48 protein-coding genes and 4 tRNA genes (2 of these 52 only partly in view) are annotated in these 57,671 nt (G+C 61.5%); 18 read left to right on the top strand and 34 right to left on the bottom strand.

Annotation, left to right across the window (positions count from 1 at the left end; translation table 11 throughout):
* Nucleotides 1-1,663: the 5' portion of a carbamoyl-phosphate synthase large subunit gene (gene carB / locus WM40_RS08235; protein WP_046152625.1), read on the bottom strand. 1,592 nt of this gene lie to the left of the window's left edge; 1,663 of the gene's 3,255 nt are visible here — the first part of the coding sequence; the start codon lies at nt 1,661-1,663; its stop codon lies beyond the left edge, outside the window.
* Nucleotides 1,664-1,812: 149 nt separating this feature from the next.
* Nucleotides 1,813-2,967: a glutamine-hydrolyzing carbamoyl-phosphate synthase small subunit gene (carA, locus tag WM40_RS08240; RefSeq protein ID WP_046152626.1), complete on the bottom strand. Its 1,155-nt coding sequence runs from the start codon at nt 2,965-2,967 to the stop codon at nt 1,813-1,815.
* 689 nt (nt 2,968-3,656) lie between these two features.
* Here carA and WM40_RS08250 point away from each other — a divergent pair.
* Nucleotides 3,657-4,301: a hypothetical protein gene (locus tag WM40_RS08250; RefSeq protein ID WP_157685752.1), complete on the top strand. Its 645-nt coding sequence runs from the start codon at nt 3,657-3,659 to the stop codon at nt 4,299-4,301.
* Nucleotides 4,302-4,827: 526 nt separating this feature from the next.
* The gene (locus WM40_RS08255) at nt 4,828-5,793 is read left to right on the top strand and encodes a hypothetical protein (protein ID WP_157685753.1); all 966 of its coding nucleotides are present in this window, start codon (nt 4,828-4,830) and stop codon (nt 5,791-5,793) included.
* A gap of 102 nt (nt 5,794-5,895) precedes the next feature.
* Here WM40_RS08255 and WM40_RS08260 read toward each other — a convergent pair whose 3' ends face one another.
* Both WM40_RS08260 and WM40_RS08265 read right to left on the bottom strand, forming a co-directional pair.
* Nucleotides 5,896-7,674, bottom strand: a complete 1,779-nt coding sequence (locus WM40_RS08260; RefSeq protein ID WP_046152629.1) for a transglycosylase SLT domain-containing protein — start codon at nt 7,672-7,674, stop codon at nt 5,896-5,898.
* A 162-nt stretch (nt 7,675-7,836) separates the two neighbouring features.
* On the bottom strand, nt 7,837-8,868 hold the full coding sequence (locus WM40_RS08265; protein WP_413783801.1) for a hydroxyacylglutathione hydrolase: 1,032 nt from the start codon (nt 8,866-8,868) through the stop codon (nt 7,837-7,839).
* Nucleotides 8,869-8,922: 54 nt separating this feature from the next.
* Between WM40_RS08265 and WM40_RS08270 the strand changes: the two genes are divergently transcribed.
* Nucleotides 8,923-9,858, top strand: a complete 936-nt coding sequence (locus WM40_RS08270) for a class I SAM-dependent methyltransferase (RefSeq protein WP_046152630.1) — start codon at nt 8,923-8,925, stop codon at nt 9,856-9,858.
* 150 nt (nt 9,859-10,008) lie between these two features.
* Here WM40_RS08270 and WM40_RS08275 read toward each other — a convergent pair whose 3' ends face one another.
* On the bottom strand, nt 10,009-10,656 hold the full coding sequence (locus WM40_RS08275) for a ribonuclease HI (protein WP_024901457.1): 648 nt from the start codon (nt 10,654-10,656) through the stop codon (nt 10,009-10,011).
* A 32-nt stretch (nt 10,657-10,688) separates the two neighbouring features.
* Here WM40_RS08275 and WM40_RS30030 point away from each other — a divergent pair, with 32 nt between their 5' ends.
* The 5 genes from WM40_RS30030 (at nt 10,689) to WM40_RS08300 (ending at nt 14,057) form a co-directional block, all read left to right on the top strand.
* Entirely contained in the window at nt 10,689-10,871 is a 183-nt protein-coding gene (locus tag WM40_RS30030; RefSeq protein ID WP_046152631.1) for a hypothetical protein, read from the top strand.
* Nucleotides 10,872-11,000: 129 nt separating this feature from the next.
* Nucleotides 11,001-11,759, top strand: coding sequence for a DNA polymerase III subunit epsilon (gene dnaQ / locus WM40_RS08285; RefSeq protein WP_024901459.1), 759 nt, complete (start codon nt 11,001-11,003; stop codon nt 11,757-11,759).
* 145 nt (nt 11,760-11,904) lie between these two features.
* Nucleotides 11,905-11,979: transfer RNA gene (locus WM40_RS08290), tRNA-Val, on the top strand.
* Nucleotides 11,980-12,207: 228 nt separating this feature from the next.
* Nucleotides 12,208-12,579, top strand: a complete 372-nt coding sequence (locus WM40_RS27775) for a DUF4089 domain-containing protein (RefSeq protein WP_052738232.1) — start codon at nt 12,208-12,210, stop codon at nt 12,577-12,579.
* A complete protein-coding gene (locus WM40_RS08300; RefSeq protein WP_024901461.1) occupies nt 12,576-14,057 on the top strand; it encodes an AtzE family amidohydrolase in 1,482 nt (493 codons plus the stop codon). The genes WM40_RS27775 and WM40_RS08300 overlap by 4 nt, the downstream gene beginning before the upstream one ends.
* 88 nt (nt 14,058-14,145) lie before the next feature.
* Here the strand turns inward: WM40_RS08300 and WM40_RS08305 are convergent, their stop codons facing one another.
* From WM40_RS08305 to WM40_RS08325, 5 genes are all read right to left on the bottom strand, one after another.
* The gene (locus WM40_RS08305) at nt 14,146-16,839 is read right to left on the bottom strand and encodes a sensor domain-containing protein (protein ID WP_052738233.1); all 2,694 of its coding nucleotides are present in this window, start codon (nt 16,837-16,839) and stop codon (nt 14,146-14,148) included.
* 243 nt (nt 16,840-17,082) lie between these two features.
* Nucleotides 17,083-17,553, bottom strand: a complete 471-nt coding sequence (locus tag WM40_RS08310) for a hypothetical protein (protein WP_176025977.1) — start codon at nt 17,551-17,553, stop codon at nt 17,083-17,085.
* A 129-nt stretch (nt 17,554-17,682) separates the two neighbouring features.
* A complete protein-coding gene (gene thrH / locus WM40_RS08315) occupies nt 17,683-18,360 on the bottom strand; it encodes a bifunctional phosphoserine phosphatase/homoserine phosphotransferase ThrH (protein WP_024901464.1) in 678 nt (225 codons plus the stop codon).
* A 12-nt stretch (nt 18,361-18,372) separates the two neighbouring features.
* Nucleotides 18,373-18,990, bottom strand: a complete 618-nt coding sequence (locus WM40_RS08320; RefSeq protein ID WP_024901465.1) for a LysE family translocator — start codon at nt 18,988-18,990, stop codon at nt 18,373-18,375.
* A gap of 125 nt (nt 18,991-19,115) precedes the next feature.
* Entirely contained in the window at nt 19,116-19,901 is a 786-nt protein-coding gene (locus tag WM40_RS08325) for a 2OG-Fe dioxygenase family protein (RefSeq protein ID WP_201779128.1), read from the bottom strand.
* 171 nt (nt 19,902-20,072) lie between these two features.
* Here WM40_RS08325 and WM40_RS08330 point away from each other — a divergent pair, with 171 nt between their 5' ends.
* The 4 genes from WM40_RS08330 to WM40_RS08345 all read left to right on the top strand — a co-directional run bounded on the left by WM40_RS08330 (nt 20,073) and on the right by WM40_RS08345 (nt 25,620).
* Complete coding sequence (locus tag WM40_RS08330) at nt 20,073-20,951, top strand: LysR substrate-binding domain-containing protein (RefSeq protein WP_024901467.1); 879 nt, start codon at nt 20,073-20,075, stop codon at nt 20,949-20,951.
* Between the two features lie 194 nt (nt 20,952-21,145).
* Complete coding sequence (locus WM40_RS08335) at nt 21,146-22,657, top strand: MFS transporter (protein ID WP_046152632.1); 1,512 nt, start codon at nt 21,146-21,148, stop codon at nt 22,655-22,657.
* Between the two features lie 106 nt (nt 22,658-22,763).
* Nucleotides 22,764-23,426: a DNA oxidative demethylase AlkB gene (gene alkB, locus WM40_RS08340; protein ID WP_036006771.1), complete on the top strand. Its 663-nt coding sequence runs from the start codon at nt 22,764-22,766 to the stop codon at nt 23,424-23,426.
* A 175-nt stretch (nt 23,427-23,601) separates the two neighbouring features.
* Complete coding sequence (locus WM40_RS08345; RefSeq protein WP_052738236.1) at nt 23,602-25,620, top strand: ArnT family glycosyltransferase; 2,019 nt, start codon at nt 23,602-23,604, stop codon at nt 25,618-25,620.
* Here the strand turns inward: WM40_RS08345 and WM40_RS08350 are convergent.
* Entirely contained in the window at nt 25,617-26,348 is a 732-nt protein-coding gene (locus tag WM40_RS08350; RefSeq protein WP_024901471.1) for a hypothetical protein, read from the bottom strand. The genes WM40_RS08345 and WM40_RS08350 overlap by 4 nt on opposite strands.
* 243 nt (nt 26,349-26,591) lie before the next feature.
* Nucleotides 26,592-27,665, bottom strand: coding sequence for a glycosyltransferase family 4 protein (locus tag WM40_RS08355; RefSeq protein ID WP_024901472.1), 1,074 nt, complete (start codon nt 27,663-27,665; stop codon nt 26,592-26,594).
* 539 nt (nt 27,666-28,204) lie between these two features.
* Between WM40_RS08355 and WM40_RS08360 the strand changes: the two genes are divergently transcribed.
* Nucleotides 28,205-30,076, top strand: coding sequence for an ABC transporter ATP-binding protein (locus WM40_RS08360; protein ID WP_046152633.1), 1,872 nt, complete (start codon nt 28,205-28,207; stop codon nt 30,074-30,076).
* Nucleotides 30,077-30,163: 87 nt separating this feature from the next.
* Here WM40_RS08360 and otsA read toward each other — a convergent pair whose 3' ends face one another.
* Both otsA and otsB read right to left on the bottom strand, forming a co-directional pair.
* Nucleotides 30,164-31,543, bottom strand: coding sequence for an alpha,alpha-trehalose-phosphate synthase (UDP-forming) (gene otsA / locus WM40_RS08365; protein ID WP_024901489.1), 1,380 nt, complete (start codon nt 31,541-31,543; stop codon nt 30,164-30,166).
* Nucleotides 31,544-31,606: 63 nt separating this feature from the next.
* The gene (otsB, locus tag WM40_RS08370; protein ID WP_036006774.1) at nt 31,607-32,362 is read right to left on the bottom strand and encodes a trehalose-phosphatase; all 756 of its coding nucleotides are present in this window, start codon (nt 32,360-32,362) and stop codon (nt 31,607-31,609) included.
* 447 nt (nt 32,363-32,809) lie between these two features.
* On the opposite strand from otsB, the gene WM40_RS08375 reads away from it, so the two are divergent.
* Nucleotides 32,810-33,364 carry a copper chaperone PCu(A)C gene (locus tag WM40_RS08375; RefSeq protein WP_052738237.1) on the top strand — a complete coding sequence of 185 codons (555 nt, stop codon included), beginning with the start codon at nt 32,810-32,812 and terminating at the stop codon, nt 33,362-33,364.
* Nucleotides 33,365-33,496: 132 nt separating this feature from the next.
* On the opposite strand, the gene WM40_RS08380 is transcribed toward WM40_RS08375, so the two are convergent.
* From WM40_RS08380 to uvrC, 6 genes are all read right to left on the bottom strand, one after another.
* The gene (locus WM40_RS08380) at nt 33,497-33,952 is read right to left on the bottom strand and encodes a GNAT family N-acetyltransferase (RefSeq protein WP_024901475.1); all 456 of its coding nucleotides are present in this window, start codon (nt 33,950-33,952) and stop codon (nt 33,497-33,499) included.
* A 161-nt stretch (nt 33,953-34,113) separates the two neighbouring features.
* A tRNA-Cys gene (locus WM40_RS08385) sits at nt 34,114-34,187 on the bottom strand.
* A gap of 124 nt (nt 34,188-34,311) precedes the next feature.
* A tRNA-Gly gene (locus WM40_RS08390) sits at nt 34,312-34,387 on the bottom strand.
* Nucleotides 34,388-34,481: 94 nt separating this feature from the next.
* Nucleotides 34,482-34,557, bottom strand: a tRNA-Gly gene (locus WM40_RS08395).
* Between the two features lie 175 nt (nt 34,558-34,732).
* Nucleotides 34,733-35,341 carry a CDP-diacylglycerol--glycerol-3-phosphate 3-phosphatidyltransferase gene (gene pgsA / locus WM40_RS08400; protein WP_024901476.1) on the bottom strand — a complete coding sequence of 203 codons (609 nt, stop codon included), beginning with the start codon at nt 35,339-35,341 and terminating at the stop codon, nt 34,733-34,735.
* 172 nt (nt 35,342-35,513) lie between these two features.
* Nucleotides 35,514-37,664: an excinuclease ABC subunit UvrC gene (uvrC, locus tag WM40_RS08405; RefSeq protein WP_024901477.1), complete on the bottom strand. Its 2,151-nt coding sequence runs from the start codon at nt 37,662-37,664 to the stop codon at nt 35,514-35,516.
* Between the two features lie 157 nt (nt 37,665-37,821).
* On the opposite strand from uvrC, the gene WM40_RS08410 reads away from it, so the two are divergent.
* The 4 genes from WM40_RS08410 (at nt 37,822) to WM40_RS08425 (ending at nt 42,452) form a co-directional block, all read left to right on the top strand.
* Nucleotides 37,822-39,261: an elongation factor P maturation arginine rhamnosyltransferase EarP gene (locus WM40_RS08410; RefSeq protein WP_046152634.1), complete on the top strand. Its 1,440-nt coding sequence runs from the start codon at nt 37,822-37,824 to the stop codon at nt 39,259-39,261.
* Between the two features lie 347 nt (nt 39,262-39,608).
* Nucleotides 39,609-40,163, top strand: coding sequence for an elongation factor P (gene efp, locus WM40_RS08415; RefSeq protein ID WP_024901479.1), 555 nt, complete (start codon nt 39,609-39,611; stop codon nt 40,161-40,163).
* 446 nt (nt 40,164-40,609) lie between these two features.
* Nucleotides 40,610-41,032 carry a BON domain-containing protein gene (locus tag WM40_RS08420; RefSeq protein WP_046152635.1) on the top strand — a complete coding sequence of 141 codons (423 nt, stop codon included), beginning with the start codon at nt 40,610-40,612 and terminating at the stop codon, nt 41,030-41,032.
* 4 nt (nt 41,033-41,036) lie between these two features.
* Complete coding sequence (locus WM40_RS08425; protein ID WP_024901481.1) at nt 41,037-42,452, top strand: sigma-54-dependent transcriptional regulator; 1,416 nt, start codon at nt 41,037-41,039, stop codon at nt 42,450-42,452.
* A gap of 151 nt (nt 42,453-42,603) precedes the next feature.
* On the opposite strand, the gene nagZ is transcribed toward WM40_RS08425, so the two are convergent.
* The 14 genes from nagZ to fabF all read right to left on the bottom strand — a co-directional run.
* Nucleotides 42,604-43,626: a beta-N-acetylhexosaminidase gene (nagZ, locus tag WM40_RS08430; protein WP_036006808.1), complete on the bottom strand. Its 1,023-nt coding sequence runs from the start codon at nt 43,624-43,626 to the stop codon at nt 42,604-42,606.
* A gap of 71 nt (nt 43,627-43,697) precedes the next feature.
* Nucleotides 43,698-44,114, bottom strand: coding sequence for a holo-ACP synthase (gene acpS, locus WM40_RS08435; RefSeq protein WP_024901483.1), 417 nt, complete (start codon nt 44,112-44,114; stop codon nt 43,698-43,700).
* Nucleotides 44,115-44,238: 124 nt separating this feature from the next.
* Nucleotides 44,239-45,018, bottom strand: coding sequence for a pyridoxine 5'-phosphate synthase (gene pdxJ / locus WM40_RS08440; RefSeq protein ID WP_024901484.1), 780 nt, complete (start codon nt 45,016-45,018; stop codon nt 44,239-44,241).
* Nucleotides 45,019-45,037: 19 nt separating this feature from the next.
* Entirely contained in the window at nt 45,038-45,784 is a 747-nt protein-coding gene (gene recO, locus WM40_RS08445) for a DNA repair protein RecO (protein WP_024901485.1), read from the bottom strand.
* Nucleotides 45,784-46,944 (bottom strand): GTPase Era, encoded by a 1,161-nt coding sequence (gene era, locus WM40_RS08450; protein ID WP_082102516.1) that lies wholly within the window; start codon nt 46,942-46,944, stop codon nt 45,784-45,786. Before era ends, recO begins: the two co-directional genes overlap by 1 nt.
* A gap of 61 nt (nt 46,945-47,005) precedes the next feature.
* The gene (rnc, locus tag WM40_RS08455; protein ID WP_024901487.1) at nt 47,006-47,995 is read right to left on the bottom strand and encodes a ribonuclease III; all 990 of its coding nucleotides are present in this window, start codon (nt 47,993-47,995) and stop codon (nt 47,006-47,008) included.
* Nucleotides 47,996-48,050: 55 nt separating this feature from the next.
* On the bottom strand, nt 48,051-48,950 hold the full coding sequence (lepB, locus tag WM40_RS08460; RefSeq protein WP_046152636.1) for a signal peptidase I: 900 nt from the start codon (nt 48,948-48,950) through the stop codon (nt 48,051-48,053).
* A gap of 12 nt (nt 48,951-48,962) precedes the next feature.
* Nucleotides 48,963-50,756, bottom strand: coding sequence for a translation elongation factor 4 (gene lepA / locus WM40_RS08465; RefSeq protein WP_024901490.1), 1,794 nt, complete (start codon nt 50,754-50,756; stop codon nt 48,963-48,965).
* A 349-nt stretch (nt 50,757-51,105) separates the two neighbouring features.
* On the bottom strand, nt 51,106-52,635 hold the full coding sequence (locus WM40_RS08475; RefSeq protein WP_051504108.1) for a Do family serine endopeptidase: 1,530 nt from the start codon (nt 52,633-52,635) through the stop codon (nt 51,106-51,108).
* A 652-nt stretch (nt 52,636-53,287) separates the two neighbouring features.
* Nucleotides 53,288-54,493 carry a MucB/RseB C-terminal domain-containing protein gene (locus WM40_RS08480; RefSeq protein ID WP_096349161.1) on the bottom strand — a complete coding sequence of 402 codons (1,206 nt, stop codon included), beginning with the start codon at nt 54,491-54,493 and terminating at the stop codon, nt 53,288-53,290.
* Nucleotides 54,465-55,250, bottom strand: coding sequence for an RseA family anti-sigma factor (locus tag WM40_RS27780; RefSeq protein ID WP_024901494.1), 786 nt, complete (start codon nt 55,248-55,250; stop codon nt 54,465-54,467). The genes WM40_RS08480 and WM40_RS27780 overlap by 29 nt, the downstream gene beginning before the upstream one ends.
* 179 nt (nt 55,251-55,429) lie before the next feature.
* Nucleotides 55,430-56,029 (bottom strand): RNA polymerase sigma factor RpoE, encoded by a 600-nt coding sequence (rpoE, locus tag WM40_RS08490; RefSeq protein ID WP_024901495.1) that lies wholly within the window; start codon nt 56,027-56,029, stop codon nt 55,430-55,432.
* Between the two features lie 93 nt (nt 56,030-56,122).
* Nucleotides 56,123-56,752: a hypothetical protein gene (locus WM40_RS08495; protein WP_046152637.1), complete on the bottom strand. Its 630-nt coding sequence runs from the start codon at nt 56,750-56,752 to the stop codon at nt 56,123-56,125.
* 119 nt (nt 56,753-56,871) lie between these two features.
* Nucleotides 56,872-57,671 carry the 3' portion of a beta-ketoacyl-ACP synthase II gene (gene fabF / locus WM40_RS08500; protein ID WP_024901497.1) on the bottom strand. 466 nt of this gene lie beyond the right edge of the window, so 800 of the gene's 1,266 nt are visible here — the last part of the coding sequence; its start codon lies off the right edge, out of view; the stop codon is at nt 56,872-56,874.

Here is a 57,671-nt window from a genome sequence, read left to right on the forward strand (position 1 = left end):
CCTCGCACTCTTCCTCGTAGGTCGAATACAGGTAGGCGGTGTCGGTTGCGAACTCCGCCGCGCAGGTGTCGACGCGCTTGTACACCGGACGCACGTTCAAAGCGATCCGGCGTGCCCTGACGTCCGTTTGCGTGGTCCCGAGCAGCTTCGCCAAGCGACGATCCGAAAAACCGGCGCGCTTCAGGAAACGCAGCTCGTCCACGCTCAACCCGGACAACGCACGTCCAGCCAGGCCCTTTTCCAACTGCACGATGTTTTCGATCTGCGCGAGGAACCAGGGGTCCACCGCCGTTTCCTCGTACACTTCCTGCACGCTCAGGCCAATCCGGAAAGCATCGGCCAGATACCAGATCCGATCCGGACCGGTGTCACTGATTTCCTGGATGATTTCGTCGCGATCCGTCGACTTTTCATCGAGACCGTCCACGCCCACTTCCAACCCGCGCAGGGCCTTTTGGAACGACTCCTGAAAGGTGCGGCCGATCGCCATCACTTCGCCCACCGACTTCATCTGCGTGGTCAAGCGCGAATCTGCTTCGCGGAACTTCTCGAAGGCAAAGCGCGGCACCTTGACAACCACATAGTCGATCGACGGTTCGAACGAAGCCGGCGTTTGACCACCGGTGATTTCGTTGCGCAACTCATCCAGCGTATAGCCCACGGCCAGCTTCGCGGCGATCTTGGCGATCGGAAAACCGGTGGCCTTCGACGCCAGCGCCGATGAACGCGACACGCGCGGGTTCATTTCGATGACGATCATCCGACCATCTTTCGGATTGATCGAGAACTGGACATTCGAACCGCCGGTATCCACGCCAATTTCGCGCAGCACCGCCAGCGACGCATTACGCAGCAACTGGTATTCCTTGTCCGTCAGTGTCTGCGCCGGGGCAACGGTGATCGAATCGCCGGTGTGGATACCCATTGGATCGAGGTTTTCGATCGAGCAGACAATGATGCAGTTGTCGGCCGTGTCACGCACGACCTCCATCTCGTATTCCTTCCAGCCGAGCAGCGATTCTTCGATCAACAACTCGTGCGTGGGCGACAGGTCGAGGCCACGCTTGCAGATTTCCTCGAATTCCTCGCGGTTGTAGGCGATACCACCACCGGAGCCACCCAGCGTGAATGACGGACGGATCACCGTGGGATAACCGCTACCGCCGGTCAACACCGCGATCTCGGCCTGTACCTTCAACGCTTCTTCCATCGAATGGGCAATGCCGGATTTCGCCGAGCCCAGGCCGATGCGGGTCATTGCTTCCTTGAACTTCAGGCGATCCTCCGCCATGTCGATGGCCTTCGGCTTCGCCCCGATCAATTCGACGTTGTATTTGTCGAGTACGCCCTGGCGATGCAGCTCCAGCGCGCAGTTCAGCGCCGTCTGGCCACCCATCGTCGGCAGAATCGCATCGGGCTTTTCCTTCGCGATGATGCGTTCGACGACTTCCCACGTAATCGGCTCGATATAGGTCACGTCAGCCGTGTCCGGGTCCGTCATGATCGTGGCCGGATTGCTGTTGACCAGGATCACGCGATAGCCTTCCTCGCGTAGCGCCTTGCACGCTTGCGCGCCCGAATAGTCGAACTCGCAGGCCTGGCCGATGACGATCGGACCGGCGCCAATGATGAGGATGCTCTTTATGTCTGTGCGCTTTGGCATGTCTGGCGATATTTTTTTACTGAATAAGGTGCGGAACGCGTGCATCGAATCGATGCAACAAGCGACGCTGCATCCCGGTTGAAGCAGGCCGGGCGATGGTGCGGGTTTCCCCACGCGACCCGTCCCGCGTCGACGGTGCCACGTCGAGCTTAGCGCGCGTGCTGCGCTGACTGCCCCTTCGAGGCCATCGAATCGATGAAGCGATCGAACAAGTACGCAAGGTCCGACGGGCCCGGCGACGCTTCCGGGTGTCCCTGGAAGCAGAATGCCGGCTTGTCCGTCAGTGCGAACCCCTGCAGCGTGCCGTCGAACAGCGAGACGTGCGTGACCCGGGCGTTGGCCGGCAGTGAATCCGTATCGACCGCGAAACCATGGTTCTGCGACGTGATGACCACGCGGCCGTCGTCGAGATCCTTCACCGGGTGGTTTGCGCCATGATGGCCAGTCTTCATCTTGACCGTCTTCGCGCCAACCGCCAAGGCCATGATCTGGTGCCCCAGGCAGATACCAAACGTCGGAATGCCGCGGGCGATCGCCTCGCGCGTCGCCCGGATCGCGTAGTCGCATGGCTCCGGATCTCCCGGGCCATTGGACAGAAAGAGGCCATCCGGGTTCAATGCCATCGCATCGTCGATCGTGCTTTGCGCCGGCAGGACGGTGACCTTGCAGCCCCGCTCCGCCAGCATTCGCAGGATGTTGTACTTGACACCATAGTCGAAGGCGACCACATGGAAACGCGGTGCCGCCTGCTCGGGCTGCCCGACGCCGAGTCGCCATTCCCGCTGCGTCCACACATACGACTGCTTGGTCGACACTTCCTTTGCCAGGTCCATGCCGCTTAATCCCGGAAAGGAGCGCGCGAGCTCGATTGCTCGGGCGGTATTGTCCTCCCCGGCCAGGATCGCGCCGTTTTGCGCACCCTTGTCCCGTAGCAGCCGGGTCAGACGGCGCGTGTCGATGCCCGCGATACCGAGGACATTGCCGCCGCGCAGGTAGTCGCTCAACGTCTGCTGCGAACGAAAATTCGACGCCACCAATGGCAGGTCACGGATTACGAGGCCGGCAGTCGCGATGGAAGCGGATTCGACATCCTCGTCGTTGGTGCCGACATTGCCGATATGCGGATAGGTCAGTGTGACAATCTGACGCGCGTAGCTAGGATCGGTCAGAATTTCCTGATAACCGGTCAAGGCGGTGTTGAACACCACTTCACCGATCGTATGGCCCTCGGCCCCGATCGACCAGCCACGGAAAATCGTGCCGTCGGCAAGCGCGAGCAAAGCAGGAGGAAAAGACGGCAGCACAGGGAGCTCCTGGTGGATTGCCCTGGCCGACCTGCCGTCTCCCGCATTTGCACCATCGCGCGCTCGGGTCGTGGCCAATTTTTGAACACAACGGCGCTGCGGCGGCACACGTATTGCCGGACCACTTGGAAGCTGAGTCGGCAACGACGGGGGGTGGCGATAGAGGGAGGAGGTAGGCGCTAGGGCTAGGTGTTGATTGGGCTAAACCTGCAAATTATAGCCTAAGACGCCTGCTCATGACACCCCAGCGACACCCCGATGGCTTTGGCACGACAGTCGCACGACGCATGAGACGCTACGAATCGCCCGCCGCGGGAACGACGAGCGCTTGCCGACGGCATTTTCCGGATGGAACCGTCATACCCGGACGTCACCAAACAGATGGCTTCGCGCGCAGCGGGCATAGCCTGGCCGGACAGGGCGCAACGCAACCCCGGAAAGACCGCGGAGATCCTCGTACCCGAAGACAGCCGTCGCGATCGAGACGCCGAAGCACCCTCTACTCCTCACAGGAACCTGTCCATGGATACGCGTATCTGCGATCTCTCGTATTGCCCTTCATCAACGTCGACGCAGGCTGCTGAAACCAATGCCTCCCGCGGCGTCGCTGCCACGTGCGCTGATGTAAAGCGACCGGAGCGCGACGCCCTCATCCTCTTCGCGACGTCGGAACAAAAGTCATCGACGCATTGACCCGCCTGCCGACCGACACCGCTCACCTGACCTTGCTACGCTGTGCGATGGACCGATCGTTAGTCAGCGCTCTGCATGGACTGACCGACCTTATTGCGCTCCATCTTGTGGATACGCCCGCATCCGGGCGGCATTATGTCGGATTCAATCGCAGCCTATCAGCCATCCGGGTGCGCGAGTTGACATTGGTCGGCGGCGACTTTACGCACTATACGGCGCTCGCACTTGCGGCGAACTGCTTTTTGCAGGACGTCACACTGGTCGATCTTGAATTGACGAGAGAGTGGACGCTCACGATCCTGAAATCGTATTCAATCCGTTCGTTGACCCTTGTCCGCCCTCGCGCCGCCTTGCATTCAAGATACCCGGAGTCGATGCGCGCGCCGCTCGTCGACAAGTCCTGGCTGGACTTCGTAAGTCGTGGAACCTGGATCGACATCCGCTACGAAGAGACCGACGAGCAGGCGACGCGGGAAAACCATGCAGGGCCGTCGTTCGCACAACAGACCAATGCCAAAACTCCCACGGCACCTAGTCCAGCACACCCGCCAACATCAACCGCGTCCACGGCGCACGAAAAAGACGTGATGGATAAGGCCACGAAACGGATCGACCTTGGGTGGACCATGGCACGCCTTTAGACTCCAGCGTCCACGCGCGATACGTAAGGCAATGCAAACGGCGCGCGGTTCGCCCGTGCAGCGCGACACGGCTACGGTGACAGGGCCGTCACCGCACCGTACGGTGAGATCAGCGCGAAGCGGACCCGACGTGCAGGCGCCGCCTTGGCTACCGACTTGTTTGGCTTTGTAACGCGCTTGGCGACCAGCGTCGGTGCGGTGCAGTCGGACTCAGCGGCGGGCTTGGCAACCTTCTTCGACTTTCGAAACGTATATATATTGCAATGGCATATTTAGTATTCGCAATAAAATAGACTAAGTCGTATTTCCCGCTGAATTTCTCCCGCCGCCGACTGATACCGGAGTCAAGGCACAGACGGCATGGACCCCATGCACGGCCTGTGACCAAAGTACAGACATCCATCCGAATCCCCCGTCGCCGCGACGATGATGGATGCCGTTCCACGCGCACCATGCGGAACGGTCACGCATGTGCGTCACCAAGAAAGACCCGCTGCGATATCGGCAGCGCTCTTGGAGACGCCTCATGCTTTCCCCGGTCGCCCCCGATTCGAGTAACCCATGCGCGTTGCTCCGACTCAGTCGCATTAACGCGGAGCCAGCTTTCGATCAACTGAACGGTCCGCCGGCATTCAACTACGCTGGCGATACGACACGGTGGCAGGGGCAACCTAATTGGAGCCCGGACGCTTTGTCGCGGCTTGATACACATACCTGTCACGTGACGCTGCAAGGAGGAGAACTCGACGATTCAGCGATTCACAATTTGATGCGCTTTCCCAATCTGGCGTCGCTCGAATTGGTTCACGTGGACATTCCGCCGCGCGTGAATTTCGCATTCGTGCGCGCCTTGATGCTGCTGCCCGTCAAGCGGATCTATTACACCAACATGATCCTGCCTGATGCCATGGCCCTGGATGCGCAAAAGATCAAGACGATGATTTACGCAAAGGCGGGGTTGATGTCCGGGGCGATATCGATGCTCATGGGCTCGCCGCACTTGCAGCGGCTCGACGTGCGGGGTGCCCTGCTCCCCTCGCACCTCAATACGCTACCGTTGATGCAGCGCGAACAACCGCTCGATACCTTTCTTTGTCAATGTGACGTCGATGCGCCCCATAGTGACCGCCACAATGCCGCCGATGCGTTGTTGCACCTGCCCGTACGCAACCTTACGCTGGACGGAGGTGCGTTCGACGAAACGGCGGCAGTGGCGCTGGGACAGAACCCGCATCTTGAATCACTGACACTTCAGCATCTGCCACTGACACGAGCGTGGATCGAACAGATCATTACGCCGTCGGTCATACCACCCCAACGGCTCCCCACGCTACGCTTGCTGACAATCGTGGCCCCGAGGGAGGTGCGGGCATCGGGTCGCGCGAATCCCGATCTCGTATCAAGGGTTGACCGCACCTGGCTCAATACGATGCATTACCGTCACGGCCTGACTATCGAATTCCGGGAAGCAAGTACAGCGTCATTGAATTAACGCGCTGCTCGCGGGCGGCAGTCGCGATGCATGATCCCAGAACGCGGGACACCGACACGCTTCACCGGCAAACCCGTCAAGCATGCCGCGACGTTTGCACGATCAGCGCGACGCGACGCGATGGGCCGAGGACGATTTGCCCGAAGTCTTGGCAGGCTTCGCAACCGCCTTGGACGCCACTTTCGGCGTCGCTTTTTCGGCCTTGGCTTGCCTTTCGGGCACGGCGCGGCGACTGGAAGCCACCGCATTCTTCGCGGGCTTGCTCTCACGCACCACTTCGCGCTTGCCTGCAGCCGGGCGCACCTTGCCCTGAGCGCGCGTGGTTACGATCTTGCGCGACGACTTCGGTTCCGGTTCCGATGCTTGCTCGACCTTGTCAGAGGCGCGGATCACGCGGCCCCGTGACGCGTCGTCGTCCCGCAGCGATACGGTCTGCAATTGCATCGGACGGGCACCGCCATCGACATCTTCACGAACATACACGACCAGCTGCGTGCCGGCACGGAACGACGTGGCGCGCGTGCGATTCCAGCGACGCAGTTCCGCTACCGACACGCCCAGGCGCGACGCCAATGCCGTGGCTGTTTCACGCTGCGGCACCCGCACTGACACGCGACGGTAGATCGGTTTGTCCGGTTCGATCGCCAGCACCGCATTCTCCGCGACAGTCGCGCTGATATCGCCCACCGCAGGGCCATCATCGGATTTCGGCACCAGGATCGTCGAGCCCGGCTTCAGGCGCATTCCGGACGGAATTTTATTGACTGCCATCAGCGTCTTCGGATCAACGCCGATTTTCTCGGCAAGGTCCTTCGGACGTTCGCGTGCGGTGACCTGATACGTGGTCCAGCTAGACAGCGGCAACGTATAGTGTTTCAGATTACGCGCGAAGACTTCGGCACTGTCGAATGGCAACAGAATCTGTGGTTGCGTCGAACCCAGGATGACCGGCTTCGTGAACGACGGGTTCAACGCCTTGAAGTCATCGAGTTTCATGTCGGCCAATTGCGCCGCCACCTTGACGTCGATATCCCGCGACGTGGTCACTGTCACGAAATAAGGGTGATTCGGAATTTCTGGCAGCGTCAGACCATACTTCGCCGGGTCATCAATCAAGTTCTTGACCGCCTGCAGTTTCGGGACGTAGTTACGCGTCTCGTTCGGCATGTTCAAGCTGGCGTAATCGGTCGGCAAACCCTTGGCGGCATTGCGAGCGATGGCCTTCTGTACATTGCCCTCCCCCCAGTTATACGCGGCCAGTGCCAATTGCCAGTCGCCGAACATATCGTGCAGCCGGGACAGGTAATCGAGCGCGGCATCGGTCGACGCCAGCACATCGCGGCGCTGGTCCTGGAACATGTTCTGCGCCAGATTGTAGTCTCGGCCCGTACCAGGAATGAATTGCCACATACCGGCCGCCTTGGCAACCGACAACGCCTGAGGGTTGTAGGCACTTTCGATAAACGGCAGCAATGCCAGCTCGGTGGGCATATGACGCGCTTCGAGCTGTTCGACGATGTGATAGAGATAGAGCCGCGAACGATCGGTCATACGCTGAACATAGTCCGGACGCGTCACGTACCAGTTCGTTTGGGCGTCGACCAGATCGCCAGTCAGGTCGGGCATTTGGAAGCCGCGGCGAATACGGGCCCAAAGATCCGTATCCTGCGTCGCCAGTGCATCGACCGACCCATGGTCCACATCAATCGTCTTGCCCGCCGTCGAACGACGCAGCGCCTTGCTTTGCGCCGTTTCCTTGTTTTGGTCCTGATTGGTGGCGTAGGCGTTGGTATAGCCATCGGAGCCATTCGCCATATTGCTCGCCGTGCCGGCACAAGCGGAAAGCATCAGCGCCAGCAGCGCACAAAGGATCAATCGCATGAAGGAGGCGTCTCGATAGCCAGTAACCAAGGCGGAAGTAGTGTCAGGATGGTAAGGAAACCCGTCCCTCCCGTCAACCTCCGTTACAAAAAAATCTCAATGAAATCGAGGGGCTGCAAGGTTTTTTTAAAGTAACAGCATGGATACCCCTTGTAACGGGTGTTAGAAACGGTCCTTCCACGCGCGTAATTGGGTGAAAGCGGCGAGCCGTGTCAGAGGCACTTCCGCTGCCTGTTCACCCTGCCGTGCCGCCATCACGGCCCGCAGTTGCGGTGCGATGGCCGGCGCATCGGCACGCAGAAACGGGTTGACGCGGCGCTCATGCGCCAAGGTTGTAGGGACGGTCGGCGTACCCGCCGCGCGCAGCGCGTCGGCCTGCACCGACCAGGCTTGCAGATCCGCATTTTCCGGATCGGCCGCCAATGCAAAGCGGATATTCGATAGCGTGTACTCATGTGCGCAATGCACCAAGGTCGCCGCCGGCAATGCCGTCAACCGGTCCAGCGACGCCAACATCTGCGCTGGCGTGCCCTCGAACAAACGGCCACATCCGGTGGCGAAGAGCGTATCACCACAAAAAACCCTCGGCGGCCGATTCCGATCGATAGTGGCAACCGCAGTCGCTGGGGCGGCAGTGGGTTCGCTCCCCCCTGTTCCCGATGCACGACCTTCACGGGACGACGTGCTATCCGACGCGCGCGACGGGGTGCCCTCCTCATCGCCTGCCCCCGCCTCGAAGTACGCGATATGCGCACGTGTATGGCCGGGGACGTCGATTACCGTAAAATGCGCTCGCGGCGAGGCGGTCGCCACGATATCGCCGCCTCGAATAGGCTGCGTGACCGTCGCGATGTCCTCGCCAGCGGGCCCGTAGACGGGCGGCAAGGCGGATGCCCTGCCTGTGGCGATCTGCCGTTCGGTGTAAGCAAGCAACTCGGCCACACCGCCGACGTGGTCCGCATGGTGATGCGTGAGTAGAATAGCGCTCAGATAACGGTTGCCGGCCTCGAGATAAGCGATGACTGGCGCCGCCTGCCCCGGATCAACGACCGTCACGCCGATCGCGTCCGGGAGGGCGGCTTCGCATTGCGGCACCAGCATCCAAATATAGTTGTCATTGAATGCAGGTAATGGGAAAACGTCGTATGTCTCGCTGGGAGCGGACGCGACGGAAGACGAGGCTGGCGGCATCATGGGCATGAATTGGGGGCAGCGCGACAGGCTGCCGATGTATTTGATTGGGGGCGCATGGCTGAGCGACCGATTATAGACTGGTCCGACTGGACGCAATCCCCGCCGGGGCAATACGTCCTGGCGTGGGAGCAAGCCCAGGCGGATCGTGTCGTCAGTGACATGTTCGGCTATCGCGCCGTGCAACTGGGACTGCCGCAACTTGATGCGTTGCGGGAGAACCGGATGCCTAGCCGCGTGTTGACACTCGACCCGCAAAGCCCGTTCAGCTCGCCTTACCTGCTCCCGCCTACCCGTCCCGGCGCCGATCGCTTGATGCACGCCGGCCAGCCACCTCTGCATGGCCAGCACGGACATCACGTAGGTGGCCGCGAACCGCGTCGACGTTCCGGAAATGCGATATTGGATGCGCAGACGGACGTGCCGCTGCTGCATGCGCCGCCTAACCGGACAACGGTCTGGGCCGACTTCGGCGAATTGCCGTACGAGAGTCAAAGTCTGGATTTGCTGGTGATGCCGCATACCCTGGAATTCACGGTGGAACCGCATGCGCTGCTGCGCGAAGCGGAACGCGTGCTGGTGCCGGAAGGCAAGCTGGTCATTACCGCGTTCAATTCCTTGAGTTTGTGGGGGGTCCGGCAATCGGTCGGCCGCCGGACGCAGCGGCCGTTCGTGCCGGCGGATACCGACCTGATCGCCTTTACGCGGCTGAAGGACTGGATCAAGCTGCTCGGATTCGAATTGAGCCGAGGAAGGTTTGGCTGCTACCGCCCGCCGTTGACAAACGCGAAGTGGCTCGAACGCTGCCGCTTCATGGAGGCGGCGGGCGACCGCTGGTGGCCGATTTTCGGCGCGGTGTACTTGATCACCGCGGTCAAGCGCGAACGACGCATGCGACTGGTGGGTCCGAGTTGGAAGAAGAAAACAGCGGCGGTGCCCTCGGCACTGACACCTGCGGCGGCGCCGACACCCACCTCGGCATCGCGATTGTAGGAACGGCCCGATGCAAGGTCGCCGACAACAGGGAGGGTGGTCACGCAGCCCTTTCGCCCGATTGGCGTACCCTCAAAAAATCGCACGCTCCTGAGACAGCGTCGAGGACCGATCCTTGGCACCGGCGGCCCGGCTTTGTGCATTCGTGCTTCAGGATCCGGCCGCCAGGCGCTTCCGCGACAATTCCGAGCCCTTGTTCGCCAACACGTCGGCGCGTTCGTTCATGTCATGTCCGGCATGTCCCTTGACATGATGAAATCGCACGGATGCATGGCGGCGAACGGCTTCATCGAGAAACACCCAATGCTCGATGTTTGCTTTCTTCTTGAAGGCGCCTTTCATGGTTTGCACCACGTACAGCGAATCGGTGTGAACGTCAATGGACGAGTTGGCCGGAAGATTATTCAACCCGTGCGCTGCCGCCAGTATCTCGGCAACCTGATTTGTGGCGTGCCCGATCGACTCGAATCCTTCGTAGACAACTTTTCCGCTACTCAGGACCACCCATCCACACCCCGCCGGCCCGGGATTCCGCAATGCCGAACCGTCCGAATAGATGACAAAGCTACCGGGCTCCACCGGAGGGGTCAGCGGGGCGTCGGTCTGTCCCGGCGCATTGTCCGCTGGAACCTTACCTTTCGACGCGGCGCCTCCCACATCCGGTTGACGCAATGCCTCGATCGCCACGCGCAACGCACGTTCAGTAATGCCGTTCGGCATCTCATACCATGTTCGCGCGGCGGCGATAAGATCTGCGACAAGAGGTTCGGTATGTGTGCTGCGGCCCATGGTCGACATAAAAATGACTAGTGTAATCGCACTTCGCCTTGGTGACGACCCTTCTGACTGACAACGCCCGCCGGCCCCACGCACTGCCGGACGTACTCCTGACGCACTTTTGTCAGACGAACCGGGACCCGGAAAGCGTGGCCGTCGTGATCGATGTCGCATTGCCCGGCTGGTGCACTTACCTGACGAAAAATGCCGGCTCGTCGATCGACACGATCGCGTAAGATATGCGGAAATCCTGGTCACGGCGCGTTACCGCGCTTACGCGACGCAGCGCAAAATATGCAAGGGCGTGAATTCCGCGCGGATTAGCCTTCGTCTCGCGGCGCCCTCCCACTATTTATTGACAGACGATGCTTCGACAACTTGTATTCGATACCGAAACCACCGGACTGAACCCCAAGACCGGTGACCGGATTATCGAAATTGGTGCGGTCGAGCTGGTCAACCGTCGGTTGACCGGCAATAACCTGCACTTCTATGTCAACCCGGAACGCGACAGCGATCCGGGTGCGTTGGCCGTACACGGCCTGACCACCGACTTCCTGTCGGACAAGCCAAAGTTCGCAGAGATCGCCGAAGCCCTGCGCGACTACGTGAAAGGCGCCGACCTGATTATCCATAACGCGCCGTTCGACGTCGCTTTCATGGAAGCCGAATTTGCCCGGCTGGGATGGCCACCGTTCGTCGAGCACGTGGGCGAGATCATCGATTCGCTGGCCATGGCGAAGGCCACGTTTCCCGGCAAACGGAATTCACTGGATGCGCTGTGTGACCGTTTCGGCATCAGCAACGCGCACCGTACGCTGCACGGCGCCCTGCTCGACTCGGAATTGCTGGCGGAAGTGTATCTGTCGCTGACGCGCGGCCAGGAGAGCCTGGTCATCGACGGTGGCGACGATCACACCGATCATGCGAGCAGCGGCCACGCCCAGGCAGCAAAAACGGCCGCCGCGACCTTCGCATCGCTCTCGCTGCCCGTCCTGCGGGCAACCGACGACGAAGCGGCGTCGCATGGCGCACTGCTCGCCGAACTGGACAAGGCATCAAAAGGGAAATGCGTCTGGTTGGCCGAGCCCGCCGCAGAAGCAGCCGCGCCAACAGCGGCGTGAGCTGTCGCGAGATGCATCGCTCGTGCATGCATTGGCCCGGCGTCGGTGAAAAACGCTTGCAAAGCGAAAGATCGCTGCTATAATCTCGTTCCTCGACAGCGCAAGCAAGCATCAATCGCTCTGCGGTGCTGTCGAATACGACCCAGGGTGGTTAGCTCAGCGGTAGAGCACTGCCTTCACACGGCAGGGGTCACAGGTTCGAACCCTGTACTACCCACCAGAATTAGCGATGACAACCGATTCGTCGCAGAAACAAGGCCCCACGATACATATCGTGGGGCCTTTTTCATTGTGCCGACGCACACCGCGACATGCCTCCTCCCGGCGATGACTTGTCTTCAGCGACATCGAATTTTGATACGCGGCCGGCAACGACTATGATGCGTACCATGGTTGCATAGCAAATCGTGGCAGGAACCCCTGTCACGCCGACGATTGCCGGAAGCCCATGCCGATGATGCCTCATTCGACGTCCCGATCTTCCTGGCCGACGGAAACGGTCACCCCTGACCCCACCGTGCCACTCGGCACACCCGGTGCGCGCCTTGAGCATGCCCCTGACGTGAATACGCCGCCGCCCCGCGCAGTGCTGTCTGCCGAAGCGCTTGAGGCATATATGGAAGCTGCCGCTGTCACGCTCGGCCTGCCGATTGATCCCGCCTTTCGTCCCGGCGTGCTCCGCTATCTCGATATTGCCGCGACGATGGCACGGCAACTCGACGCCATCCCGCTTTCCGAGCGCGACGAACCGGCTAGCCGGTTCGAGCCCGTCGCCGCGGCACCTCGTCCCGCGAGACGCGACCCGACAGGTGCGGCATGACAGGATCATCGCTTTCTCCCGCGACCCAACTGTTCCTGGGTGACGCCACTGGCATGGCCGCGGCGGTACGACAAGGTGAAATCCGCGCAAGCGATCTTGTCGAGACGGCGCTGACACGCATTGCGCAGACCGATGGCGCCTTACGCGCTTTCACGACGGTCGTCGATGCACGCGCCAGACAGCGCGCGAGCGAACTCGACACCCTGCGCGCACGCGATCCCGATGCGTTAGCACGCTTCCCCCTCGCCGGCGTACCCTTTGCCGTCAAGAACCTGTTCGATATCGCCGGTGTAACGACGCTCTCCGGTTCGCGCATCGAAGCCTCTCGCCCCCCCGCCGCCAACGATGCGCCGCTGGTCGCCGCATTGGAAGCGGCCGGTGCGATACTTGTTGGCGCCTGCAACATGGATGAGTACGCGTATGGCTTCACGACGGAAAACTCGCACTACGGCGTCACACGCAATCCTCATGATATCGATCGGATTGCCGGCGGCTCGTCCGGCGGTTCCGCTGCCGCCGTCGCGGCAGGCCAAGTCCCGTTATCGCTGGGGTCCGATACCAACGGGTCGATCCGTGTGCCTGCGTCGCTTTGCGGCACATTTGCGCTAAAACCGACTTTCGGCCGTCTCCCTCGCACCGGCACCTATCCGTTCGTCGACAGCCTCGACCATCTCGGACCATTTGCACGCAGCGTGCGCGATCTGGCGTTGAGTTACGACGTGATGCAGCGCGCGCCCGCGACGGGCGACGGTGGCTGCGCCGGACGCGCGGTCGAAACGACCGCGGAGCAAGTACTGTCGACACTTGCCGGCCATGCCGGAAACGACATCGGACGCGGCGATCTGCGTATCGCCATGTTGAACGGCTGGTTCCGAGAGTACGCCGAGCCGGAAAGCCTCGCCGCCGTGGACCGCATCGCCGAGGCATTGGATGTCCATCACGCCGTGTCATTGCCCCTGGTCGAGGCAGGGCGCGCGGCGGCGTTCCTGATCACGAATGCCGAGGGCGCCGCGCTGCACCTGCCCGATCTGCGCACGCAACCGGATGCGTTCGAACCCCTGTCGCGCGATCGCTTCCTTGCCGGCGCGCTATTGCCCGCGGCCTGGATACATCGCGCCTATCGGGTACGCCGCGTGTATGCCCAGGCCGTCGCAAGACTGCTTGGTGATTACGACATCCTGCTGGCGCCGGCCACGCCGCGGGTCGCCACGCTTGTGGGCCAGGAAATGATGGAGGTCGGGTATCACACGCTGCCGGTTCGTGCAAACATGGGTATCCTGACGCAACCTATTTCGTGCATCGGTCTGCCAGTCTGCACGGTGCCGGTGTGGCACGCGCATCCTACGCTGCCGATAGGCGTGCAAATCATCGGCGCGCCGTGGCGCGAGGATCATGTGCTGCGGGTAGCCGCGACGCTGGAAAGCTTGGGATTGGTACACGCGCCCGTTGCGACACCGCCGCGCCAACGCGACGCCTAGCGCATGACGCCACGCTGGATGCAGCGGCCACCAGCACGCCCGCCAGGTCAGCATCCGACGCGCTTCCCGACGCCCAGCCCGGGCTCGGCTACGCGGTAAACCCACGCTTGCCGGATGTCGCGTCACCGTGGCCCGGAACGCGCACGGCGTTCAGCCAACGCAGCACATCCGCTGGCGGCATCGGACGGCAGACAAGAAACCCTTGCAGCTCGGTGCAGTGCTCTGCCAGCAAGGTCTCCCGCTGCGCCTGCGTCTCAACGCCTTCCGCGATCGTCGCCATTCCGAGGCTACGGCACAGACTCATGACCGATCGCACGATGGCCATCGATTTCGGATTGCGGCCCAGTTCCTTGATGAAACTGCGGTCGACCTTGATCCGCGTGAATGGGAAACTCTGCAGCAAGCTGAGGGACGAATAACCGGTGCCAAAGTCGTCCATCGCCACCCCGATTCCCATCGCCCGCACTTCCTTCAAAATCTGGCGCGGTATCTCCGCATTTTCCAGCAGTGCGGTCTCGGTGATCTCCAGTTCCAGCCGACACGCGGGAAAGCGCGACTCCTCCAATGCAATCGACAAGGCGCCGATAAATTCGTGATACAGCAGTTGCGACGGCGACACGTTTAGACTCAACCGCACGTCCTCAGGCCAGGCCATGGCATCCATGCAGGCGCGCTTCATGACCCACGCCCCCAGCTCATGCATCATTCCACGCTCTTCGGCCACCGGAATGAATTGCGCGGGCGCCATCACGCCCCGCCGTCGGTGACGCCAACGCAGTAACGCCTCACATGCGGTCACGCGCCCCGTGACCGCATCGATGATCGGCTGGTAATGCAACGTCAGCTCATCGCCGCGCAGCGCACGCCGCAGGTCGTCCTCGACCTCGTTACGGGTGCGCAGCGGATCGCTCATGCCTGGTTCGTACAGGCAGAAACGATTGCGCCCTTCGCGTTTCGCCTTGTACAACGCCAAATCCGCCTGTTGCAGCAGATGATCGGCATCCGTCGCGTTGTCCGCGTGCAGCACCACACCGACACTTACTCCGATGCTGATCTCGTTGCTGGCAATCTCAAAAGGATGGTCCAGTTGATCGATGCAACGTTGCGCCAACGCCCGCGCCTGCGCCACCGTCCGGCACGACGTGGTGACGATGGTGAATTCGTCGCCCCCGAGCCGCGCCAGTTGCTCACCCGTGCCGAGGATGTTGAGCAAGCGCTGGCTGACCGCTTTCAGTAACAAATCGCCGATATGGTGTCCAAGCGAGTCATTGACGGGCTTGAAACGATCCAGGTCCAGATACAAGAGCGCGAAACCGGCGCGCTCGACACCAGTGGCGTTCAGCAAATGATGGATACGATTCTGAAAACTGGTGCGGTTGGGCAGGTTCGTCAGCGTGTCGTGATGCGCCAGATGCTGGATGCGTTGTTCCGTCATCCGCTGTTCGGTCACGTCCTCGACCGTGGAGACCCAGCCGCCGTGCGCCAGCATCCGCGTACTGACCGCGATATGGCGCAGCCGGAACAACAACTCCAGCTCCATCGTCTCGCGAATCCAGCTGTCCCGATCCGACAACGACACGGTCAGTTGTCGCAGATGCTCGGCGGCCTCGGGCTGCTCCCACAGTGGCACGATCTGCGAAATCCGTTCCACGACCGTTTCAAGCGACATGCCCGCCGTCAATGCGTCGGGAGGCAATTCGAAAATATCGGAGAAACGGCGGTTCGACAGCACCAATTCGCCACGCTGGTTGAACAAGCATAAGCCCTGACGCATATTCGTCAGCGCCAGATTCAGGTTCTGGGAAGTGGCCGCCAGTGCGTTGGCATTCTTGCGTTGTTCGGAGCAATCGCGCGTGATCTTGGCGAAGCCGAATAGCGCGTCGTCATCGTCATAGACCGGCTGGATGACCACGTGCGCCCAGAAATGGCTGCCGTCCTTGCGCACGCGCCACCCTTCGGCATCGAATTTGCCAACGTGCCGCGCCGTGTCTATGCCCAACGCGGGGATGCCTTTCGCCTGATCCTCCGGCGTATAAAACATTGAAAAATGCTTGCCGACGATCTCGGCCGCCTCGTAGCCGTTGGCCCGTTCGGCGCCCGCATTCCAGCTCGTAACGATACCACTCGGATCGAGCATGTAAATCGCGTAGTCGGTGATCCCTTCGGCCAGCAAGCGGAACCGTTGCTCCTGCTCCTGCGCGCGGATGAGCAGATGGTGCAACTCCGTGCAATCACGCGTCACATTGGCGAAACCGAACAACGCGCCATTCGCGTCGTAAATAGGATCAATGACCGCGTGCGCCCAAAATTTCGAGCCGTCCTTACGCGCGCGCCAACCCTCGGCCTGGAATTTGCCTTCGTCCCGTGCGATCCGAAGATTCGATGCGGGAAGGCCGTTCACCTGGTCTTCGGGCGTGTAGAGGCAACCGTAGTAGCAGCCTATGATTTCTTCGGCGGTATAGCCCTTCGCACGTTGCGCACCGGCATTCCATGTACGGATTCGCCCCTCGGTGTCCAACATGTAGATCGCGTATTCGGCGATACCCTGGATCAACCGCTGATAGATTCCGCCGTCCGACACGGTATCGACAACCACACCGGCACTAGCGTCGTGCGGCTTGGTCGCCGCCCCTCCGTCCACTGGCTCACCACGCACACCCTCCACCCCGGACGACGCGGTCTGAGGCGAAAGCGATACGGCGGCAGATGCGGATGGGTATGGGCGAGTGTCGGCAACACCGGGCGCCGCGGCGTTTTCAACGACCTCGTCCTGACCTTCCATGTCGACTACGCGTGGGACACTCTGCGCTGGGGACCGCTGCAGACGACGCACCGGCGGAGCGTGGGCGAATCGTCATACGTTTGTTTACGGCCACATCCCACACTTCTTTAACGCTTTTTGATGCACAAAAGAAGAACACTGGCACATCACTGAAACGGCACGCAAGGTCTCGGAAAGCTCCGTCAACACTCGCATACGGTTCCGTACCATCTCAAAAATAGACCGACCGATCAGTCTGGCGCATCAACCATTACGCATCGATGCCATGCGCGGCTGGGCCACCATCACGTCCGAACGATCACCCGCATGTCCGCGTTCGCCAGCGATCGGCTCGTTCATCGCGTCATCCAGTTGCTGTTCGCGCAACCACCGGTCGTAGGTTGCGGCGTTGGCATATGTTTGACGTAAAGCCATCGCGCGATCCGGACGACTACGTCGCTCCGTCTCGGCCTGCTCCGGCTTCCAGCCGCCCAGCGAAAACTGCCCTACCTCCAAACCCAGACGCATGATGACTTCCAGCGCCTTCATCGGGTTACGAAACGCGCGCGGCCGCCGGCGATTCGATGTCACCAGTACAGCCGCTCCCGCATTACGCGTCTCCAGTTCTACAAAGAACGCCGCACCGTCCGCGCGCAACATCGCTGACTCGATGCCACCGGAGAGGACGGCTACCTTTGCCTGGGACAGATCCAACATCTTCATCGCATGGCTCATCGCATACCCCTTCAGAATAAAAAGTAAAACATTCCGGATCAACGAGAAGTCGTTGCCGTAAAACGTGCTGAAAAAACAGGTACTGCTCGATGCTGCATGGCCTGTGACTGTGCGTCATGCCACATCGGTTCAACCCACATGCAAGCCGGAGCCCGCTACCGCGGCATTACGGACCGCATGCGGTGGACCACAGAAGTGCATCAACTCCTCGCCACACAGCGCTTCGGTGATTTCATCCAGTCGTTCGACCGTGCGCAGATGCGGCGCCGCGAGACGTGTCAACTCGGAAGGACGGACCAGGAAACCGTGAGTGGCCAGAGACAGCATGGCAAGATCGTTGAACGCATCGCCAACGGCGAGCACGGTCGCACCCTCATTCAAATATTTCCGGACGACATCTTCCTTGCCGCGACGCGGCGCAAAAGCACAGCGGGTGACGAAGCCCGCCGCGTCGACCTCCAACCGGTGACACTGCGCCGGCGGACTTCCCAATTGGTCAAGAATCGGTGTGGCCAATTCGACAAAGCAATCCGAGACGATTTGTATCTCGTAATCCCGCGCCCGGAGCGTATCCAGAAAAGCCTCAGCCCCTTCAAGCGGCGAGAGCGAAGAGAAAATCGCCTGCACATCACTCAAGCGCAGCCCCTGCTTGCGCAATGCGTCGATTCGTTTGCGCATCAGCCATTCATAGTCCGGAGTCTCCCGGGTCGTTTCCAAGAAGGCGTCGTTGCCGGTCTGCTGCGCCAGAAAAGGCCACAACTCGGGCATCAGCACGCCCTCCAGATCGATACAGGCAATCTTGTCCATCCATAATCTCCGTCAATGCGCGACGCCAGACAGCGCCAGTGACACCCCCAAGCCCATCAGCGCCGTGCCAATCACCCGGTCCACCGCACGTTGCTTGTCGAGCATCGTGCGACGCAATACTTCGGACGAAAAGAACACCGCGACGAGACTGAACCACGCCCAGTGAGCGAACGACATGAACAGTCCATAGCCGAAGTCGACGAACAACGGGCTGCCTGGCTTCACCACCTGGGTGTACGAGCTGACGACGAACAGCATCGTCTTCGGATTCAACGCATTGGTCAGAAAGCCGGTACGGAAAGCGGCGAACATCGAGATGCCCCCTCCCTGCTCCAAGTCCAACGAAAGTTTCTTTGTATTCGTCAGTGATTTATAGCCGATGTAGATCAAATACCCGGCACCGACAAATTTCATCGCAGTAAACATCATTGGCGAGTGGGCGATGATGACGGCCACACCGAAGACGGTGTACATCACGTGCACCTGAACGCCAATGGCGATGCCCAATGCGGAGACCAAGCCCGCGCGGCGGCCAAACGCATAGCTATTGCGCGTCACCATCGCGAAATCTGGTCCCGGACTGATCACCGCCAACACAGTGATCAACGCTACTGCGAACAATTCATTCATGCCTGTCTCCGCATTGGTTCGACCCTTTACCGGGTCGTTCTGGACGCTTTAAATCGTCGGAGCGACGGATTTGCCGCCGGGTCGTTTGGGCTTACTGCGCCTTATGCGGCCGTGCCATCGATGCGTTATTTCTTGCAAAACGTGACTACGAGCATGTCGCGGTACGCGGGCACATCCGCCTTGATACGTTCGATCGGCGTGACACCATGCACCACCCTCTCGTCATTGAGGATCGCCGCGTCGAATGGCGACACCATCGTGTATGCGGCAAGCCGCTCGCCATGGCGATCGGCGATTTTCGATTCACCGTTTGAAACGTTCTGCCGATCCATCAACATCATGAAAACGAAGTTCACGCCATCGCGATGCATGCCCTCGGGCGTGGGCAAACCTTCCCCTGACGTCGCGTTGATGCGGAACTGGTGGACTTCGATGTGCCATGCATAGTACGGCGCCAGGCGGCCAAAAATCTCGCAGCAGAACGCGAGCACCGCGTTCATCGCATCGCTACCGCTGATCTCCGGCTCCAGCGGCGCGAAATAGCGTGGAATACCACCGTTCAAATGGTTGTAGTTCAGGCTTTGGTAATGAGGCTGCTGGGCTTCCAGATAGGCCCGGCGCCCGCCTGGCAACGCACTGTAGACCGCATGGCGACGATAGCGATAACGGCCACCGTCGCCCATGAACGTATCGAGCTCGAGACGATTCCAACTCTCGGCGAATTGCTGCCACTCGCCAGCTCCCACGTCGGCAACCGTGCCGAGCAGACGGCGCGTCTTGCCGGCAGGCAGGAAGCAAAAATCTTTCTGTGCAATAAATTCGCACAAACTGGCCGCCTCGCGATTTAGCGAGACTTGCGCATGAGGCTCTGGTATCGAACGCGGCCGGTGTTCAAACAGTTGCTCCATCATTACGCCCCCTGGATTATGTAGGTATCGTTTTGCCGGAACGTTTAATGGAACGTTGCAGCGCCAGGAGATTATTAGGGCCTTTGACGATTCAAAAAAGCGATTTATAGTGTGAGTCATCTGATAGTATTTCTCACACTTATTTCAAACGAACGGTTGATTAAGGACCACACCATGCGGCTTCCACCGTTAGGCACATTCAAAGTATTCGACGTAGCCGCACAGACGGAAAGTTTCGTAAAAGCCGCGGAAACGTTGCATGTCACGCATGGCGCCGTGAGCCGGCAAGTCAGGCAGTTGGAAGAAGCACTAGGGGTGGCGCTGTTCGAGCGACGTAATCGCGCGGTGTTCTTGACGGCGGCGGGACGCGCGTTGCAAGCCACCACCACGTCTATTTTTGACCAGTTGGAAGGCACCGTGCATCGGCTGCGGCAGCAGGCGCACGAGAACACACTGGTGCTATCGTGCGAGCCGACCATCGCGATGAAATGGCTGATTCCGCGACTGCCGTCGTTTCAGCACGCGCACCCGGACATTCAGCTGCATCTATCGGCCGCCGGCGGTCCGATCGATTTTCAGAAAACGGGCGTCGATCTCGCACTGCGACGAAACGACTTCACCTGGGACACCAGCGTGCACGCGCTGACGATTTGCGATGAATGGGTCGGACCGGTGGCAAGCCGCGAGACCTTTGCCGCGCCGGAGGCACGCTTGCTGTTGCTGCATACGAAATCGCGACCGAACGCCTGGAAGCATTGGTCGATCGCCAGCGGTATGACCCTGGGGAGCAATGCACGCATTGATTACGAGCATTTCTACCTGTGTATCCAGGCGGCGGTGGCAGGCCTGGGCGTTGCGATGTCGTCGTTTTTCATGGTGCAGGACGAACTGGCGAGCAAGCATCTCATCGCCCCGCACGGGTTTGTACGGGACGGTTCCGCGTATTGCCTTCTATCGACTTATGCACTCGACGACGACCCGAAATGCCGGCGTTTCGCCGACTGGGTCACCCGGGAAATGGCGCGCTGCGCCGCGATGATTCCCGCCGCGTAACGCGAACACGGCTGCCTTTACCCGTACTGCGGTCACGCCTTTTGCCACGGTCGCCTACGCAGTTTCCCTAATGGGCATATCATGCGCCTGCAACGCGCAACGCCTGCATCCCGATTAATGGCGTTCTTTTAAATACAACCGAAACGACCGCCACCTTGCCGCAAAAGTGGCCTTCTCGCTGTACGACTTCCCTCATGCAAAACGATACCCCGCGGCTTGGCTGCTCCGGCCTGTATATCCTCCTGGCCGGTCAATTGCTGCCGCTGATCGATTTCTCGATCGTCAACGTAGCGCTCGATCCTATCGCCCGCGCACTGGGCGCGAATCAAGCGCAACTTGAGCTGGTGGTCGCCGTCTACGGCGTGGCGTTTGCCGTCTGTCTTGCCATGGGTAGCCGGCTGGGAGATCGGCTCGGGCGGCGTCGCATATTCGGCTGGGGGGTGGCGCTTTTCGGAATAGCCTCGCTGCTGTGCGGCTTGTCCAGCTCCGTAACGCTGATGCTGGCGGCACGGGTGTTGCAAGGCGTAGGCGCCGCGCTGATCGTGCCGCAGATTCTCGCGATCATTCACGTCACGCTGAAAGGCCGGGAACATTCTCGAGCATTGGCACTGTATGGCAGCGTCGGCGGTCTGGCATTCGTGATCGGCCAGGTCCTGGGCGGCCTGCTGGTGACAATGGACATTGCCGGGCTCGGCTGGCGCAACGTGTTTCTGATCAACCTGCCGATCTGCGTGGCCGTACTGTGGAATATGCGCCGGGCACTGCCGGAAACCCTCGCGCCGCAAGCCTCACGGATCGACTGGCCGGGCACGAGCTTGTTGTCCTTGGTCATCCTGTGCCTGCTCGTACCGCTTTCGATCGGCCCGGTGCATCATTGGCCGTGGGAAAGCATCGTGCCATTGCTGCTGGTCCCCGTCCTGGGCTGGGCATTATGGCGCGTCGAAATGCGCCAGGAACGACGTGCGCAGCATGTCGCCGATCCTGCCAAAACGCATCCCGCCGCTGTGCTGCACACCCATGCACGGGGCAACATGTCACCGTTTCCGGCTCCCCTGTTACCACCATCACTGATGCGCTTGAGCAGCGTTCGCTTTGCCTTGCTGCTAGGTATCCTGTTCTTCTCGTGCTGGGCCGGGTTCATGTTTGCGATGGCCTTATTCCTGCAAGTAGGGGTGGGCATGACCGCCTTGCAGTCGGGGAATGCGTTTATCGCTTTGGGAACAGCCTATTTCATCTCCGCGTTATGGACCTCGAGGATGGTGGAACGCTTCGGAAAGTTGCCAACCCTGTTGGGCGGATCGATCATCCAGATCCTGGGATTGCTCGTTCTGATTTACACCCTCGCCCATACTTGGCCACATCCGACGCTATTACAGTTGATACCGGCCAGCATCCTGATCGGCTTCGGCCAGGCATTTATCGTCAGCAACTTTTTCCGAATCGGCCTTTCCGATGTCCCGACGCATCTTGCCGGCGGCGGCAGCGCCATGCTCAGCACGCTGCAACAGGCAGCCTTCGCATTAGGCGCAACGCTGCTGGGAGGTGTTTTCGCGCAAGCGCTGCACGCGAGCAACGGGCAATACCTGCATGCCATTATCGCGACACTGACTGCTGAAGCGATCTTGATGGCAATCCTGATTATCTGTACGACGACATACATGCTCCGAAGGCGAGACGTGTCCGGAACGCCATCGACGGCCACGTAAGCATATCGCGCATGGCATCCGGCGCTTGCGTGGAATCAATCGGCCATACCGATTCCACTGCGTGGCGCATGCGAAATACGTCGTCCATACAGCGTAGAATATCCGAATGCATACCCGTGACCTCTTCACCGACGACGGCACCGCCATTCCGCTCCTCGAACGGGTGCGAGTGGGTGAGCAAACGATCTTGTTGCGTGGCTTTGCGTTACCCGTCGTCGACCAACTGCTGCATGCCGTCACGTCGATCATCGAAAGCGCGCCCCTGCGCCGCATGGCGACACCCGGGGGTTATACGATGTCGGTCGCGCTGACCAATTGCGGCACATTGGGATGGGTCACGGACCGGCGCGGCTATCGTTACACGTCAGTCGATCCACAAACGGGGCAACCGTGGCCGTCCATGCCCGACGTGATCCGTACGCTCGGACACGATGCCGCGCATGCGGCGGGTTTCGCGGATTTTCTTGCCGATGCCTGCCTCATCAACCAGTACCGTCCGGGCACCAAGATGTCCTTGCATCAAGACAAGGACGAACGCGACATGCGCCGGCCAATTGTCTCGGTGTCGCTCGGCATTCCGGCCGTGTTCCAGTTCGGTGGAATGAAACGGGGGGACCCGACGCAGCGCATACCATTGATGCACGGCGACGTGGTGGTCTGGGGTGGCGTGGATCGACTCCGCTTTCATGGCATCCTTCCCGTCAAGGACGCTCATCACCGGGAATGGGGCCGTCAACGCATAAATATCACCTTACGAATGGCCGGCTGAAGCGGCATCGCCCCGACCAAACAAGTCTGTCTATCTGAAATTTACTCGCTGATTCCCATCCCGACCCGAAGCACTGGTAAGCTAGTAACCCCTGCGATGTTTGGCAGGATGAAACGTGGTTCGAGGGCGCTACCTTACCGCATCGAAAGTAATCAGTAATTCTACATTTATTGTTATGCCAAAGTTCCCTCGCTGGCTGGGTGGCCGCAGCCGCGGCGATGTGGAAGATATCCCGTCGGCACAGAAATTGGCGATACGCGCCGGCACGGCGTTGTGGTGGCCGGGTAATGCCGGCCTCCATTCCCTCGACGCGCGGTACGCGTGGTTTATGGCGGCGTGCGCGACATGGCTGGTTGCTTACTTGCTGCCGGGCATCGTGGGGCATGAACCGTGGAAGCAAGACGAGACCTATACGTTTGGCATCATCACCCACTTTCTGAACACGCATGAATGGCTGATTCCGACGAACGCCGGCCAGCCATTCATGGAGAAGCCGCCCCTCTTCATGTGGACCGCGGCGTTCTTTGCGTGGCTCATGCACCCGCCGTTAGCGCTCTACAACGCCGCACGTTTTGCAACGCTCTTCTACGCCGCGCTGACGCTGGTGTTCACGGTGCGCGCCGCGGCCTGCGTGTCGTTTCCCGCGAAAGCATCCCCCGCATTGCCTGGCCCATACGCGCTCGCCACACGGCGCTTCACCGTTCCCGCGACGATCGCCCTGCTTGCAGGCACGTTCTTGGTGGTCAAACATCTGCACGATCTGTTTTCCGATGTGGCGCTCATCGCCGGCACCGCGATCGGCTTCGCCGCGCTTTGCCGTATCGTCGCGGCGTGCGCGGGCAGTACCGCACACAGCGCACGGCACCGCGAAGCCGTGCTGTTCGGTATCGGCGTGGGAATCGCCTTTCTATCGAAAGGTGTATTCGTTCCAGGCATTTTCCTCCTAACGACACTCACGCTGCCGCTGTGCTATCGCGGTTGCAGGACACGGCGCTACTGGACGGCAATCGGCATCGCACTACTGTCCAGCGCGCCATTCATCCTGATCTGGCCCACGTTGCTGTATCGTGCCTCGCCCGCATTGTTCATGGTCTGGTTCTGGGATAACAACATTGGCCGCTTCCTCGGCTTCTCCGTCGCGCAACTGGGCTCCCACAATGAGCCCGGCCTGGTTTGGAAAGCAATGTTCGGCGTTTGCTTTCCGGTGGGTCCATTAGCCTTCGCCGGCCTCCTGCTCGGCGGCTGGAAGCGACTGCGCGAACCGGCATTGGGCGTGGCAACGCTGTTTTGTGGCGTCGGTCTCGTGATGCTAGGGCAGTCGGCCACGGTACGGCAGTTGTATTTGCTGCCGTTCACGGTGCCGGCGGCGCTGCTGGCGGCCGATGCGCTGTATCGCCTAGCCAATTGGCACCCCCGATCCAATCGCACCGTCGCCGCCGCGCGCGTGGCCACGCAATTCGCGACGGTCGGATGGGACTGGATGAGCCGCGTGCTCTTCGGCGCTTTTGCCATCCTGATATGGTTTGTCTGGGCAGCGCGGAGCGTTGGCAGCGCGATGGGGTTGATCGGGCCCGCGCAGACCGCGGCCCCCACCCACATCGGCAGCCACGCGTCGCTCGCCTACCTGGCCCGCCGAAGTGTCGATGCCACCGAATGGCTAGGCCGATGGCTACCGCTGGATTTTCCATTGGCGATTCCGCCGGGCATCATCGCCGCAGCGATAATGTTGACCGTGTGCTGGCTGCTGTTGCTGCGCCATGTCCGCTGCACTGGTGCCTGGCGCGGCGTCATGTCCTGGTGTGCCGGCCTGACGCTGGTGTGGGGTCTTGTCAATACGTTGCTACTGCCCTGGCTCGATCGCGCAAAGGGTTATGGGCCGGTCTATCGGACGTTAGCCGTGCGATGGCAGCATGATTGGCATGCCGGCGACTGCGTCTCCTCAATCAAGCTAGGAGAATCGGAAGCGCCGATGCTGCAATATTTCACGGGACGCACTCCCCACCCTGCCGGCAGCGTGCAGGCACTCGCCGATAACGCCTGCCGCTGGGTCATCGTCCAACATGGGACGCACACGCCACCGACCGACATGAACATCGATACGCGGCACAAAAAATGGATTCTCTATTGGGATGGCGCACGACAAGGCGACACCGGTGAACGCCTGCTGGTGTACCGGGACGCGTCGCGCGATTAAAGTCGCTTGAGAGCGGTGTCCAGCGCCAACGCCGATGCACGGTCGCGGGCGCTGCACGTGCGAATCCTGAACACGCGCTTGCGATTGTGTCCAGCCGCCGCCAGCGATGACCAGATCAGCTCGATCCGAGTGAACAAACCAGCACGCTTCTGATGCAGGCCGAGTTCACTTGCCAGATATTGCCCAATCTGCCGATTCTGGTCCCAGACGATCACCGTCCGTGCATCGGGATCCAGCGCGATACCGATCGAGCCTATCGCGAATCGGTTCGCCGTCGCCCGCGTGCGCCATAACGCGCGACGTCGGCATAACCAGCTGGCAAGGATATACAGCACCGGCGCCATCACCAGCCAGCCATTCGATGTCTTCACCGCCTCCACCAACGCGGCCAAGCCGGTCTTCAAGGTGAAAACGATAATCGACGCCAATGCCAGCGCCAGACATGACAACGACAGCGCCCGGAGGATTTGCCGCAACCAGGCCGGTAAAGGTTGATATGGATGGGCGGGACCCGGACGCGCCCCTGGCAAGGCAATCAACAGGAAGATATACAACAGATGCAACAACGCGACCGGCGACGAACCGATATCGTGCAACACGTCCGCGAAACCGGTCTCCGACATGGCCTGCAGCCAGCGTGCGGCAAACAACAATCCGATCGCGCGTAACGCAACCATTGCACCGCTTCCGGGCGCGGCGTCTTCTATTTCTTGCTGCGAGCTCAGCACTGCTCCTTCTCCGATCGATCGCGGGAACCTTGTGGTGCATTATAGGGATCAGCCAACACTGCGCCGCGCAATCTTGACGGAATCGCCACCTTCTCCGGAAAGCCCCGCCCGACGGAGACCGATCGCGCCACGGAGATCACTGCAGACGTATCGATCCCGAGGACGACCGGAATGCAAACAGGGCCGTTGTATTTTCACACAACGGCCCTGCTTCATCCAGGGGTATCACGCCCCACTAAGGGCTTACTTGGCGCCGCCGACTTCACGCAACGAGGGGCGCTGCTGCCGTTGCAACTCGATCAATTGCTCGTAGGCCGCCACGTATTCCATGGCCATCCGCCTAGACGTGAAGCGCTGCTCGAAACAGCGCCGCACGCCGTCACGCGGCAGCAAGTGCAAGCGATTGATCGCTGCCACGGCGCCAATCTCATCCTCGACGATAAAGCCTGACTTACCGTTCTCGATCACTTCCGGCACCGAACCGCGGTTGTACGCGATCACCGGGGTACCGCAGGACATGGCTTCGATCATCACGAGGCCAAACGGTTCCGGCCAATCGATCGGGAACACCAGTGCATGCGCGCCACTGAGGAACTCGGCTTTCTGCGATTCACCGATTTCACCAATGAATTCGACATGTGCCTGCGACAACAACGGCTTGATGTCGCGCTCGTAGTAGGCACGATCGGCGTTATCGAGCTTTGCCGCAATTTTCAACGGCATGCCGGCACGCGCGGCGATCCGGATCGCCCGGTCCAGGCCCTTTTCCGGTGAGATCCGTCCCAAAAACGCCAGGTAGCTTGGCTTGATGTCCTTGCGCGGCATCAGTAATTTCTCCGGCAGACCATGCAACACGGTCGTCAGCCAGTTGGCCTGCGGCAGCGGCTGGCGCTGGTGATCGGAGATTGAATTGACAAACTCGCCCGGGAACGCCCGAAAGATCGGTTGCAGTTCCGGCAAATCCAGCCGGCCGTGCATTGTCGTCATATGGGGCACCGACTGACGGCTCATCAACGCGAATGGGTAGTAATCGATATGGAAATGCAGCACATCGAATTCTTCCGCCCGTTGGCGGACGTGCTCTACCAGCAGCATGTGCGGTGCTACCGTATCCCGAATTGTCGGATCGAGGCGCAACGCCTGCGGCCAGACTGCATCAAGCTTCGCCGTGGTCACGGAGTCGCCACTGGCGAACAGCGTCACATCATGGCCAAGCTCCACCAATGCCTCAGTGAGATAAGATACGACCCGTTCCGTGCCGCCGTAGAGCTTCGGCGGGACGGCCTCGTGCAACGGGGCGATCTGGGCGATACGCATTGCAATTCCCCTTTCGGAATATATCGGGATACGCTAAAAACCAACAATACAACCACGCTCGACATGGGTCCTGGTCCAATAAAACAGGCGCCGTGGGAAATGCGAGACTGGTATGCGGTTCCTGCTTCACCGAAGTGTGCCATAGGCAGCGACGCACGGCACATTAAACGGTATTGACAGGTGTGCACGGCGGATTATCCCTGTCCACCTCGGTAGTGTCTTTGGCAAATTTCAAACTATTTACGTTGTTACATTAATGAAACACTAAGACAATCACGCGTACACGACGCTCGCGTACAGTGACTTGTCCGCCTGCCGGGGGGCATGCGCCGTTCGCCCTTTTCGGGAAAACGAAGCGCACCCTCGGCAGCCGACAACGATCGATGGCAGACTGTTTTAGAGCGGTAGACGATTTTTGCAGCGGGTTTCATATCTTTGCTCCCCTGCCCGCTCCGCGGTCCGTTGGCGCAAGCGCCGGACGTAACTTTCCGTTCGAACTGCACTTTTGATCCGCCTCGATCCGTACCTGGTCCAGAAATATGTCGAATTCTTATAACGGTCCGACCGATACCGCTTTCGAGCAACTTTCGCCGGCCGAACGCAATGCGTACTTTGCGGCCATGGCGAGCTATGCCAAGCGCCCATTGGCGTTCTTGTTCAGCTATATCAAACGCCGCCCGGTGTCTCACCTGGTGGTCCTCGTCAGCGTGTTCGTCGCCGTCGGCTGCGCGCTGGCATCGCAGTATGCGATCAAACACCTGATCGACGTGCTCGGGCAAGGCCGTGCCCACAATACGGCCGTCTGGGGTGCCTTTGGCATTCTGGTCGCCCTGATTGCCGCGGATAACCTGTCCTGGCGTGTGGGAGGCTGGATTGCCGGCCACACTTTTGTCCAGGTTACCGGCGACCTGCGGCGCGACCTGTTCCGTTACCTGAGCGGTCATTCGCCCAGCTTCTTCGCCGAGAAGCAGCCCGGCATGCTTGCGAGCCGCATCACTGCCACGTCCAACGCCAGCTATATTGCCGAGAACACGTTCTCCTGGAATGTGTTGCCGCCATGCATCGCGGTGGTGGGCGCGATCGTCATGATCATCGCCGTGAACCCGCTGATGGCCGCCGGCCTGCTCGGTTCGTCAGCCGTTCTGTCGATCGTGCTCTACAAGCTTGCCGGGCGTGGTACCAAGCGTCACCATGCGTTTGCCAGCCGCGCCGCCTCCGTCGATGGCGAACTGGTCGATGTCATTGGCAATATGGGTCTGGTCCGCGCCTTTGGCGCGACATTCCGCGAACAGAACCGATTCGCCACGACGGTCGGTGGCGAAATGACGGCCCGTACGGCCAGCTTGATCTACCTCGAAAAGCTGCGGCTGCTGCACGCGGTCGTGACCGCCCTGCTGTCGGCCGGTCTCCTGGGCTGGGCCTTGATCCTGTGGCAGAAAGGCCAGGCCACGTCGGGCGACATCGTGCTGGTCAGTTCGCTCGGGTTCACGATCTTGCACGGCACACGCGATCTGGCGGTGGCGCTGGTCGACGTCACACAACACGTTGCACGCTTGGCGGAAGCCGTGGAGACGCTGCTGCAGCCGCACGGGATGCCGGATACCGACGACGCCAAGCAATTGGTGGAAAAAGGCGGCCGCATCGACTTCGTCAATACGTCGTTTGCCTATCCTCGTCGCGATCCTATCCTGGAACATTTCAATCTGACGATCGAGCCGGGCCAACGGGTCGGCCTGATCGGCCGGTCCGGCGCGGGCAAATCAACGGTGCTGGCCTTGCTGCAACGTTTCTATGATCCGCAAAGCGGTGAAGTCCGGGTGGACGGTCAGAGTATCGCAGGAGTGACCCAGGAGAGCCTGCGCCATGCCATCGCGCTGGTGCCGCAGGACATCTCGTTGTTCCACCGCACCGTGTACGAGAACATCCAGTACGGTCGGCCGGAGGCCACCCCGGAGGAAGTGCACGCGGCCGCGCGCGAAGCCCGCTGCACCGAATTCATCGAAGCCATGCCCGAAGGCTTCGACACGATCGTTGGAGATCGCGGTGTCAAGTTGTCCGGCGGTCAGCGGCAACGCATCGCCATTGCACGCGCCATCTTGAAAAACGCGCCGATCCTGCTGTTGGACGAGGCAACGTCGGCGCTGGACAGCGAGTCGGAAGTCGCGATTCAGCAGGCGCTCGATCGCCTGATGCGTGGCCGTACAGTGGTGGCCATCGCACACCGCTTGTCGACCTTGCAGGGCTTTGACCGGATCGTCGTCATGAATCAGGGCAAGGTCATCGATGATGGTTCGCCTGGCGAGCTGCGCGCCCGTCCTGGCCTCTATCGGGAATTGCTGAGCCGCCAAAGCAACCCGGGCGCGCTGGATGGCGAAGTCCCGGAAAACGAACTGGCCGCCATCAGCCGCTGATTGCGCCAGGCGCACCACGCGGGCGGGCCGGTCACGACGGATTCAGCGCGGCGTGACGCGGGCACGGCGGCAGGCGGTTCCTTCCCGCTATACCCGTCCCAGATCGCGCAGGAAAGTATCCCGCCAGATCGACACGCTTTCACGGCGCATCATGTCCATCATGTCCTGGTAACGGTCACGACGTTCGTCCAGTGGCATATGCAGCGCCTGGGCCAGTGCATCTGCCATCCCTTCGATATCCAGCGGATTGACAATCAACGCGCCGGTCATCTGCCGAGCCGCGCCGGCAAACCGTGACAAGACCAGCACGCCCGGATTTTCCGGATCCTGCGCCGCCACGTACTCCTTCGCCACCAGATTCATCCCATCGCGCAGAGGCGTGACAAAGCCGACGTGCGCGAGCCGGAATACGGATGCCAATACCGGTCGATCATACTGCCGATGGATATAGCGGATCGGCGTCCAATGCATCTCGCCGTAGCGACCGTTGATCCGCCCGGCCTCCGATTCCAATTGATCGCGGATGTTCTGGTAGGCATGGACATCGCTACGCGTGGGCGGTGCAATCTGCATGAATGACACGCGCTGACGCTCTTCCGGATGCGTCGCCAGTAGCGACTCGAATGCGCGGAAACGCGCAGTCAACCCTTTCGAATAATCGAGTCGATCGACACTGACGATCAAGTTGGTATCCAGCAGCGTCTTGCGTAGATTGCCGAGCACCTCGCTCTGGCTACCGGCCTCGGCGAGCGCGGCCAATTCGTCCGGATAAATGCCAATAGGATAGGCATGGGCGGCCAAGGTCCGCCCATGCGCCCGCACGGTCCCGTCGGCATCGACGGTACCATCTGCTTCGTGCTCGATATAGTCGATGAAGGCACGCAAGTCCGGATCCGTCTGCAAGCCGACCAGATCGTAGGCGCACAGACCGCGCGCCAGGTCCGCATGAGGCGGCACCGTCGCGAAAACCTGCGCGGCTGGAAAGGGTGTGTGCAGGAAGAAGCCGATACGGTTACGGACCCCCGCCGCCCGCAGAGTTTCGGCAAACGGCATCAAATGGTAGTCGTGGACCCAGATCACGTCGTCGTCACGCAGCAGCGGCAGCAGTTGGCGCGCGAGCCAGCCATTGACTCGCTTATAGCCTTCATACTCGGCGCGATCGTATTCGGTGAGGTCGGTCCGGTAATGCAGCGTGGGCCACAAGGTTGCGTTCGAGAAGCCACGGTAATACTGGTCATAGTCGCGCCGCGTCAGGCCGATCGTCGCGAAAGTGACCGGCCCGTGTTGCTCGACACCGACGTGTAAACGCGCCGGATCGTCCTCCTCGATGACCTCTCCGCTCCATCCGAACCACATGCCACCGGTCTCACGCAGCGCGTCGTAGACACCCACCGCGAGACCACCCGCGGCCGGGCCGCCCTCCGAAATCGGGGCAACCCGATTCGATACGATAATCAAACGTCCCATCACCTCATCCCGCTTTCGTTTGCGTGTGTCCGGCTGTCGAGATAGCCGTTGCCTGCCTGCATTCTACTGGTTGGCAACCCGAACCAGCCACTCGACAAACGCCTCGACCGATGGTGCACGACGTGCCGCGATCGTATCACCTTCACCAATCTTGACGGCCACCCCATTCTGCGCGTTGACGACCTTGAAGCCTTTCTCATCGGTCAGGTCATCTCCCGCAAAAAACGGCTTGCGGCCCGCGAATGGCGAGTGCTCCAGAAACCGTTCGATGGCCTTGCCCTTGTCCACGCCGTGCGGCTTGATCTCCACGACCATCTTGCCGGGTTGCAGTACAAACGCCTCCTGCGTCGCATTGGCCGCTCGCACGACGTCGGTCGTCACCTGCTCGACCAACGATTGCAAGTGCGGCGCCGCTCGATAGTGCACGGCCAGGCCGGCACCCTTGACCTCGAGCAACAGTCCCGATTGGGCCGTGACGATCGGTGCGAGTTGCGCCCGCATGGCTTCGAGGCGTGGATCGCCAAAACCGATTCGAATGACCTCGCTATCGACGCTCGCACCGTAGCGCAATTCCGCGCCGTGTGACCCGGCGACCGGAAGCGCCAGCGGCGCCAGGAATCGATCGATCTCATGAATCGGCCGGCCACTGACGATCGCTACCGCCCCTCCAGTGGCACGTTGAAGCGTCGCGAGTGCATCGATCACACCATCAGCAACTCGTACGGCGTCAGGCGTGGGAGCCAGCGGCGCCAACGTGCCATCGAAGTCGAAGAAAAAAGCGGTATCGCCAAGACGCGGCAGCGTAGAGGAATCAAGCATCGCGCAATTGCTCCGTGAGAATAGGTCCGGGGATCGGGCGCCCGGGATACAGGTGAATCACACCGCATAGGCAAGGGGCGTGCCGATAGGGCATCGCATGTCCGTCGGGTCCGTGCGGGATGGGGATGGGCCCCATACACGCGCCGCGTGCCACCGTGCGTACGGCGCGTGCGGCTGCATGCACATCGTTCGCATCTTACAATGGGGTGTAAGGGGTGCCATGGCATCGGCACCGCGAATGGGTAACGCGATCGTAACAAGCGGGCTCCACGGTTACACTTGGCGACAACACGGGCATACGATGCATCCCTGTCAGCACGGCGGCGCCTCCGCGCATCGCGTCGCTACCTTGTCATCTGCCCCATCACGCCACGTTCACACCCTACGCTCTCGCTCATGCGCCCAACCTGCCTTCTCTTCCGCAATCGCCGCGCACGGTGGCCAAGCATGTTCATGGCCTTGGGCGTCTTATTGACGCCGTGGCCGCTTTGCACGTTGCCAGCCCTGGCGGGGGTCATGCCGGCCAACGCCGCGTCTGGGGCGACTACGCAGGCTTACACGGAAGCCCCCATCCCTTCCGCGACCCACTCGGCCGCATCCGAATCGGCATATCGATCCGGCGAGGGGGTCGACGTCAACCATGCTTGGGTAAGGTGGCTACCGGGGGCGCTCCCGGCTGCCGGGTACATGACGGTGACGAACAGACGCAGTGGCCCCATCACCCTCATTGGCGCGAGCAGTCCTGATTACGGCGAGGTGATGTTGCATCAGACTGTCCACACGCACGATCACGACACGATGACGGCGGTAACAGCGCTGACGATTCCTGCTGGCGCGACAGTCCGGATGGCGCCAGGCGCGGCGGATGGCTATCACTGGATGCTGATGCGGCCCAGCCATCCGATCGCGGTGGGACAGCAAGTGTCACTGCGACTGCGTCTGGCCGACGGTCAGACGATCGTCGTATCGATGACGGTCGGCCCGCCCACTCGCTTGCAGTAAGGCAATGGGGCGGCGCACGTCCGCCGGAGACACCGTATCGATCAAACCGGCAGCGATGCATGCATCGCGAAGCGCGTCTCGATCGGACGGCTGGTGCACCATGAAAGGTGGGGGAAAAGACGTTCGACCGCGTCAGGCGCGGCGCATATCCAGATGCGGGATGCCGTCTTCCAGATACGGACCGCTGACTTTCGAAAACCCGAACGACTCGTAGAAGGCGCGCAAGTATTGCTGCGCATTCAAGCGCACCGGCACGCCAGGCCACACATCCTGCACATGCTGCAACGCTTTCTGCATCAACGTCTTGCCGAGCCCTCTATCCCGGAATTCGGACACGGTCAGCACGCGGCCGATGCGGGCGTCGGTGCTTTCGTCGTCGGGGCCAAACAGGCGAGCGTATGCCACCAGCGGCGCATCCGGCAGGCTGGTGTCAAGCGCGAATAAATGCCAGGCCTTCCGGTCTCGGCCGTCGATATCCATGTACACGCAGCGCTGCTCCACGACAAACACCGTCGAACGGGCTTCCAACACGCCGTACAATTCCTCGACGGTCATTTCGTCAAAGCGCTTGCAATACCACTCGATCATGCTTGCTCCCCGCCAACACCGTCATGGACTGTCATGCTATCGCAAACCCTGATTCGTTGCATTGCAATGGCACACATTACCGAAAAACCGATTTGGCGTCCCAAAAGAAAAATCCAGCGTCGCAGGGTGCGAGGCCGGATTCCTACATGTACTACGAGATATGGAGGCGCGGGCCGGAGTCGAACCGGCCTGGAGGGATTTGCAGTCCCCTGCATAACCGCTTTGCTACCGCGCCATAAGACAACAAGCCATCGGTGAACTTTTCAGCAGCGTGATGCGTCCGATTGGATCCATCATCTAGCTGCTTTTACACCGATGGTGATGGAAGTAAAAAGGGAAGCCCTGCTTCCCTTTTTGTTTGGAGCGGGAGACGAGGCTCGAACTCGCGACCTCAACCTTGGCAAGGTTGCGCTCTACCAACTGAGCTACTCCCGCAAAACAGGTACTGCACCTACTTGCGCCGGCATGACTCCTGCGCTTTCTGCATACGTTCCCGATGACACACACCATCGGATAACGACTTCAAATCTGGAGCGGGAGACGAGGCTCGAACTCGCGACCTCAACCTTGGCAAGGTTGCGCTCTACCAACTGAGCTACTCCCGCATTATTCACAACACTTATTTCCCGCTACCGTCGCTGCCAGGCAGTTGTTGCGGGAGAACGAGATTATGTCCAAACGCCTATGGCGTGTCAACCGCTTTTGCAAAAATTTCTAACGCGCCGGGATACCCGTCATAACCATTGCGGCTGCCATCACAACGGTATCGACGGCACACGGTCACAAGCGTTTCTGCGCCGCTTCCGCTTCCGTCTTCTCACGAATCTGCGGCCATGCCAGCTTCATGTAGTAGAGCATCGACCAGATCGTCAGCACCGCGGCCACGTAAAGCAGCCATGTACCCCACTTCTGGATATCGATCGACACCGGCCCCACTACCAGCACCTGATGGAACAGCAGCATCGGAATCGCCACCATCTGGCAAGCCGTTTTGATCTTGCCCAGCGAGTTGACGGCCACGCTCTTCGATGCACCGATCTGCGCCATCCATTCACGCAGCGCCGAGATCGTGATCTCCCGACCCACGATAACCAACGCGATGGCAGAGTCGACGCGCGTCAGATGCACCAGCACGAGCAATGACGCGGTCACCATCAATTTATCGGCGACCGGATCGAGAAACGCGCCGAATGCCGAGGTCTGATTCAGCTTGCGCGCCAGATAGCCATCAAACCAATCTGTCAATGCCGCCACGACGAACAGCACGCATGCCACCACATCCCGCGTCACCGGCGGCATGACGTTGTCTGGCAAATAAAAGACCCCCACCACCAGCGGGATGGCGACAATGCGCAACCAGGTCAGGAAAATCGGAAGATTGAACGGCATCAGTATGACGAAAGGTAATACACGCGGGAACCCGAAACGAGCACGAACAAGCGAATCATAACGTTGATTGAACAAGAGGGCGGCACCCATCGGTGCAAGCGGCTGTCGCCTTTCCGCAGCGGATGCATCCCGCCTCCACCTTAGCGCTTCAAATTGTGCTGCGGCGCGTGGTTCAGTGCAATTGCTGATAGATCTGTTCCGCCAGCGCATGCGATATCCCCTCTACGCTGGCGATCTCATCAATGCTGGCGGCCATGACGCCGCGCAGCCCGCCGAAGCGCGCGAGCAGACGCTGCCGCCGTTTCGCGCCGACGCCATCCAGCTCTTCCAGTCGGCTCTGCTGCCGCGTTTTCGCCCGCTTTGCACGCATACCCGTGATCGCGAAACGGTGGGCTTCGTCGCGGATCTGCGCAATCAGCATCAACGCGGCACTGTCCTTGCCCAATTCCAGCGCGGGCCTGCCATCGGCAAAAACCAACGTTTCAAGGCCGACCTTCCGGCCCTCGCCTTTCGCGACACCGACGATCAAGCCGATGTCGAGTCCCAGTTCGCTGAAGACCTGTCGCGCCATTTCAACCTGTCCCTTGCCGCCATCGATCAACACGATATTCGGGAACCGTGACGCCGGGCGCGCGGGCGCACTGCCCGGCACGTCTTCCCGCGCGACATCGACGTCCTCGCCGGCACGCCAATCATCGCCGGCATCGGATGCTTCAGATACGGCGTCATGCATATCACCGTCGGCGGCTTCCGCGGCATCGATCGCATCGAGCCGCGGCGTCTCGTCATCGACGACTGTAACGTCTTCATCCCCGCGGTCCTGCATGACCATCTTCTCGTAGCGGCGCGTCAACACCTGCCGCATCGCCGCGTAATCGTCGCCCGGCGTAATCCCGGTGATGTTGTATCTTCGGTACTCACCGTTCTGCATCTTGTGATGGTGATAGACGACGCACGATGCCTGCGTGGCCTCGCCCATCGTATGGCTGATGTCGAAACATTCGACGCGCAGCGTATCTAGGTCGTCAAAACCCATCTTCAAGGTATCCACCAGCGCCTGTGTGCGGGTACGCTGCGCACCCTGCTCCGACAACACTCGCGCCAGCGCCAGGCGCGCATTATGCTCGGCCATGGTCAGCCAGACCTTGCGCTGTCCCTGGGGCTGGCGCAACACCGTGACGCGACGCTGGGCCTGCTCACCCAGCATCGTGATCAACTCGCGATTCGCCAGTGCATGGCTGACAATCAGAATCGGTGGCACCGGCTGCCCGGTGTAATGCTGGCCGATAAACGCCTCCAATACCTCCACTTCCAACGTCACGTCGTCCACGTCGGCCCCCTCCGCGTGTGCCGATACGTCCAGCACGTCGCCCTCCGCCACGGCCATCGCCACACCACTGTCGACTTGCGTCGGGAAATAAGCCTTGTCGCCCAGATGACGGCCGCCGCGAACCATCGCCAGGTTCACACAGACACGGCCGCCTTGCGCCACCACGGCGATGATGTCGACATCGCTGCCACCCTCGGTCTCGACGGTCTGTTGATGCAACACCTTTGACAAGGCGCTCATCTGATTGCGTACGATCGCCGCCTGCTCAAATTTCAGCTCCGATGCAAATCCCTGCATCTTTGCTTCGAGGTCGCGCATGACCTCGCCCTGTTGCCCTAGCAAAAAGCGCGATGCGTTCCGTACGTCGCGCGCGTAATCCTCCTGGTTGATTTCGCCCACGCAAGGCGCCGTGCAACGGCCGATAGGATGCAGCAGGCACGGACGCGTGCGGTTATTGAAGACCGAGTCCTCGCACGTACGCAATTGGAAAACACGCTGCAGGATCTGGATGCTTTCCCGGACCGCCCATGCGCTGGGAAAGGGGCCGAAGTATTGGTTCTTGCGATCCACCGCGCCGCGGTAGTACGCCATCCGCGGAAAGGCGTGCCCGGTGAGCTTCAGATAGGGGTACGACTTATCATCACGGAACAGAATGTTGTACCGCGGCGTCAGCGCCTTGATCAGGTTGTTTTCCAGCAGTAAGGCTTCGGCCTCGGAGCGGGTGACCGTCGTCTCGAGTCGGGCGATGCGCGACACCATCATCGCGATACGCGGCGAGGCAAGCGTCTTCACGAAATAGCTGGATACCCGCTTCTTCAGATCTCGCGCCTTGCCAACATACAACACGTTTCCCCCGGCGTCGAAATATCGGTAGACACCAGGTAAATTCGGCAACTGCGCCAGCGCTGCCTTGGCATCGAAGGGCGCAGCGTCGCATGGTGCCCCATCCGGCGACGATGCACCGGGTGGCGATGCGGTGGTGGACGCGGGCATGTTGGCGTCCTCGGCGCGGTCGCGCGGCGGATGGCCGACGGTACCAGCGGCGGCGGCGGCGGCGGCGGAAGCGGGGGGATCGGAAACAGGCATGCGGAGCGGACGGGACGATTGCACTAAAATCCCGATTCTAGAGCAATCGCCACCCACTCACTCGATGTGCAACGTTCCCGATCCCGCCAGCGCTTCCGCCATCCGACAAATCACGCCGGCAACGGAGACATCCTGTGCATTGTTCTGCCGTGTCGTCGACAATTTCGGCGATGCGGGTGTTTGCTGGCGTCTTGCCCGGCAACTGCGACGCGAGTACGGCTGGCGCGTCCGGCTCTATATCGACCTACCCGAGGTTTTGCGCGCATTCCTGCCAGATGCGCCGGCGTTCGCGGAAGGGCACGGTAGAGAAGCGCTTGCGCAGCGAGAAAGCGAGGCATCCGATACCGGCATGCACGGGCCGGCTGCGGCGCTACCGCGCAATCCCTGTGAGGCAAGCGCGTTGCCGACCCTGGCGACAATCGACGGTGTCGCCATCCTGTGCTGGCCCGGCCTGGGCATCGATGGTGCTCCCCGCCCCGATGGCGTCGTCTGGCCCGACGGTGCCGACCCGGGCGACATCGTCATCGAGGCCTTTGCCTGCGAGCTGCCCGACGCCGTGCTGACCGCAATGGCCGCGCGCGCGACACCGCCGGTCTGGTTGAATCTCGAATACCTGAGCGCCGAGGACTGGGTGACGGATTGTCACCTGATGCCGTCTCGGCATCCACGGCACGGCCTGGAGAAAACGTTTTTCTTTCCAGGCCTTCAGCCGGGAACCGGCGGCGTGCTGCGCGAGCGCGACCTTGATGCGGATCGGCGCAACTTCCTGGATGACCCGGAGGCACAAACAACGTTCTGGCGGACGCTGGGACTGGATCGCCCGGCTACCGATCAGTTCGTCATCACGTTGTTCGCTTATGAGAATCCAACCTTGGATGGCCTGCTGCATGCGTGGTCGAATCCGTGGTGGCATGCGAAAGACACACCTGGTTCGGCGTGGCACGGCATCACGGTCCTCGTGCCGCACGGCCGGATCACCTCGCAAGCGGCGGCGTTTTTCCAACGCGACACGCTGCGTATCGGCGAAACGTTACAACGCGGCGCATTGACGGTACGCGCGATTCCGTTCCTCTCCCAGCCCGACTATGACCGGCTTCTATGGCTGGCCAATCTCAATTTCGTACGAGGCGAGGACTCGTTCGTGCGGGCGCAATGGGCCCGGCGGCCGTTTGTCTGGCATATCTATCCTCAGGAAGGCGCGGCGCATGTGCCGAAACTCGATGCGGCGTTGACAGCGTATTGCACCGGCGCCGCACTGTCAGCTGGCGCGGCCGCGGCGATGCGTGCGATCTGGTATCGATGGAACAGGCTGGGTGGCCTCGCGGATGCGCCTTCCCTTACCCAAGCGATGGATCTGGACTGGCTTCAAACGTGGCGCGACTACGTCGGACAATGGTCGATGCTGCGGCACGGTGGCGTGCGATGGGCCGAGCACCTGCAAGCGCCGGGCGATCTGGCCGGCAATCTGGTGCGCTTCTACGCCGGAAAACGTGGCATGCATTAGGGCGGCCACCCCTGCAAACGGTACCGCAGCGCCGGAAATCTCGGGTAAAATGAACGGTTTGCCTTACCCTTGCTCTCACGGTGCCACGGCGGATACGGGATGTCGTCGGTTTCGGACCGAAACGCCGTCATCGTCTGGTCGTGTGGTGCACGTATGATGCTGTCGCCCCGACGCCCGTTTGCCGAACCCCGCTGCGCCCACTTTAAACAGTGGCAATGCAGCGCCCGGCGACGGTGCAGGTCAGCAGGCCGGCGTCTGCGTGCCGACGCGCCCGACGCGTAGGCGGGTTGGCAACCGGACCGGCCTTACTTACAGGCCGACGCTTTTTGCACAGGACTATTTTTTTTATGAAGACAGCTCAAGAACTCCGTGTCGGTAACGTCGTAATGGTCGGCAGCGATGCGATGGTTATTTTGAAGGCCGAATACAACAAGTCGGGCCGCAACTCCGCCGTCGTCAAGATGAAGATGAAGAATCTGCTGACGAACGCGGGGCAGGAAACCGTCTACAAGGCCGACGACAAGTTCGACGTCGTGGTACTGGAACGCAAGGAAGTCACGTACTCGTACTTCGCGGACCCGATGTATGTATTCATGGACGCAGACTACAACCAGTACGAAATCGACGAAGAAAGCATGGGCGACGCGCTCGACTACCTCGAAGATGCGATGGCCGTGGAAATCGTGTTCTACAACGAACGCGCTATCGCCGTCGACATGCCGACCGTCATCGTCCGTGAAATCCTGTACACGGAACCGGCAGTCAAGGGCGACACCTCGGGTAAGGTCATGAAGCCGGCCAAGATCAATGATCGCAAAAATATCCCCGTGCCGTTGTTTTGCAACATTGGCGACAAGATCGAAATCGATACCCGTACCGGCGAATACCGTAGCCGGGCGTAAGCTCGGCGTACTGCCGCCCCCATCGGTTACAGGCGAACGGGGAGGCATGGCCGGCATAGGCTGACGTCCCTGTCGAACCGGCCACGCAACATGATGCTAAAAGCCCGTCCTCTCGGCTGAGACGACGGGCTTGTTCTTTTTTGTTACCGCAAAATTTACCTTGGTCCTACCATTTTACCGATTTCGATTCGTACCCCGGATTGGTTAATCGCGGCGCGTCGTGAAGATTGTCCGGTAAAAGCCGCGTTTTTTGGTATCGATTCTTCCGCCTGATTCGTCAGTTTTGCCATTCAAACGCATGGCATGGCTTATGCTTACCGTAAGATTGTCACGCCAACGAAGCGATTGATGTCGATTGGCCGACGTGTATCAGCGGCCGTCACGGCGAGCGCCTCTTGCAGGCACCGCATCGGTGTGACGTATGTCATTTTGATCGGGGAAACCACATGTCGTTTTTGTCGCGTGTGCGTGCGCCTGGTGGCATGCTCCTGGGTGCCACGCTGCTTTGCATGACCGCCACGTTGACAAGCTGTACCGGTGCGGCGCGCGACGGTGCGCAGGCCTATGACAGTGATATGGCCATTGCCGATCGGGTGCATCAGGCGATGTCCGTCGATCCCGCCACTGCCGAGGCACTGCAGAATGGCAGGATTCGCATTCGGGTGCTGCATGGCAGCGTGACACTGCTGGGCAATGTCGATAGCGCCAGGCAAATGTCGGATGCGCTGGCGGCGGTACGTGCCGTCGGTGGTGTTCAGGCGGTACAAAGTGACTTGCACCTGCGTCCGATCTCGGCATCGCGTTCGAACGCGCTTTCCATTAGCGAATCGGCCAAGACCGATTCCCCCAAACCTTCTCGCTCCGAGTAACCCAATGCCGCACGCGTTGATCGTCGAAGACGACCCGAATAGTTTGTCCGGCCTGGCCGCAATCCTTGATGCCGACGGCTTTTCCGTCGACACGGCGATGACGCTCGCAGAAGCGCGGCAAGCCCTGACGCGCTTTATTCCGGACGTCGTGCTGATTGATTTGAACCTGCCGGACGGCAAAGGTCTCGACCTGCTGCCCAGCCTTCCAGTGCAGCCGCCCGACGGCAATGTGCCGGTCATCGTGATGACCGGCAATGCAACCGTGGAGAGTGCGATAGCGGGATTGCGTCATGGTATCTGGGACTATCTCCTGAAGCCGGTCAGCATCCCGCGCCTTCGCAGCCTGCTCGCACGCATTCCCCGTCCGTACGAGTTGACGGAGGAAGTTCAGACGCTGAAGCTGACGCTACGGCAACTTGGCCGCTACGGACCGTTGGTCGGCCGCTCGCCCGCGATGCAGCGTCTGTACGATGACGTCGAACGAATCGCGGCAACGGAAGGCCCGGTCTTGCTTGTCGGCGAAACGGGGACAGGCAAGGAAACGGTCGCACGCGCGATTCATCATGGCAGCCGCCGACGCAAGGCACCGTTCGTCACGTTCGATTGCGGTACTGTCGGCGATCCGGACGCGCGACCGGCATCCGTGCTGTTGTTCGGCCAGGAGCGCAACGGCGCGCCGCTGCAAGCCGTCATGGGCGAAGGCCGTACGTTGGGTGCCTGCGAGCGTGCAACCGGCGGCACGCTGTATATCGATGACATCACGCACCTGTCGGTCGAACAGCAGCGCCAGTTGGTTGCCGTGCTGAGCCAGCACACATTCCGGCGCGTCGGCGGCACACACGATATTCCGGCGGACTTCCGATTGGTCGCGGCATCGCACGAGGACCCGATGCAGGCCCTCGGCGAAGGGCGTTTGCGCGATGACCTGTACCGCCTGCTCGTACCGCAAGCCATCGCCGTGCCGGCATTGCGTGAACGCCTGGGAGACGTCGAGATGCTCGCGCAGCATTTCGTCGACCAGCTCAACGAGTCCGAGCTCTCCACCAATGCCCAGAACACCGACGGCACGACGCCACCGAGCGTGCCAAAGTACTTGGCCTCATTGGCGTTGCGCGGGCTTGAACAGTACCAATGGCCCGGCAACGTACGCGAACTGCAGGACGCTGTGGAAGCTGCCTACAAACAGACCGGCCCGCTAGAGACGACGATCGAATCGCTGGCGCCCGCCAGCAGTGGCCAGAAAATACGGCCCGGCAGCATCGAGATCACCGTCGGCATGCCGTTGGATGATGTGGAAGAGTTGCTGATCCGCGCCACGCTGGAAGCGGTGGGCGGGACGCGCCATCGCGCGGCATCGATGCTCGGCATCAGTCCCAAGACGTTGTACAACAAGCTGCAACGGATGAAGATGGAAGACTAAGCACGAGAGACGCCGCGGCAAGGGTTGAACCTCCCCTCACCGTGGCACCCTCCGAAAATCGTGGCGGTCTCGTCTCGTAAGCGTATCGCATCGCATCGCATCGCATCGCCATCAGTTTGCGCTATTGCGATAGCTCCGTTGCGCCAGCCTGCTACTGCCCGGTATGCAAGGCCGTCAGACATGCGACCTTTGCCTTCGCGGCAAGATACTCCGGCTGCCGTAACAGCTTGCTCCAGATCACCGGCTTGCCGCGCGCCTGCAAACGCTTGATACGACGCATCGACGCGCGGGTCGCACTGCGATGCAGGTTGTTGAGCACCAGGTCCGCCCGTTCAGGGTCATTGCAGACGAGCACCATATCGCATCCCGCATCGAGCGCCATCTGTGCGCCGCGCACGACATCACCCGCCACACGCGCGCCTTCCATTGACAAGTCGTCGCTGAAGACCGCGCCATGGAAACCCATTTCCCGACGTAATATCCGCTGCAACCAGATCCGCGAAAAACAGGCCGGCAACGACGGGTCGACCTGCGGATACAACACATGCGCGGCCATCACGGCATAGAGCGTTGCACCGGAACGCAGATAGGGGAGCAGGTCCGCGGTCATGATTTCCGCCAGCGGGCGATCGTCGATTGCGGCGTGCAGATGCGTATCCGCCGCGACGAAGCCATGACCGGGGAAATGTTTGCCGCAGTTCGCCATGCCTGCCAGGGACAGCCCGTGAGTCAGTGCACGCGACAGCAGCGTGACGACACGCGGATCATGATGGAACGCGCGATCACCGATAACCTTCGACGCGCCATAATGCAGATCCAGCACCGGCGTGAAACTGAGATCGATGCCGCTTGCGCGTAACTCGCTGCCGAGAACGAAGCCCACGGATGTAGCGTCCTCGATGGCGCCCAGCACATCCTCGTCCCACCGGGCTCCAAGTCGAGCCATCGATGGCAGCGGCGTGAAGCCTTCGGTCTTGAAGCGCTGTACGCGCCCCCCCTCCTGATCGACGGCAATCAGGATGTCCGGACGGAGTGACCGGATCTGGTGCGTCAACAAGCTCAGTTGCGCGCGATTCTGGTAGTTGCGTGCGAACAGAATCACGCCACCCGTCAACGGATGTGCAATGCGCCGCGCGTCGTGTTCGTCCAGAACCAGGCCGGGGACATCGATCATCACCGGGCCGGGACCGCGGCGTGTCAGGTCCAGGGGGCTACGTTCAATCCAACTGCCAGTACGTTGTTCGGTCATCGGTGTGTCGTCTGCTCCTTGTCTCGTTGTTCTGCAATCACATACGCGATCGCATAATCGCGTTCGTCGCTAAGCGTCACGTGGAACGTCAGTCCGCGAGCGTCGACCCATTCGCTCAACGCGCCGCTCGTCTGTACGATCGGCGCGCCACCCGGACGGTTGAGGGTCTGCATCGCGCGCCAGGTCATCGGCATATGGATCCCCAGGCCGATGGCCTTCGAAAAAGCCTCTTTCGCCGCGAAACGCGTGGAAAGAAACGCCAGGCCCCGCGCGGCGGATCGTGCCCGGCGTGCTTCGTAGATCGCGATCTCCTGCGGACCCAGCACTTTCTCGACGAAGCGCCCGCCCGTGCGTTCCATCGTGGCGGCCACGCGGCGAATATCGATAATGTCGCTGCCGATCCCAAAAATCATTGGCCCTCCTTCGTGCGTTGTCGCCGATGCCGGACACACGTAGGTATCGAGGATACTATCATCGTCGCGCGGCGCGCCCTGGCGCCACCCGCATATCCGGCCAGCACGGCGCTGGCGCGCCGGATTACCTTCCGATGCCTTGCGCGCCGAAACGCGCCGACACCATGATCGCCTTCATTTCGCGCACCGCGTTTTCCCAACCCGCGAAGACCGCATGCGCGACGATCGCATGGCCGATGTTCAGCTCCGTGATGCCCTGCAGCGCGGCAACCGGCTGCACATTCTGATAATGCAAGCCATGGCCGGCATTGACGATCAGACCTAATGAGACGCCCAGGTCCACCCCTTCGGCAACGCGTGCCAATTCAACCTGTTGTGCGGCGCCTTCCGTTTCGGCATAGCGGCCGGTATGCAATTCGATCAGCGGTGCCCCCACCTGCCGGGCAGCGCGGATCTGCGCAGGGTCCGCATCGATGAATAAGGACACGCGAATGCCGGCACGCGCCAGCGTGGCGCAGGCCTTCTGTACCGCGTCGAAGTGCGCGACGACATCCAGCCCCCCTTCCGTGGTCACTTCCTCGCGCTTTTCGGGCACGAGGCAGACGTCCTGCGGGGCGATCTCGCAGGCGATATCGATCATCTCGGAAGTCACCGCGCATTCCAGATTCATCCGCGTGCGCAACGCTGGCCGGATCGCGCGGACGTCCGCGTCACGAATGTGGCGCCGGTCTTCACGCAGATGCAATGTGATGGCATCGGCCCCCGCTTCCTCGGCACGCAGCGCAGCGGCGATCGGATCGGGATAGGTCGTGCCGCGCGCGTTGCGCAGCGTGGCGACGTGGTCGATATTCACGCCCAGTCCGATAAAGGCCGGCGCCGCGCCGAATGCCGCGAGGGGATTCATAAAACAAGCCTCCAGCCCGTTAGAGCTTTTGCAGGTCGATCAGGATCTGGCGCGTGTTCAAAGGCACGCCTCCCAGATGGTAGTGCAACAGAAAACGCATCAAGGTCTTGCTCTGCGCAATCGTTCGCGGCGCCGAATAGTCGTCGGCATCCATATCCAGCAGCGTGCGGCCATCCACGCGCGGCCACTCCGGCGGATCGCTGTCGCGTGCAATGCGGGCACCCCTCTCCGGATCGAACACATAGGCACCGGCCGCGTCCGGCGGTGCGGCGCGCTCGCCCATGCTGCCGGGATTGAAGGTGACCGCGTAACCGGTCTCGCGCAACAGCATCCGTTCGAAGGACCGCAATACGAGCGCGGCCGGCTCGTCATGCGCCAGCCGCGCCAGCGTCACCGCGTAGTGGTGAAACAAAGCCGGATGCGGGTCCTCGCGCGCGCAGAAGCGCACAATCAACTCGTTGACGTAGAAGCCGCAGACCAACGCGTCGCCGGCCAACGGCAGCATGCCGCCCACCCATTCGGCGCCGGTCAACGTACGGACTTCGCCGCGCCCGCTCCATCGCAGCGACAACGGCTGAAACGTCTGCAGAACGCCGCGCAAGGCCGAATGCGGCCGCTTCGCACCCTTCGCGACCAGGGCCACACGACCGTGGTCACGTGTCAGCACGTCGATGATCAGACTGGTTTCCCGATAAGGGTAGCTATGCAGGACAAAGCCCGGTTGGTCGGCAACCTTACGTTGCGGCTCCGCGGACACAGGCGGCATCAGTCATATCCGTATGCGCGCAAACCGGCTTCGTTGTCGGCCCAGTTTGACTTGACCTTGACCCAGACCTCCAGGTACACCGGGCCATCGAACAGCTTTTCCATGTCCAGACGGGCGTCGGTGCTGATCTGCTTCAGCTTCGCGCCCTTCTGCCCGATGATCATCGGCTTGTGCGTGTCGCGCGCGATCAGAATCGTCACGAAGATCCGGCGCAGACGCCCTTCGGTCTCGAACTTGTCGATGACGACCGTGCTCGTATAAGGGATTTCATCACCGGTCCAACGGAACACTTTCTCGCGAACAATCTCGGCCGCCATGAAGCGCTCGCTGCGGTCAGTGAAGGCTTCCTGGTCATAGATCGGCTCGCCTTCCGGCAGGTGCGCGCGGAGCACGCCCAGCAGCCGCTTGATATCGTCCCGGTCTTTTGCCGACATCGGCACCACTTCGGTGAAGTCGCGCAGCGGCTGGATCTCGGCCAGGAACGGCAACAATTGTTGCTTGTCCTTTACCCGGTCGATCTTGTTCGTGACCAGCACGACCTTGACGCCGGGCGGAATCAAGTCCAGCACTTGCTTGTCCTCGGGCTGGAAGCGCCCGGCCTCCACCACCAGCAAAATCACGTCCACGGTGGCGAGCGTCGATGTCACCGTCCGGTTCAATGTGCGGTTCAGCGCATTGCTGTGACGCGTCTGGAAACCCGGCGTATCGATAAAGATGTACTGCGCGTCATTCAACGTCTGGATACCGGTGATCCGATGGCGCGTCGTTTGCGCCTTGCGCGACGTGATGCTGACCTTCTGGCCCACCATCGCGTTCATCAGCGTGGACTTGCCGACGTTCGGGCGACCGATGATCGCCACGGTGCCGCAACGGAAACCGGCCACGGCCTCTTTCGGTGCTTGCGACCAATCGAATGCCGGCAGACCGTCGGCATCGTCGTCTTCATCACCCTCGTCGGCGTCTTCGTGCACGTCCTTGCCATCATCGGCGTGCCGGCTGGCCGCGACATGGCCGGCCTCACCGTCCCCGGCCTGATGGTCGTGACCGGTGGTTTCGCCTCGTGCAACCCGGCGAGCGGACGCGTCCTCGGTGCCGGATTGCGGGGCGTTGCCTTGCTTGACACCGTCGGCGTCGGGAAGATCGGAAGGGCTGGCGGTCATGGCGACGTTCCTCGCGGATACGGTTATTGTGGTCACATTTCGAAAATTACTGCGGTTCAGCCTATTTTGCGGCAGGACCGGCACGGCGCACAGGCCGCTTGCCCCCGGTCGGTCGGTCGGCACGTCCGGCAGTCTCACCGGTACGCTCGACCGTCAGGGCCTCGTCGGCAGCAGCGCCTGGACGGTCCGCGTTACCCGATGAAGACCCGCTTGCGGGCGCTCGAAGGACACGTAATGTCTTGTGCGACGGTTTGATCTGCTTGCCGTCGGCAGCCGGTGCACCCGCTTTCGCCGGACGGCCTTGACCGCGCGCGGAGTCCTTGCGTACCGCCGCCGCTTTCGCTCCTTTTGCTCCCTCGGCCGGCATCAGCGCAAGTGCCGCTTTCGCGGCAGCCATTTCGGCCGCGCGACGGCTTGTACCATGCCCATGCGCCGCGATCCCCAGCGGTTCGACCGTGCAAGCCACCTCGAACTCCTGATTATGCGCCGCCCCGATGGTGGCCACCACCGTATACACCGGTAACGCCATCTGCCGCCCCTGCAGGCGTTCCTGCAATAGCGTCTTCGCGTCCTTGTTGGCGTCCTTGCCCAGCATGTCCGGATCGAGCGCCGCAAACACGGGGTCGTAGGCGCGCGCGATCGCGTTGAACGCCGCCACGAAGCCTCCGTCGAGGTAGATGGCGCCAAACAACGCTTCCACCGCATCCGCCAGGATCGATGGTCGTTGCTTGCCGCCGCTTTTCAACTCGCCTTCGCCGAGCGCCAGCGCACCCGATACGTCCAGCCGTTGCGCGATGCCATGCAGCGTTTCCTGCCGCACCAGATTGGCGCGCACCCGTGACAGTTCGCCTTCGTCCAACTCCGGGAATCGCTGGTACAGCAAGGTGGCAACCACGCAATTCAGCACCGAATCCCCGAGAAATTCGAGCCGCTCGTTATGGGTCGCACTATAGCTGCGATGCGTCAACGCCTGGCGCAGCAACGCCGGCTGTTCGAACACATGCGCAAGCCGCTGCGCCATCGCGTCCAGCGGCGACGATGCCCGAATCATCGCGCGTCTCCCGCAGCCGGGCAACCGCCCCACCGCATCTCATCCACCTGATCCATCAATGAAACGGACCAATCCGCTTCAAGTCCGAAAAATTCATCCAGACAAAGAACGCCTTGCCCACGATGTTGCGTTCCGGCACGAAGCCCCAGTAACGACTGTCCGCGCTGTCGTCGCGGTTATCGCCCATCATGAAGTAATGCCCGGCCGGCACCTTGCAGGTCACGCCGGCGCTGTCGTACTGGCAGTTCTGCTTGAACGGGAAGTCATCGGCGCCCAGGATATAAGGCGGGATCTGCGGCGAATTGAGGATCGCGTTCTTCTGGCCATCGATCGTTTCCTCGAATTGCTTCGAGTAAGAGACGCGGTCGGAATCGAAGTAATCCGGCAAGGCGGTCTGCACGATGGGCTGGCCGTTGATCTTCAGACGCTTGTTCTCGTACGACACGATATCGCCCGGCACGCCGATCACGCGCTTGATGTAGTCGATCGAGGGATCTTTCGGATAGCGGAAGACCACGACATCACCGCGCTTCGGTTCCCCTAACGGTACGATCTTCTTGTCGAATACCGGGAGCCGCAGACCATAGTCGAACTTGTTGACGAGGATGAAATCGCCCACCAGCAGCGTCGGGATCATGGAGCCCGACGGAATCTTGAAAGGCTCGACGATAAACGAGCGAACCACGAAGACAGCCAGAATCACCGGGAAAAAGCTTGCCGAATATTCGAGCCACCAGGGCTGTCGCAACTTTTCGTCATGGCGACGCGCGCGCTCCGCCGGTGCGTCCGACAAGGACAAGGCACCCGCCGGACCCGCAGCGGCCTGCTGGCGGTCGAACTCGACCACCGCCGCATCGGCCCGTCGACGACGTGACGGCTGAAACACGACCTTGTCCGCGATCCATGCCAAACCGGTAAGCACGACCAACAACAGCAAAATCAACTCGAAATTCATGCGGCGTTTCCGTTATTTGTCTTCCACCTGCAGGATGGCAAGGAACGCCTCCTGCGGAATTTCAACGCTACCCACCTGCTTCATCCGCCTCTTGCCGGCTTTCTGCTTCTCCAGCAACTTCTTCTTTCGCGAGATGTCGCCACCATAGCACTTGGCCAGGACGTTCTTGCGCAGGGCCTTGATATTTTCCCGGGCCACGATGTTCGGTCCGATCGCCGCCTGTAACGCCACGTCGTACATCTGGCGCGGAATGATCTCACGCATCTTGGCGGCCACTTCGCGACCGCGATACTGCGATTGCGAGCGATGCACAATGACTGACAACGCATCAACACGTTCGCCGTTGACCAGCATGTCGACTTTCACGACGTCCGAGGCACGATACTCCTTGAATTCGTAGTCCATCGACGCATAGCCGCGCGACACGGACTTCAACCGATCGAAGAAATTCGACACCACCTCGGCCATCGGCATTTCGTAGGTCAGCTGGACCTGCTTGCCGCGATAATCCATATTGATCTGCATGCCGCGCTTGCCGGTACATAGCGTGATTACCGCGCCGACGTACTCCTGCGGCAGATACAGATTCAACGTGACGATCGGTTCACGAATTTCCTCGATAAACGTCGGATCCGGCATTTTCGAAGGATTCTCGACGATGATCGTTTCACCATCGCGCTTCGAGACTTCGTAGACCACCGTGGGTGCCGTGGTGATCAAGTCCATGTCGAACTCGCGCTCGAGCCGCTCCTGAACGATTTCCATATGCAGCAGCCCCAGGAAGCCGCAACGGAAACCAAATCCTAGCGCCTGCGAGACTTCCGGTTCGAACTGCAGCGCCGCATCGTTCAGTTTCAGCTTGGTCAGCGACTCGCGCAATGCATCGTACTGGTTCGATTCCACTGGATACAGGCCGGCGAACACCTGCGGCTTGACTTCCTTGAAACCCGGCAGCGGGGCCGCCGCGCGGCGGTTGGCCAGCGTGATCGTATCGCCGACCTTGGCAACCGCCAGTTCCTTGATACCGGCGATGATGAAACCCACTTGCCCGGCCGACAGCGATTCGAGCGGCCGCGACTTCGGTGCGAAGACACCGACCGATTCCACCGGGTACTGCGCCCCGTTGGCCATCAACTCGATGCGGTCCTTCGCCCGCAAGGTGCCATTCTTGATGCGGACCAGCATCACGACGCCAACATAGTTGTCGAACCACGAGTCCACCAGCAACGCTTGCAATGGCGCATCCGGGTCACCCTGCGGCGGCGGCACCTTCGCGATCAGCGATTCCAGCACATCCTCCACCCCGAGGCCGGTCTTCGCGCTGCAATGGACGGCGTCCGTGGCCTCGATGCCGATGACATCCTCGATCTCACCGATCGCGCTCTCCGGATCGGCGGCGGGCAAGTCGATCTTGTTTAGGACGGGCACGACCTCGACGCCAAGCTCGATTGCCGTGTAGCAATTCGCCACGGTCTGCGCTTCCACGCCCTGACTGGCGTCCACCACCAACAACGCGCCCTCGCAGGCGGACAGCGAACGGCTGACTTCATAGGAGAAGTCAACGTGTCCCGGCGTATCGATCAGGTTCAGGTTGTACACCTTGCCATCGCGTGCGCGATAGCTCAGCGCGGCGGTCTGGGCCTTGATCGTGATGCCTCGTTCGCGTTCGAGGTCCATCGAGTCGAGGACCTGCGCCTCCATTTCACGGTCGGACAAGCCACCGCACAGCTGGATGATACGGTCCGCGAGCGTCGACTTACCGTGGTCGATGTGCGCGATGATCGAAAAATTGCGGATATGATCCATTCGGACGGGTCAAAAAGAAAGGCGTTCCGGCACGCGGCGGCCCGATTGCAAGCGCGTGGTAAGCACATCGCAATCCGTCCGCAAGCGCGCTGAAATCGGGTCGGCCGGGCGAACATGGCTGATACGCGTCAAACTGGGCGTCACAAACAGGGCATCGCACGCCGCGCTTACAAACACATCGCGGGGAGCGAGCGGGCGACCGAGCGCGGTGGGCCGCCGAGCGGTCCCGGACACGCTACCGCATACCACAGCCGGGCGCGCGTGCGCTGGAAGGAATCCCGGCATTCTAGCCCAATTCCCCCCCACCGGCGAGGGCGGCGAGCGCCGCCATGCGACAAACGCCCTGGCATCAGCGACGGGGCGCGCGCGGCACAACCGGGACGAAGGTGGCCAAGTCCGCGCGTTGCACCAGCAGCGCCACCGGGCGATCCCCCGATTGCCGCAGCGCCAGCGCATCGAACTGCTGCTGGTCCGTGATATCGGTGTCGCCCACGCGCAGCACGATGTCGCCCTTCATGATGCCAGCCGCAAGCGATGGCCCTTCACTCGACAACACCTGCACGCCGTTGTGCGAACCGATCGTACGTGCCTGGGCATCGGTGAGATCGGCAACGCGCAGGCCAAGCGGATTTGACGTCAGGGAGCGGGACTGCGAGGCGTCCGGCCGGGTTGCAGCGCCCTCGGCCACGGTCGCGTTTTCCTGTTGCGCCACCGTCACAGTCAGGGTTCGCGTACGGCCCTTGCGCCAGACGGTCAGCGGTGCATCGGTGCCCGGCGTGGCCGCGCCTACCATGCGCGGCAGCTCACCGTACTGGTCGATGGCCCGTCCGTCGTAATTGAGAATGATGTCGCCCGGCAGCAGGCCGCCCTTACGCGCCGGACTATCTGGCACCGTGCCGGTTACCAGCGCCCCTTCGGCACGCGGCAGACCCAGCGCCTCGGCGACATCGGACGTCACCGGACCGATCATCACACCAATGCGCCCGCGGGTCACCACGCCACTTTTCTCGAGCTGGTTCGCCACGCGCATCGCTTCATCGATCGGAATCGAGAACGAGATGCCCATGAAGCCACCGCTATTGCTGTAAATCTGCGAGTTGATACCAATGACATTGCCTTGCAAATCGATCAACGGGCCACCGGAGTTGCCGGGATTCACGGCCACGTCGGTCTGGATGAATGGCAGGTATTCCCCCGTGTAACGGCTTTTCGCGCTGACAATACCGGCGGTGACGGTGTTCTCCAGTCCGAAAGGTGAACCGATCGCCAGCACCCATTCCCCGACGCGCACCTGCGATGAATCGCCGATCGCCACGGTCGGCAAGTTCTTTGCATCGATCTTGACCACTGCAACGTCCGTCAATTTGTCCACGCCGATCAGTCGCGCCTTGTACTGGCGTCGATCGGTCAACGCCACATAAATCGCGTCGGCGCCCTGGACAACGTGCGCATTGGTCATCACATAGCCGTCGGCGGACAGGATAAAGCCCGAGCCCACCCCATTATCGCGCTCGACTTCGGACGGCGCGTTGTCGCCCGGCGCAGCGCCCTGCCCGCCATTGTTGCCGAACATGCCCGGCGGCAGAGGAATACCGAAGAAGCGTTTGAAGAATTCCGACATGTCATCCGACGGACTCGTGCGGGCGGCGCTATCGCCGCCGTCGCCACTTGATCCGTCATCGGCACTCCCGCGACGAGAGCGGCGAGCGGTCGTATTGACCGGAACGCGTTGGGTCGTGCGGATATTGACGACTGCCGGACCAACGCGGTCGACGAGCGATGCGAAATCCGGCAGCAACAGCATCGGAGGCGCACCAGGAATCACGTTCGGCACCAGTCGTGCGCCCGCAATGCCCGGCACGGCAACGGCTCCGGGGATCGTTGGGGATACGGCACCGCTGGGCGCGACCTGGACCGACGGCACAGGCTGCTGCCCGGCCTGCGATGCCGCCAGCGGGGGCACCACGGTACTGAATGGCGACAAGGCCGGCGGCGGCGCCACGAAAGGCCGCACCAGCACCGTCCCCTGGGGCACGCCGGTGCCACCAGCGGCGGGCACACCGGGACGCACGGCAATTGCGCCGGAAGCCGACGCGCTTGGCGCGGCCGCACGCACCGCCCCTCGCCCGGTACGTGACGCTGCCGCGTCGGGCACGACTGCCGTACCACTGTCCGATGCCTGTCGTTTTCGGGGCGTCGCTCCCGATGCATCAGGGGACCGGGACGTGCCTGGCGCCGGGCTCATTCCCGATTGCGTCTCCGGCGCGGCAAACACCCCCTGTGACAGCAACGAGGACAGCCCCAGCAGACACGCGCACAGACAGGACGCGAGCCTCCGGGACAGCAACGCATGCGGTGGTCTCGGGCGGTGCCCAAGGGCGATAGAAGACGTACAGCTCATCGGCGAGTCGTGAACGGCGAGGGAACGGGCGGCTGACGGGATGCAACAAGCAATGCCGGAACCGGGGGCCTGCAGGGCGACGTGAATCGGGCGCGCGCAGTCCTGATGACCGCGCAAACGTCGCAGCATATCATCCTGGCGCAACGGTGCCGCGTTTTGCGCCGCCCACGGCGACAGGCGTGAATTGAATCGCATCGGCAAAACGACGCAGTGTCTCCGCCGGCACTTCTCCGATCAATGTGACCCAGAAGTCACCATGGCGCTCCGCCAGCAGGTGCGTGGCCCCGGATTGCCCTTGCCCCGGCTTGCGGTCGCTGGTGCCCACCGGTTCGATGAACAGCGATACCGCGGTAACGCCGTCACTGAAGACGGCCTGATCGACCGGGACGGGCGGTGCGCCGGCCTGGCGCGCTGCCATTGGCCGACGCAGCTCCAGCATCTTGCGAAAGCCCGCGACACCGGGATCGAGCGACCATCCGGCTTTTGCCAGGTCGACGTCCGCCGAGGGTGCACGCACGACTTTCCATCCGGTACCGGCGTCCCCTTGCGCCATGGCGGCGACGGCGGCGTGCAAAGACTGTATCGTCGCCTTGTCAGGTGTGGTTTGCTGGATTTGCGAGAAGGCCACCTGCTCCAGCACCTGGCCTTGCGCATCGAGGGTCTGTGCCTTGATCAGCAAACCGGTGACAGGATCGACGGATAGCCGGTAAGCGAAGCGGTACGCATCGCGCGGCGTCAGCGTCAGGACAACACACGCAACGCCAGCAACGCGGTCGGTGCCATCCTGGGACAGCGCGTAGTGTTGAAGCACCTGGGCGCTGTCGGTGGACAGCATCGCCGGAAAATTGTCCTGCCCCTTGCGCCGACGGTCGACGACCACCGTCTTGCTCCCGGGCAGATAGGTATAGAGGTCGTCATCGTGCTCGATGACCCAGCGTGCCTCGCCGTCGAGGCTGTCGACACGTTGAAATTGGCCTTGGCTGTCGGCCACGTGAACGATGCGCGAGGATCGAACCGCCGCGCCACGCTGGAAGACGAATGTGCCCTCATAAGGACGCTGCTTCGCCGCGCCGTTCAAGCCGGCCAGCAACGCAAGCGTTTTCGCCGAAGCGGGCGCGATTGCCGACGTCGCATTGCGTGGATTGGTCGTGCCGGTCGGTGTCGCCGGCACCGCCTCCGCCAACCCGGTCGCGCCGGACAAAACCAATGCCAATGCACAAGGCAGCGCCGGGAAGGCCAGGCGGGCCCGACGGACCATGTGGTGAATCAGCCCGTCGCGCGAGCCCCGACCGCTACCGATCATCCGATCAATGCCCCGCGCCAGCGTACGCGACATAGCCCAGGCTGCCGCGATCCGACGCGAACTCCTGATGCGCGGCAAGGTACGGGTCCAGATCCCGATCACCGCTGATATTGACCCGTTGCCAATTACCCGCGGACGCCAGCGTCGTCGGCGCGGCGTTGGTGTTCTCGGTGCCGGCGTGCCAACCCGGCGTCAGTGCCCAGGCAAGCGTGACGACGGCAGCCGCCGCGGCCGCCGCGGCAGGCATGCGACGACGCCCGCCAAGCCACCCGGCCAGTTGCCCCAGGCCACCACGCTGTCCGGCCCCCCGTTCCAGATGCCGGAACGCATCGCCGGGAACAGGTGCCGCGCGACTCCCGTTCGCGTCGCTCCAGGCACCGTCGTCGCGCCTTCGTGGCGCAACCACTACTGGCTCGTCGGCCAGGCGTGCGGCAAAGCGCGCGGCAAAATCCCAGCCGCCATGATGCGAACGTGCCAGATCATCCGAACGTAACGCGTCTCCCACCAGGTGGTACAAAGACCAATCCTGCTTTTGCCGCGTTGTCCAGGCCGCGAAGGTCGATGCGCCGACACCGCTGCCGCCTGCGCACAACGGCGCTTCGCCGTCGATCGCGGCGGAGAGCCGCTCGGCGAACCGGCGTGCGGCAGGATCGCCATCCGCATCGGCTTCTTGCATCGCGGCAAAAGCGCCGGCCGCAACGCCCGGCCGCGCGCCCTCGGCACTTACACCGCCTTGGCGCGCATCCGTCGTACCGAATTCAGTGCGTCCGACCTGTCCGTCGTTGCTCATTCCTGTTGCTCTCATCGCATCCTGCTTCATCGACACTCCTCGTGTCCTGTCCCGGCGCCACGCCGCGAACGTCACGCCAGCACGTCGCGGTCGCGGCACCGGGCCGCACTCTCCGGATTGCGCCGGGCGGGCAGCTATCGCGCATTGTGCACGAACCCGCAGCCCACGGCTCCATTATTCTACCAACGCTTTCCGCTTTGCCGCTCCAGCATCGGCCGGAGCTTCGAGGCGATGGCTTCCCGTGCGCGGAAGATGCGCGATCGGACCGTGCCGATCGGGCACTGCATCAGTTCGGCAATCTCTTCGTAGCTCAAACCGTCAATCTCGCGAAGCGCAATCGCGTTGCGTAACTCCTCGGGCAGACTCGCCATCACGGCGTTGACCGTCTCGGCAATCTGCTTGCTCATCAACACCGACTCGGGCGTGTTGATATCCCTTAGAAGGCTCGCGTCGTCAAAAGTTTCCGCGTCTTCGCTATCTGTTTCGGTCGACGTCGGTGTACGGCGCCCCTGGCTCGCCAAATAATTCTTCGCGGTATTTACCGCGATCCGATACAACCAGGTATAAAACGCCGATTCCCCGCGAAATTGCGGAATCGCGCGGTAGGCCTTGATGAACGCTTCCTGGGCGACATCCTCCACTTCGGCCGGATCGCGAACAAGACGCGAAATCAGACGCACGATCTTGCGCTGGTACTTGCCGACCAGCAGCTCGAAAGCCACCTTGTCGCCGCGTTGCACGCGTTCCACAAGTTCCTGATCGATATCTTTTTCACTCACCGTGCGTCCACGTCCTGTACGGCCGCCGGTTCGCCCCGGCGGCTCTCGCAAATTGTAGCCGTTAATGATTGCCCGCCGCCGCGGACGCCCGATTCACCAGGGCGACAGGAAACCGGCACCGCGCCGCATCGCTTGGCAACGCGCGCACAGCGCATGGAAACGGTCGGACGCCACCGCATCGGCGGGAATGCAAAGTCGCCTCGTCCGCGGACGTTTCACACGTACGGCGCCGCGCGGAAGGCCGCCAGGCAACAGGTCAGGATAACGCGGACAGACTGTCAGCCAAAGACAAACACCCCCCCACTGGACTACCTCGACAATGCACACCTCGTCGATATCATCCGGGCCACATGCGTCGGCGGCGGGCGGTGCAACGGCGGCGCGCCCGCCGCCGCGGCGCGCACTGTGCCATCGCCAGAACGGTTCGGTACACCAGTACAGCCGCGCGTCGGCATGCCCCAGCAAGACCAGGCGGGCGACACGGCGCCTGCCTCGACGCCGGACGACACGGCCCCACCGGTCACGCGACGCCCGCACCGCCCCATCGGCAAGCAACCGCGTCATGATCCCGGCTAGCACGATAAACCCCAGCCCGGCAGCGCACCCCCATAGCAGGCTCTCACCCCGCAACATTCCGATCTGCACCCACCCTGCGGCACCCAGCATCCAACCCGCAACCGTCCCCGCTTGCATCATGCGTGACGATCCGATATCCACCCGCATTCGCTTTGCTCCGTGCCGTTCGCCAAAATGCGAACACCGGCGTCCGCTTGGGCGGAACGCCGGTGTCAGACAGCACGGACGATATCGCGTTCCATGCCGGAACGCGATCTGACCATTCGTCAGATCTTCGCGAAGACGAGTGTGCCGTTCGTTCCGCCAAAGCCGAACGAATTCGACATTGCATAGGTGATCTGCAGTTGCCGCGCGGTGTTCGCGCAGTAATCGAGATCACAGCCACCTTCGATATCCTGGTTGAGGATATTGATGGTCGGCGGCGATACCTGATGGTGTACCGCCAGGGCCGAAAACACGGCCTCGATACCGCCGGCGGCACCCAGCAAGTGACCTGTCATCGACTTCGTCGAATTGACGACGACCTTCTTTGCATGGTCACCCAACGCGCGCTTGATCGCGATTGTCTCGGCAACATCGCCCAGTCCGGTGGAGGTACCGTGGGCATTGATATAGTCAATCTTGCTCGGATCGAGTTTTGCATCGCGCAGCGCCGCAACCATCGCTCGCCGCGCGCCATCGCCATCTTCCGGCGGTGCCGTCATATGATGCGCATCACCACTGCGGCCATAACCAACGACCTCGCAATAGATCTTCGCGCCCCGCGCCTTCGCGTGCTCATACTCTTCGAGCATCAGCACACCGGCACCCTCACCCAGCACAAAACCGTCGCGGTCCTTATCCCAGGGACGGCTCGCCGTCGCCGGATCGTCATTGCGTTGCGACAGCGCGCGCGCCGCCGCAAAACCGCCGATTCCGAGAGGTGACACGGTGGCTTCCGTACCGCCGGCCAGCATCGCGTCCACTTCACCGTAGACGATCGCGCGGAACGCGTCGCCAATGGCATGCGTACCGGTCGTGCAGGCGGTGACCACGGCCATGTTGGGCCCCTTCAGGCCAAACTTGA

The organism is Robbsia andropogonis (genome assembly GCF_000970345.1).
GTDB lineage: Bacteria > Pseudomonadota > Gammaproteobacteria > Burkholderiales > Burkholderiaceae > Robbsia > Robbsia andropogonis.

Coding starts and splice junctions, on each gene's coding strand:
- WM40_RS08255 (WP_157685753.1), top strand. CDS start 4,828: ATGCTTTCCCCGGTCGCCCCCGATTCGAGTAACCCATGCGCGTTGCTC.
- WM40_RS08260 (WP_046152629.1), bottom strand. CDS start 7,674: ATGCGATTGATCCTTTGTGCGCTGCTGGCGCTGATGCTTTCCGCTTGT.
- WM40_RS08265 (WP_413783801.1), bottom strand. CDS start 8,868: ATGATGCCGCCAGCCTCGTCTTCCGTCGCGTCCGCTCCCAGCGAGACA.
- WM40_RS08270 (WP_046152630.1), top strand. CDS start 8,923: ATGGCTGAGCGACCGATTATAGACTGGTCCGACTGGACGCAATCCCCG.
- WM40_RS08275 (WP_024901457.1), bottom strand. CDS start 10,656: ATGTCGACCATGGGCCGCAGCACACATACCGAACCTCTTGTCGCAGAT.
- dnaQ (WP_024901459.1), top strand. CDS start 11,001: ATGCTTCGACAACTTGTATTCGATACCGAAACCACCGGACTGAACCCC.
- WM40_RS27775 (WP_052738232.1), top strand. CDS start 12,208: ATGCCGATGATGCCTCATTCGACGTCCCGATCTTCCTGGCCGACGGAA.
- WM40_RS08300 (WP_024901461.1), top strand. CDS start 12,576: ATGACAGGATCATCGCTTTCTCCCGCGACCCAACTGTTCCTGGGTGAC.
- WM40_RS08305 (WP_052738233.1), bottom strand. CDS start 16,839: ATGGAAGGTCAGGACGAGGTCGTTGAAAACGCCGCGGCGCCCGGTGTT.
- WM40_RS08310 (WP_176025977.1), bottom strand. CDS start 17,553: ATGAGCCATGCGATGAAGATGTTGGATCTGTCCCAGGCAAAGGTAGCC.
- thrH (WP_024901464.1), bottom strand. CDS start 18,360: ATGGACAAGATTGCCTGTATCGATCTGGAGGGCGTGCTGATGCCCGAG.
- WM40_RS08320 (WP_024901465.1), bottom strand. CDS start 18,990: ATGAATGAATTGTTCGCAGTAGCGTTGATCACTGTGTTGGCGGTGATC.
- WM40_RS08325 (WP_201779128.1), bottom strand. CDS start 19,901: ATGATGGAGCAACTGTTTGAACACCGGCCGCGTTCGATACCAGAGCCT.
- WM40_RS08330 (WP_024901467.1), top strand. CDS start 20,073: ATGCGGCTTCCACCGTTAGGCACATTCAAAGTATTCGACGTAGCCGCA.
- WM40_RS08335 (WP_046152632.1), top strand. CDS start 21,146: ATGCAAAACGATACCCCGCGGCTTGGCTGCTCCGGCCTGTATATCCTC.
- alkB (WP_036006771.1), top strand. CDS start 22,764: ATGCATACCCGTGACCTCTTCACCGACGACGGCACCGCCATTCCGCTC.
- WM40_RS08345 (WP_052738236.1), top strand. CDS start 23,602: ATGCCAAAGTTCCCTCGCTGGCTGGGTGGCCGCAGCCGCGGCGATGTG.
- WM40_RS08355 (WP_024901472.1), bottom strand. CDS start 27,665: ATGCGTATCGCCCAGATCGCCCCGTTGCACGAGGCCGTCCCGCCGAAG.
- WM40_RS08360 (WP_046152633.1), top strand. CDS start 28,205: ATGTCGAATTCTTATAACGGTCCGACCGATACCGCTTTCGAGCAACTT.
- otsA (WP_024901489.1), bottom strand. CDS start 31,543: ATGGGACGTTTGATTATCGTATCGAATCGGGTTGCCCCGATTTCGGAG.
- otsB (WP_036006774.1), bottom strand. CDS start 32,362: ATGCTTGATTCCTCTACGCTGCCGCGTCTTGGCGATACCGCTTTTTTC.
- WM40_RS08375 (WP_052738237.1), top strand. CDS start 32,810: ATGTTCATGGCCTTGGGCGTCTTATTGACGCCGTGGCCGCTTTGCACG.
- WM40_RS08380 (WP_024901475.1), bottom strand. CDS start 33,952: ATGATCGAGTGGTATTGCAAGCGCTTTGACGAAATGACCGTCGAGGAA.
- pgsA (WP_024901476.1), bottom strand. CDS start 35,341: ATGCCGTTCAATCTTCCGATTTTCCTGACCTGGTTGCGCATTGTCGCC.
- uvrC (WP_024901477.1), bottom strand. CDS start 37,664: ATGCCCGCGTCCACCACCGCATCGCCACCCGGTGCATCGTCGCCGGAT.
- WM40_RS08410 (WP_046152634.1), top strand. CDS start 37,822: ATGTGCAACGTTCCCGATCCCGCCAGCGCTTCCGCCATCCGACAAATC.
- efp (WP_024901479.1), top strand. CDS start 39,609: ATGAAGACAGCTCAAGAACTCCGTGTCGGTAACGTCGTAATGGTCGGC.
- WM40_RS08420 (WP_046152635.1), top strand. CDS start 40,610: ATGTCGTTTTTGTCGCGTGTGCGTGCGCCTGGTGGCATGCTCCTGGGT.
- WM40_RS08425 (WP_024901481.1), top strand. CDS start 41,037: ATGCCGCACGCGTTGATCGTCGAAGACGACCCGAATAGTTTGTCCGGC.
- nagZ (WP_036006808.1), bottom strand. CDS start 43,626: ATGATCGATGTCCCCGGCCTGGTTCTGGACGAACACGACGCGCGGCGC.
- acpS (WP_024901483.1), bottom strand. CDS start 44,114: ATGATTTTTGGGATCGGCAGCGACATTATCGATATTCGCCGCGTGGCC.
- pdxJ (WP_024901484.1), bottom strand. CDS start 45,018: ATGAATCCCCTCGCGGCATTCGGCGCGGCGCCGGCCTTTATCGGACTG.
- recO (WP_024901485.1), bottom strand. CDS start 45,784: ATGCCGCCTGTGTCCGCGGAGCCGCAACGTAAGGTTGCCGACCAACCG.
- era (WP_082102516.1), bottom strand. CDS start 46,944: ATGACCGCCAGCCCTTCCGATCTTCCCGACGCCGACGGTGTCAAGCAA.
- rnc (WP_024901487.1), bottom strand. CDS start 47,995: ATGATTCGGGCATCGTCGCCGCTGGACGCGATGGCGCAGCGGCTTGCG.
- lepB (WP_046152636.1), bottom strand. CDS start 48,950: ATGAATTTCGAGTTGATTTTGCTGTTGTTGGTCGTGCTTACCGGTTTG.
- lepA (WP_024901490.1), bottom strand. CDS start 50,756: ATGGATCATATCCGCAATTTTTCGATCATCGCGCACATCGACCACGGT.
- WM40_RS08480 (WP_096349161.1), bottom strand. CDS start 54,493: ATGTCGCGTACGCTGGCGCGGGGCATTGATCGGATGATCGGTAGCGGT.
- WM40_RS27780 (WP_024901494.1), bottom strand. CDS start 55,250: ATGAGCAACGACGGACAGGTCGGACGCACTGAATTCGGTACGACGGAT.
- WM40_RS08495 (WP_046152637.1), bottom strand. CDS start 56,752: ATGCGGGTGGATATCGGATCGTCACGCATGATGCAAGCGGGGACGGTT.